The sequence below is a fragment of the Kribbella sp. VKM Ac-2571 genome (assembly GCF_004362255.1).
In the GTDB taxonomy this organism is placed as follows: Bacteria; Actinomycetota; Actinomycetes; order Propionibacteriales; family Kribbellaceae; genus Kribbella; species Kribbella pratensis.
The window spans coordinates 1-55,634 of sequence record NZ_SNWS01000027.1 but is presented as its reverse complement, the minus strand read 5'-3'; the positions used below and the strand labels follow the sequence as shown (position 1 = coordinate 55,634).

The following is a 55,634-nucleotide window of genomic DNA, read 5'->3' as shown; positions in this document are numbered from 1 at the left end:
ATCGCTTCCTGGACGTCGCTCACAGGAACGGCCGCACCTCGAGCCGGCGATTGCACGCCTTCGAAGCCGCGGCGGCAAGTTTCAGTGCCACGTCGAGATCCGGCGCCTCGAACACCCAGAAGCCGGCCACGTGCTCCTTCGACTCCAGGTACGGCCCGTCGGTGAAGATCGGCTCGCCCTCACCCCGGGCGTCGATCACCGTCGCGTCGCTGGGGGCGCTGAGCCCACCCGCGAACACCCAGTGCCCGCCCGCCACCAGCTGCTCGTTGAACGCGTCGATCGCGGCGTCCTCGTCCGGAGTCGACGATCCCGTCCGATTGTCAATCACAGAAATCAGATACTGCATCACGCTCTCCAGTTCACTCTGCCGAACCCCGCCTACACCCACCCAACGAACCCCGCCCCGCCATTCCTACACACCCCACCAGAATTTCCTCAGTACCTCACAGACCGTGGAGGCGGATGTTTGCGTACGTCGGGGGCGTGCAGGTCAGGTCGAGGGCTTCGCCGGTTGCGGAAATGTACAGATCGCGACGGTGCCGGCGCAGGCGGACGGTTCCACCGTGCCAGTGGTCGAAGAGGTGTACGCCGTTCTCCTTACGCAGCCTGGCGGTCCCTTCGCGGACGCCGTTCGCCCGGACCGCATAGTCCCGGTTCCACGGCCCGTCCGGCCTGGGCGGCTCGATCTGCTCAGTCGGCTTGGTCGGTGGCGCTTCCGGTACGTCGTTGCGAAAGCGAACGTGCCCGTCATCGACGCGCTCGAGGTACGCCGGGCGTCCCGCGTCGTCGAGATCGCGGAACCGGAGCCGCTCGCCCTGCCCGATCGTGAACTCGAGGGGACCGACGAATCGAACCGGATGCCGGGTATCGCCCTGGACCAGGACGCCACGGTCTCCTTCCACCGCGAACGTGACCTGGTCGGTCCCGCTCCCGCTGTAGTTCCCCGCCAGACCGGTCAGCGATCCAGGGGACACCTCAGGGGGAGCGGGAACCTCTCGCGGAGGGCGGTGTGGGATGACCTCGCGGAAGATCTCCGAAGCGAGCTCCCACTGCAACGAGTGCTCAGTCGAATTGGTCAGTACGACGACGCCGACCCCGGCATCGGGCGCCCAGTAGATGTCCGACAGGAACCCGAATCCGCCACCGCCGTGCCCGTGCACAGGGATTCCGTCCACGTCAGTGATGCGCAGACCGAGACCGTATCCCCGGTCGCGGCCGGGCAGCCGGTGCAGTTCGGCAAGGTCAGCGCCGCCGGCCAACTGGAACTGTATGAAACGGCACGCGTCGTTGACAGTCGTGTACAGCCCGCCCGCGGCAACCATCGGGACCCGGACCGGGATCCGCGAGTATTCCGGCGAATGCCCGATCGCCCGGTCCTTCTCCCGCTGGATCTCCGCCGCGTTGAACGTCGTACGCGTCAATCCCAGTGGCTCGAACACTGTCCGGCGTACGAAGCGGTCGAACGGCAGTCCGCTGCGCCGCTGCAGGATGTATCCGGCCAGATCGATCCCGAGATTCGAATACTGGAAGTGGTGACCGACGGGAAACCGCAACCACGTGTCATAGATGCTGCGGCAATGCGCCTCGAACGACCCCCGGCCGACCAGATAGTTCGAACCGACCGGCGCCTCATGCGTGAATCCAGCGGTGTGCCTCAGCAGATGCCGCAGTGTGATCACCCGCTCAGGACGAGTCTCGAACGAACTGTTGAGACGAATCTCCGGCAGATATTCGACGATCGGAACGTCAAGGTCGACCAGGCCATCTCGAACTGCGAGGAGGACCGCGGTCGCGGTGTACATCTTCGAGCACGACTGGACGCCGAACATCGTCTGCGGAGTAACCGACTCACCACCACCGGCCCGCGTCCGCCCGAACCCGGCCGACCACAGCATCGACTTCCGGTCACAGATCCCCACCGCGATCCCCGGAACCCGATGCTGCTCCAACAACCCGGCCACACGCCGCCGCAGTACACGCTTGTTCAGCACGTCACGTTTCTACAGCCCAACGGGCCCACAGGACTATGGGTTCAGGGTTTCTCCGTGCCACGTCTGCCAGAGGCGGCCGTAGACGTGGCCTGCGGTGACGAGTTCGGCGTGGGTGCCGAGTTCGACGAGTTTGCCGGCTTCCATGACCGCGATTCTGTCGGCGTCGTGGGCTGTCTGCAGGCGATGGGCGATCGCGATCACGGTGCGGCCGCGCAGGACGCCGGCCAGCGATTGCTCGGTTTGCCGCGCCGTCTTCGGGTCGAGGAGGGCGGTCGCTTCGTCGAGGATCAGCGTGTGCGGATCGGCGAGGACGACCCGTGCCAGCGAGAGTTGCTGGGCGCCGGCGTCGTCGAGTTCGGTGTCGACGCCTACCTCGGTGTCCAGCCCGTGGGGCAGGTCCTCCCACCACGTGGCTCCGACCGCGGCGAGCGCCGCGCGCAGCTCGTCGTCCGTCGCGTCCGGTTTCGCGATCAGCAGGTTGTCGCGCACGGTGTCGTGGAAGACGTGATGATCTTGGGTGATCAGTACGACGTGTTCACGGAGCTTGTCGGGTGGCAGATCCGCAACCGGCGTACCGCCGATCGTCACCGACCCGGTGTGCGGGCGGTCGAGACCGGCGAGCAGACGCGCGAGGGTCGACTTCCCGGCTCCGGACGTGCCGACGATCGCCAGTCGTTCCCCGGGCTGCACCACGAGGTCGATTCCTCGAAGTACGTCGCGAGCTCCCGTGTAGCTGTAGCGCGCGTTGTCCACCCGGATCCGGTCGCCGTCAGCGTTCCGAAGCGCGGTCGGCTCGGACTCCGTCGTACGGACATCCGCCAGACCCTCGACCCGTGCGTAGGAGGCACCGGCACCTTGTAGTTGCTCGATCCACAGCATCAGCGTGTCGAGCGGGCCGACGAGCTGGCGAAGGTACACCGTGGCCGTCACGACGACTCCGAGACTGACCAGATCCTTCGCGTACAGCGCGCCGCCGATCAGCAGGACTCCCACCACCGGAAGCGCCAGCGACACCTCAGCCCACGGAAACAGGACCGTCCGCAGCCACAATGCACTCAGACGCGCGGAGCGGGCTCCGGTCACGGCGGCCTCTGTGGCCTCCGACCGGCGGCGCTCCAATCCGAGAAGTTCGACCGTACGGGCGCCTTTGGCAGTGCTGGCGACGACATCGGCCATGTCCGCACCGGTCGCCGCAACCGCCAGGTAGGCGGGCCGCGCACGTCGTACGTACCACCGCACGGCTGCGCCGACGCCGAGCAGGGACACGAGTCCGCACAGCCCGAGCCGCAGGTCCAGGACGAGCACCGCGACGATGAGGAACAAAGCGTGCACGAGCGCCACGAGAACCTCAGGCACGGCAGACCGCAAGGTGAATGCCACCACCGAGGCATCCGTGCTTCCACGCGAGATCAGATCGCCGGCCGGAAGGTGGTCCGCCACGCGTGGAGGCAGCGCCAGAGTCCGCCGTAAGAACCGTTCCCGCACCCGCGCCGCCGTACGCTCGCCGAACCGGTAGCCGATCTTGAGCGCCCACCACGCCAGCACTGTCTGTACGACGGTGAACACCAGAGCGCCGAAGGCAAGACGGTCGACCGTGCTGAGCACGTCCCCGGAGCCCGACTGGATCGTGTCGATGATGCGGCCGAGCAACCACGGACCGATCAGCCCTGCCGCGGAGGCGAGCCCGTTGACCAGGACGAGGCCGACCACGGTACGTCGTTCCACACGGAGATCACGCCGTGCCGCGGCACGGACTTCGGCGGGCCCCGCCACCGGCAACTGACTGCTCATCGGTCGTCCTGCCCGCGGGAGACGAGCTCGCGGTAGTAGGGATCAGTGCGCAGAAGTTCCGTGTGTGTCCCGACCGATGACGCCTTGCCGTCGATCAGTACGACGACCTCGTCGGCGCGGTCCAGCACGAGCGGTGACGACGTCGTGATCACTGTCGTCGTGTCCCGCCGTGCCTCGCGGATCCGGTCGATCATGGCCGCCTCGGTGTTCGCGTCGACCGCGGACGTCGGTTCGACGGCGAGCAGGACGTCAGGTGCGGCATAGACAGCGCGGGCGAGCCGGATCCGCTGCCGTTGCCCGCCGGACAGATCACTCCCGCCGGCGGCGATCGTCGCGTCCAGACCGCCGGGCAGCGCCTCCACCACGTCCTCGGCCACAGCCACTCGGAGAGCCGCGCGGATCCGGCTGTCGTCCGGCTCGAGACGGCCCGCGATCACCTCGCGAACAGTGCCTGCGAAGACCTCGGCATCGTTGTCGGCGACAACCAACCGGCGCCGGAGCTCCGCACGCGCGACGTCGTCGATCGGCACACCCGCCCACGTCGCACCCGCGTCGGTGCTCAGCCGGCCCAGCCGCTCGATCACCGTCCTCGTCTCCGCGGGCCGGGCAGCGACCAAGGCCGTCAACGAGCCGGGACGAACGATCACTCCCGAGGCAGGGTCGGCCAATGGGCCGCAACCGCTCGGGCTGGCCCATTTGTTGTCGCGGGCCGCAGGCAGGTTGAGCAAGTCGATGATGCGTTGCCCGGCCACTCTGGCGCGGGCGATGTCGCCACCACCCTCGATGAACGCGGACACAGGAACGACGAGTACGGCGACGTACCCGTAGACGGCGACGACCTCACCGATCGTGATGGCCCCGGTGGCGGCCATCCGCGCCGACAACCACACGACCGCGGCCAGGAACAGTGCCGGCAAACCGGTCGACAACGCGCCGACCCAGCTCGCGGGTCCCGCGACGCGGTAGCCGTGTCCCACCAGGCCCTGTGACTGTTGCTCGTACCGCTCCGCGACGAAAGCCTTCCCACCAAGGCCGTTGAGCACGCGAAGGCCGGCCAACACATCGACCAGGCGGGTCGTCAGCCGTCCCTGGTGCACGCGGTACTCGCCGCCGGTCCGTTCGATGCGCTGCAAGAACGGTCCTACCGCGACCGCAAGCAGCGGAACGCCGGCGAGCACGACGGCGGCCAGCAGTGGGGAAGTGGTGAACAGTACGACGGCAACCACGGCGTACGCGACGACCGCGCCGACGCCAGGACCGGCGACGGTCAGCGCCATCGCGACTGTGTACACGTCGGCAATGCCGACTGTGACGACCTCGCCGGTGCTGACGCGCCCCGGCAACGAGGCACCCAGGCGGGAGGTGTGTCCGACCGCGGCGCGGACCGCGCGGAACGATGCGTCCATGCGGACCTTGGTCATCGTCCGGTGCCGAGCGATACCCAGCAACGCATTCAGGACGGTGACGACCAGCAGGACCAATGCCCACCTGATCAGGGCGCGGGTATCGCGGGCCACGAGTCCTTGGTCGACTGCACGGGACAGCACCCAGGGAGGCACCGCGAGGCCAACCATCCAGAGAGTGCCGAGCACTCCGCCCCACGCGATCCGTCGGGACTGCGACCGTGCGAGCCAGAAGAGGAAGCGGAACGGACCGGCCAGGTCGTTGGCGGTTGCCCGGTTCCCCGTCTCGCTCGTCCGGTCCAGCCACTCGCGGACGGCCGCCGTACGTCGTCGGGCACCGTCGCGCGTCATCGCCTCACCATACCGGCTCTTGTGATCGCCTTCACAAGGGGGGTTTCGGCCGGAGGATTTCAGTTGCGGGAAGCAACGATGTGCAGGAACAACGGAATCCGGTACCACTTGTTTCGGGGATCGTCTGAGGCCTGTTCCCGAAGTCGCTCGATCACCAGACCTGCGTCGGCAAGAGCCTCGGTGTACGTCTGCAGCGGCCGGTGGATTCCGTGATACGTCATCGACAGACCGTCTCGGCTGCGCGTGTCGGTGTAATGCCTGGCCTCGTTGTAGGAATCCGGAATGATGTACGGCGGATTCGGGCCGGCCGCCGTACGGTCGAAATCGCCCGCTGAATTGAGCGGGTGCACGATCGCCATCACCAATCTGCCGCCGACGGCGAGAATACGGCCGATTTCCATGATCGCCGGTACGACGTCGTCGATGTCGTGCAAACTCATGAATGCCACCGCGCAGTCTGCGGCCGCATCAGGTACCGGGAGGTGCATGGCGTCGGCGACAACGGCCGGCACCGGTTCCTCGGGGTGGGTCGCTGCGGAGCGAATCATGGTCGGCGACCGATCGATCGCCAGGACGCGATGCCCACGCGCCAGCAGTTCGCGGCTGACCCGACCCTCACCGGCGCCGACGTCCACCGTGAGCCGGCCAGGCGGCGGGATCAACGGCAGGAACGCCAGCTTGTGGGTGTTGTAGCTGTCGAGCCCTCGCCTGGTCCACTCGATCCACGCCCCGGCATTGGCATCCCAGCCGTCAGCCGAACGCGATCGCCCCTCGGATTGCATTACGGCAGCCTATACACCGCAAAAGCACGTGCGTGATCGCTCTGGGATGCGCTTGGATCGGATCGTGCCGATGAACCGAGTCACCGCGCCATGAGGTCCTACCCTCCGCTCGACGTACGCGTGAGCACGCCGACGCTCCAGCTACGCGGCGCCACGGACGAGCTACTGGACCAGCTCGCGGACGACGTACGCGCGGGCAAGACCCATGCCGATCCGCTGCCGTACGACGACCCGATCTCGCTCTATGAGCCCGATCCCGACCAACGGGTGGCCCAGTGGCTGCGATCGATCTGGCGAGGCCGGGGGAGGGTCGAGCCCGATGCCTGGCGGCTGTACTTCGTGGTTGTCGTCGACGGCCGGCCTGTCGGCATGCAGGACCTGTGCGGTGTGAAGTTTGCTACCTTCGGGACCTTCACGACGTTCTCCTGGCTGTCTGCCGATCACCGCGGCCGCGGGCTCGGACGCGAGATGCGGTCAGCGATCCTGCACCTCGGATTCGACGGACTCGGAGCGAAGGAAGCGAGCAGCGACGCCTTCGTCGACAACCACAGCTCGAACGCGATCTCGAAAGCTCTCGGCTACGAGCCCAACGGTTCGGACTGGGACACCAGGCAAGGTGAACCCGCCCTCATCAACCGCTGGCGCCTGACCAGACAAGACTGGGAACCGCACCGCAGAACCGACATCCGACTTCACAACCTCGAAGCCTGCCGAACATTCTTGCCTTTAACGGACAGTCAGCGCTGTGTCTGAGCCGCGAGTTTCCGAGGTTGTCAGGCAGAACAGCGAGTACTGGGAACAGCTGGCACCACATCGTCACGGTGAGCCGGTCGAGTTCTTCTTGGGCGGTGGCAGTGCGCTGACAAACGACGAACTGGCCGCTGTCGGCAACCTGCGCGGTCGCCGGGTACTGCAGCTGGCATGTTCAGTTGGCGACGAGGCGTTGACGTTCGCACAGCTCGGCGCAGACGTCACCGCCGTGGATATCGCACCGTCGCACCTGGCGACTGGCCGAGCGAAGGCCGAGGCGCTCGGGCTGGAGGTCACGTTCGTTCTGCAGGACATGATGACGCTGGATCCGGAGATCACCGGATTCGACGTCATCTACATTTCGTGGGGCGGCCTGTGCTGGGTTCCCACGCTCACCGAATGGACGCGATCGGTCGCCGGTCGACTCAATCCCGGCGGTGTCCTGGTGATCAGCGAACATCATCCGTTGTGGGAGATTCTGACAGTACGCGGAGACAACGCATTGTCCGTCAGCGGCGACTATTTCGGCGTTGCCCGTGACGGCTACGCAGATCCACTGAAAGCCCCGGAAATCACCCGGACGCTGGGTACACCAGATGTTCCGCACCGGAGTTTCGTCTGGAGCATCAGCAGCATCGTCACCGCAGTTCTGACCGCTGGTCTAACCGTTCGTTCTCTGCAGGAGTTTCCAGTTCAGGAGATGTACCCAGGCCTGGGGGAGCAGGCCATGAGCATCCCCGCCACCTACCTACTGACCGCGAGTGCTGCTCAAGGGGTGGTGTAGCGGGCAATCACGTCCAGGCAGCGTCGGGCCTGTGCCGGCGAGGCAGGGTTCTTCCAGCCGAGCTTTTCAAGTGCCCAGTCGATGGCGAACGCCGGTGTCCACCCCGCCTCGGCCGTCTCGGGATCGGCGATCCGCGCGTACCCGCGCCGTACCAGGTCCAATCGGTCATGCAGCACGTCGCCGGCATCCAGCTCCCATTGGGCGAAGTCGTACGCCGGCGCCGTGCGGCCGGCGAACTCCCAGTCGATGATGCCGACGACCGCTCCGTCGCGAATCAGCAGGTTCTTCGGGCAGAAGTCGCCATGGACGAGCGAGACCGGGGGAGCGGCACGGGTCGTCACCTGTTGGCGCAGGAACTGAGCACCGCGCTCGACGACCGCGGCTTCCGCCGAGCCGAAGGCCTCCCTGACAATGCCTGCGACCCGGGTGATCTCATGCTCTTCGGGCGACCGCAGTACGTGGCGGACGCGTCGGTCCTCCGGGCCCACGCTGTGCACGCGCGCCAAAATCTCACCCGCGTCCAGAACCAACCGCTCGAGCTCGGCGCCAGACAGTTCACCCACGAGCTCGTCGAGCGAACGGCCCGGCAGGAACTGCTGGACCGAGAAGGACAGCAGCTGGCCGTCGTGATCGAGGTGCTCGAGACCGAGCACCTCGGCTGTCGGCACGCCCACAGCGCGCGCCTGCGTCATGAGGTACGCCTCGTCGACGAACCACGGCACATCCTGACGCGCGATCCGCACGACCACCGCGTCATCACCGGCAAGCTGGACGCGGTACGTCTCGTTCATCCCGCCACCGGCCAGAGGAACAAGCCGTTCGACGGCGCGACCGCAAACCGACCGCACCACCGAGTCGATGATCGAGCGAGGCGTTGTCACCATCAGCCAAGTCTCACCCAACGATCCGCCACCGGGCATCCGCATTTCGACACCGACAGGCGGGGGAGTCACCCGAGCAGCGTCTCGAGCTCTGGCAGCCGGGCGAACATGTCGGGGAGACCGCGTACGCCGTTGCCCGCCGACTCCTGCGACAGCGCGAGGTCAGGGCCGGTGCTCGCCTCGGTACCGGCGAGGCATCGGAGGATGTTCCATCTCGTGTGTCCCAGCCAGCCGCCGATCATGAACACGAACCAGCTCGGCCCCGGCGGCGGCAACGTTCCGCCACCTGCGACGTACCCGTCGAGAACAGCGCGGAAGACGGCGGGCTCGATGTGGTCGAAGCCAGGTCCCTTTGCGATGCTCAGCGCGGTCGAGCCGAGCTCGCCGGACAGGTCGAGCATCCCCGAGAGTTCCCAGTCGAGCACCACCGGTCGACCGTCTCGAGCGAGCAGGTTCCACGGCTGGATGTCCTTGTGGGTCAGCACGACGGGACCTGGCCGTTCGCAGGTGTCGACGAAGTGCGCAATCGCGAGGAACGTCTCGACGTGGGAGGCCAGTTCGTCGGCCCACGGTTGTCCGGTCGCTACCGCCCGCTCGGCGAGCTCGGGCCAGTCCCGTGACGTCGGCTCCTCGATCGACGCGTGGGGCCACTCGACGTGGAGAGCGTGGAGGCGGGCAAGAATCTCGCCGATCTCGAACGCGTAGGCCTCCGACACCGGTGCCTCGGGCAACTTCTCTCCGTCGACCCACCGGTGGACGATCGTGTTGTCGCCGGCCGAGATCGGCTCCGGCATCGGGATCCCGGCAGCGAAGGCGGCCCGCTCGAACCTGAACACGTCCTCGACGTGATACGTCCAACGACGGTCGACGAGATTCAGCTCCTTGACCGCGAACGATCCCTGGTCGGTGTCGAGCCGATACATCCGGTTGGCGAACCCGCCGTGAACGCGAACCATTGGCCCGACCGGCACACCGAGATGCGAGAGATTCACGCCCAGCAATCTAGGCCGCACAACCCATCGCCGCACCGGAATTATCGGAGATGCACGCTTCTCGCTCGCGTTCTACGTCCTCACGGTCGCGATCATCGTGCCGCCGCTCGCGCGACACGATCCCCGTGGGTAGTCGTACTACGGTTGGGCGCGTGACCATGCGCTTCTCGATGGATGAGCTGGCGGGCGGCCGTACGACGAGCGGTCTCGAGCGCCGCGGTTCCGACCTGCTCCGCCCGGTCGGCCCATGGACCCCGGCAGTGCACGAGTACCTGAAGCACCTCGAGTCCGTCGGGTTCCACGGAGCACCGCGGGTCGTCGGCATCGAGGGGAACCAGGAAGTGCTGACGTTCCTCGAAGGCGACGTACTCTCGGATCCGGAGTGGGAGCCGGGGCGCGGCAACCCGCTGCCGGCGTACGCCCGGAGCGACGATGCACTGGCCGCCGTAGGGGAGCTGCTGAGAGACCTGCACGAGGCGTCCCGCGGCTTCGAGCCGGAGCACACCGGCTACCGCTTCCATCCGCACGCGCCAAATCCCGGCGAAATTGTGTCGCACGGCGACCTGGGTCCGTGGAACACCGTCTATCGAGATGGTGTGCCGGTCGCCTTCATCGACTGGGATGCGGCCGGCCCGATCGACCCGCTGCTCGATCTCGCATCCGCCGCCTGGGCGTTCCTGCCGCTGGAGTCGGACCGTCAGCTCGCCGAGACCGGCTTCGATCCGCTGCCCGACCTGCCCCACCGGTTGCGCGTGTTCGTCGACGCCTACGGCCTCACCGACCGGCCGACAATCATCCCCGCCCTGCAGCAGGCAAAACTGAAGCTGGTCGAGCAGATCCAGCACTGGCCAATCGACGCAGCCGGAGCCGCCGGCTCCCTAGAGTTCCTCGCCACCGAGCTCCGCCGCCTGAACGCGATCACCCCCGCCCTACGCCGAGCACTGTAGACCGGCAACGACTCCGCAATCCCCTCAAGAGACTCCGGTACGCCGGGGGAGCGACGACGGGTTGTCCTTGCGAAAACCGTTGGTGCCGGGCTTGTTCCGCTGATGGACTGACGTCCCGCCGGGTGTCTGCCGTGTGACGGAGGTAGTGGTTGTGACGGATTATGACGTGCTTGCCGAGGTGTACGAATGGCTCATCTCGGATGCAAAGTTGCCTCCAGCCGAGTTCGCTGCGTCGTTCGATGAGGTCCTCAGTCTCCTGCCGTCGAACGCTCACGTCCTCGACTGTTCGTGCGGAACCGGACAGTTGGCGGTTGGCCTCGCCGGTCGTGGCATACAGGTTGTCGCAACTGACGCCAGCGAAGCGATGGTTCGTCGGACGGCAGAGTTGTCCGAGGAGTTCGGGGCATCCGTCCGGGCGGTGCAGGCGAACTGGGAAGAGTTGCCTGACCATTTCGAGGACGGCACGTTCGACATGGTGTTCTGCGTTGGCAACTCGCTTCACCATGCCGCGGGCGCGACAGGCAGGGGTGCTGCTCTGGAGTCGATGTCACGGGTTCTGCGCCCTGGCGGGCGCCTGGTACTCACATCCCGCACTTGGGAACTCGTGAGGGCCAGAGGTTCCCGGCTGGACATCAGTGACCGACTCGTCCGCCGGAACGGTCGCGATGCCGTCGTGGTCTACCGCTGGGAGATCGCGCCGCATTGGGAGGACGAGCACCACATCGAGATTGCGATCGCGCAAGTTGATGCGACCGGGTCGGTTCTTGTCCGCTCGGAACTGCTGTCCTGCTGGCCCTACCGGTACGACGAACTCGAAGTCGAGCTGCACCGGGCCGGACTCCGGACGGACGTGAGCACGTTCGATCTCCAGGCCGAGAACTACATGGTCGTCGCGAGCAAGGCATAGACACGGCAGCGGCACGCAGTCCGCAGACCAGTGGTGGAGACTCTGCGTATTGAGTTCGCGCGTATTCGCCCATGATCAGGGGGTCCGTAGGTCGCCCGTTGACCGGGCGGAGCCGGGCGGGTGGCTGCGGGCACCCCGTCGCGCCTCCTGCCGGATCTGCCGGCGTCGGCCCAGTGGAGGAACGTCTATCGGGCCAGGCTCAGACACCTCCGCGGTCAACCCGGTTTCGGTTCGCCTGGTCCGACGTAAGAGCCCGATCGGATCGCGCGGGCAACGGACCTTTCCCGCGCGATCGCACGGCACGCTCGCCGCGCCACGCGAGTCCTGCTTGGGTGAAAATCGATCGCTCTGTTCGGTTGAGGGTCGATACGTTGATGTTCTTGGTCGACCGTTCTGAGGAGCACCGCGATCACCCGATCAACATCGTTCGTCGAGCCGGCTACCGAGCCGGTGCTGCTGAGGATCCTGGCGGCCGCTGATCTGCCAGCAACCGGGCATTTTGTGCCTAAGGCCGGCTGGGTCAGCCGGGCGTGGGTGGGTGACGAGCATGTCGTACGACTGAACAACGACGGACGGTTCCGCGACGCGTATCGCCACGAGGCTGCAGTCGTCAACCTGCTCGCCGGTAGCGAGGTCCCACACGCCCGGCACGTCGCCCATGGCGACAGCCCCGACGGGCCGTGGTACGTCTCCGAACGCTTGCCCGGACGAACCCTGTACGAAGCGTGGCCGGCGGCGGATTCGTCCACGCGCCAGGCAATCATCGAGAGCCTCGGTACTGCGTTGCGGGCCCTGCACCGGGTTCCTGCTCCAGCAGGCCTGCTGCCGCCCTGGCTGGCCAGCGCGCTCGCCGGCAAGCCATGGTCTGCGTTCCATCCACCCGTCGTGGATGCGACGCTCCAGCAGGTCGAGGCTGCCCAGCGCGTGCGCGGTCATGACTCGCGCCTGCTCGCCGATGTTGCCGATTGGGTCCAGGAGCGGCTGGCATTGTTCGCCACCGACCGACCTGCCCTCGTCCATGGTGATTTACATGGGTCCAATCTGATGGTCGACCAAGGACGCGTCACTGGTCTGATCGACTTCGCGGAGGCGTTGGCTCAGCCAGCGGATGTCGAGCTCGACACCATTTTGCGCTGGTGCGCGAAGGCGCGTGAGTTCCCACCAACACCCGACGAACAAGGGCTCGACGAGATCACACTCACCGATGTTCCCCGATGGCTGAACGGCGCGTATCCGGAGCTGTTCGAGCGCGAGCATCTGCGCGAACGGTTGAACTTCTACGACATGTACGGGGAGCTCACGCTCTACGCACACCACCCCCATCCGGACGAACGCGAAGCGGCGCAGGGCCGCATCGCTCGTCTGCTTTCCGGCCATAACCATCTCGACGGACTCGTTTGGTAGGTCGCCTTCGCACCTACACAGGACATCGTGAGCTGCGCCCGAATCTGGGCGCGCGAGTGGAATGTTGACAATGCCCGGTGGGGGATCCCAACCGGCTTCGTCGGGGAGGGCTCAGATCGGCCCAGCATACCCGGCACTCTGCGTATCAAGATCGTGCGCATTCGGCGTCCGGTGGTCGTCAGTCCGGTGGTGGAACCGCATGCAGAGCTGGCTGGCGGGGCGGTAGGTTTACGTGGCTGTCCCTGCCTATCTGTCGTCGGAGAGGTGTGGCCGCATGTCCACGATCAGTAACTCAGAGGCGATCGCAGCGTGGTCGGCGATGCCGACTGACGCGATTGAGGCGTACGACGATCAGGGCGACTTTCCCAAGCGCCACTTGATGAATGGGAACCTGCTCCGGATGCTGGGGCCTGTCGATGGTCGGAAAGTCCTCGATGCAGGCAGTGGCGAAGGCTATTTGAGCCGGCTGTTGGCCGAAGGCGGAGCTGAGGTCGTTGGTGTGGAGCCGGCTGCCGCGCTGCTGGCGCGCGCTCAGAAGATCGAGCAGGAGCGGCGTCAGGGGATCAGGTTCGTGCAGGCTGATCTCTCGACGTTGCCGGAGGTTGGTCAGCCGTTCGATGCGGTGGTCTGCAGCATGGTGCTGCTCGCCATACCCGCCTGGCAGTCGGCGATGGCGGCGTGCGTCGGCGCACTGAAGCCGGGCGGCCGGTTCGTGTTCTCGATCACTCACCCGGCGTTTGAGAATCTCTACGGAACGTGGCGGGATCACGGTCATTATCAGCTTGATCGGTATCTGGATGAGTACGAGATGCCAGAGGGCCATGCACCCGACTTCCACCGCCCGCTGTCTGCCTACATCAACGAGGTCGTCGGTCTCGGGTGTCGCGTGATTGAACTGTGCGAACCGGGACTTGATCCACAGGTCGCACGAGACAGCGGAATCGACGCGATCGAGTCCTACGTGGCACTGCCGAACTTCCTGATCGTCAGCGCCGAACGCGACAGCTGAGCGCCATTCGCCGGCACCGCCTTCTGACCGCCGCGGGGCAAGGAGCCCGCTCGTCCAGCAACTCGTACCTGATTCATCTGATGCAATACGCAGACTAGTAGTTGACATAATGTCCCTTATCGGCGTTAAAACCACGGGAGTTGCATTAGATGCAGGAACTCCCGTCCCGGGCCGATGAAGTCGTTCGCCCAGGTCAGCAGCTTCTTCGCTAGATGGTTGGTCGCTCGTGCGGCGTGTTGCTGGCGGAGTTTCGCGCAGGTGGCCGTACGGTTCGTGAATCTAATGCATGATTCCACGGCGGCGAGGTGCGATGGACGGCAGCGTTCCAGGGTTCGTTCCGAGGCTCCTGAGCGACCCGACCGTCGGGCTGTTCCGTGCCGATGAGCGCGTGTTCGACGCCATGCTGGACGGCTGGCGGGCGCAGATGCTGGCCCGAGGACTGACCACTTCGACGATCGAGAACCGTTGCGGCCTGGTGGGACGGTTCCAACAGTTCACCGGCGAGTTCCCCTGGCAGTGGCGTCCCGCGGACATCGAGGACTTTCTCGCCGAGCGGCGCTCCGGTGAGAAGCCGATCAGTCTTACGACCCTGCGCTCCGACAGCAACTCAGTCGCTATGTTCTGCTCTTACCTCACGCACCCGGCGTATGGCTGGACCGAGTTTTGCGAGCGGACCTTCGGCGACATCCCGTCACAGATCTGCTTCGACTGGAACAGGCCTAAGCACACCACCGACGACGCTGTGCCAGTTGGGCGTCGTGCATTCACAAAGAGGGAGCTCCAGCGGTTCTTCGACTACCTGGACGATCTCGTCGACCGTGAGCACGCCGCCGGTTCCAAGCGCTGGCTTCCCGTCTACCGCGACTCGATCGCCTTCAAGCTTTGCTACGCCTACGGACTCCGCCGACGCGAGCTGACCATGCTGGACTTGCACGACTTTGGCCCGAATCCGCACGTCCCCGAGTACAGCATGTTCGGCGCCGTCACCATCCGATGGGCCAAGGGCACGGCAGGATCGGGGCCGCGGCGTCGCACCGTGCTGACGGTCCCCGAGTTCGACTGGGTCGTGCCGATGCTGCAGACCTGGACCTCACCGGGGCGGCGTGACCGCTTCACGACCGCGGATCGTTCTGCAGCGCTGTGGCCGAGCGAGCGCCGTGACCGCGTCACCTTCGGCGACTCATTCGCCGCTGCACGCGATGCGGTCGGACTCCCGAAGGACCTGGGATTGCATTGCCTGAGGCACTCCTACGTCACCCACCTCATCGAGGCGGGCTACGACCCCACCTTCGTCCAGGCCCAGGTCGGACACTCCTATGCCTCGACAACCAGCCTCTATACGTCAGTCTCCTCCGACTTCAAGCAGAAGGCCGTCCAGCAAATGATCGCCCGTCGTATCGCCACGCCCGAGGAGGCCACCGATGGCTGAGCAGCGCCGCATCGGCTTCAACTGGAAACTGCGCACGATCATGGCTCAGCGGAACCTGTGGAAGACCACCGAGTTGATGCCGCTTCTCAAGGCGCGCGGGATCAACCTGTCCGAGAGCCAGGTCTACCGCCTCGTCACCGGCACTCCAGAACGAATTCCAGCACGGACCTTCGCAGCCCTGTGCGACATCTTGGACTGCACACCCAACGACCTGTTCGAGCCCTACGTCGAGATGCGTGCAGCGGCCACGGCGAACGCTCCTAAGCGCAGCGAGGACATAGGGGTGGTGCAACCGGGCGACCCGATCGCGCATCGCGTGCGCCTGGTGCCAGCCGACGAGGATGAGTAGGCCACGCAAGCCAGAGGATCCTGCCACCTGGCCAGTCCCCTGCAGCCGCTGCAGACAGCACCACCAGATCGTGGCGAACTGGCCCGACGGCGGCATCTGCGGCTACTGCTATCAACTGGCCAAACGGACCCGCGGCGCCTGTCGATGCGGGCATCAGGGTGTCCTGCCCGGACTGATAGAGGGCCAGCCAGTTTGCCGGCGATGCTCAGGTGTCGTACTCAACGTGGATTGCTGGATGTGCGGCGCTGAGGGCGAGCTCTACGCTGGCGGTCGCTGCTGGAGTTGCGCCCTGGCGACCACTGTGGATCGGCTACTCGCAAACCCGACAACCGGATCGATCTCGACCGAGCTCGTGCCCTTCGCCGACGCGCTGAAAGCGATGAAGCGCGCCAACAGCGGCCTCACCTGGATCCGTCAGAAGCACGTAACCCAATTCCTGCAAGAGCTCGCTATGGCACCGGCCGTGACGCACGAGGCGGTTGATGCCCTGCCTTCGTCACGCACCCGCGAGTTCGTCCGCGGCCTCCTCATCGAGCACGGCGTCCTCCCCCAGCGAGACCTCTACCGAGCCCGTTACGACCTGTGGTCCCGGGACGTACTCGATCGGCTCACGGATCCCGTCAACCGCGACGTGGTCCGCCGCTACATCCGCTGGCAGCACCAACGTCGGATGAACCAGATGGACCAGGTTCCACAAGGCACCTTCCTGCGCAGCAAGCAGACGGTCACCGTCGCGATCGACTTACTGAACTGGCTCACCGATCACGGCATCGAACTCGGCGAACTCGAGCAGGAACACCTCGATGCGTGGCAGGCCACAGGACCGTCTACGCGATTGGTTGCCGACCGGTTCCTCGGCTGGGCGATTAAGACCAGGCTGGTCCGACCGGATCTGAAGATCCAGCGCCATCGTCGTGGCACCAGCCCGCGGATGAGCGCGGTCGACCAGGAGCAGGCGGTGCAACGTGTCGTCCACACCGACGAACTCGCCCCGCGGGACCGTGCTGCGGCGATTCTGGTCCTCGTCTTCGGGCAGCAGATCGAAGGTGTCGTCGGACTCACTTGGGACGACGTCAAGGTCACCAAAGACCTGGTCACCGTCCGCGTCGGTGCGATCGAGATCGCGCTGCCCGACCCGCTCGACGGACCGTGGCGCCGGCTAGCGAGGAACCCCGGTAGCGAGCGGACTGCTGCGCACCCCAACAGCAACTGGGTCTTCCGGGGATACTCCCCGGGTCGCCACATCGACGCCAGTCACCTCCGCAACCGACTTCGTCAGGTCTTCAGCACACGTGCCGCGCGGCTCGGCACTTTGCACGAGCTCACCAAACTCGCTCCAGTCGCGATCCTGGCGGAGGCGCTCGGCTACCATCCGTCGACCATCGAACGCCACGCCGTCGACTCAGCGGCCGCATACAGCCGATACGTGGCCGCTGTCCGCGGCGACTAAAGGGTCGCGCGACCTGCTGGCAGGGTCGGAAACGGATTCGGCGGAACCTGAATGTGGCGGTAACCTCTGTTTCATGGTCACCGCGCAGCGAATGATGGGCCCCTCGGTGGGGCTTCTCGTCGCGCGCTGATCTCAGCCAGTCGAGCCCACGGCAGTGGGCTCGACTCGATGTGGAGCCTCCCTGCCGACATGACAGGGAAGGGAACCCACCTATGAACCCGTACTACATCACCACCGCGATCCCCTACGTGAACGCGGCACCGCACCTCGGCCACGCGCTGGAGTTCGTCCAGGCTGACGTGCTCGCCCGCCACCGTAGGCTCCGCGGCCAACCGGTCCGGTTCCTCTCCGGCACCGACGACCACGCGCTGAAGAACGTTCTCGCCGCGCGGAATGCCGGGGAACCGGTGGCCGACTACGTGAATAGTGCCGCCGACCGCTTCCAGGCACTCCAAGGCCTTCTCGATCTGAGTTGCGACGACTACATCCGAACATCATCCGACCCGCGACATCGCCCCGGCGTCGACTATCTGTGGCAGCGCTGCGCTGATGCGGGCGACTTCTACCAACACGCCTACACGGGTCTCTATTGCGTTGGGTGCGAGCAGTTCTACGAGCCGGACGCATTGGCTGACGGAGTCTGTCCGGAGCACGGCACGGAGCCCGAGCAGGTAACTGAGACCAACTGGTTCTTCCGCCTGTCCCGATACCGCGATCAGATAAAGGACGCGATCACCTCCGGCGCTCTCACGATCAACCCACCCAAAAAGCGCAACGAAGTCCTCGTGCTCCTCGACAATGGCCTACAGGACTTCAGCGTTTCCCGCCCAGCAGTTCGCGCCGGCGGATGGGGCATCCCTGTCCCTGGCGACCCGAGTCAGGTGATCTACGTTTGGTGGGACGCCCTCACCAACTACCTCACCGCACTTGGCGTCGATCGGCCCGGCGAAGACTACAAGTTCTGGTGGGCCGGTGACGGTGAACGCGTCCATGTGATCGGCAAAGGCATCACACGCTTTCACGCCGTGTATTGGATCGGCCTCCTGCTCTCCGCCGGCCAGCCACTCCCGACCACCATCCATGTCCACGACTACGTCAACGTGGGCGGCGCCAAGCTCTCCAAGAGCACCGGCAACATCGTCGATCCCGTCGACCTAGTCAACACCTATGGCACGGACGCCCTACGCTGGTGGATCACCCGCGAAGTTCCGCTCCTCGGCGACACCGAGTTCACCACCGCACGCCTGATCCAGGCATACAACACCGACCTCGCCAACGGAGTCGGAAACCTCGCCAACCGCACCGTGACCTTGCTTCACAAGTACTACGACGGCCGACTGCGCCTCGACGATGAACCAGTGACCGGGCCGGCCTGGGGCAGCGTCGATCTGGACACCGCCTGCGCTGCCCTGCCATCGAACATCGACGCCGCCCTCAGAACCGCAGACTTCCGGTCGGCAACCGCACACTTGGTTGCCGCCGTCAACCTCGCCAATCAGCTGCTGAACGCGGCAACACCCTGGAAAGCACTCAAGAACCCCGACGGGGAAGCTCACCGAATCCACCGTCTCCTAAGCCGCGTCGTCCACGCCTGCCGCACGATCACTACGGAGCTCACGCCGTTCTGCCCAGGTGGTGCTACACGCCTCGCAAGCCAGCTCGGCGACGGCGATCACGTCGCGGCTCCCGACCCAGTCTTCGTCCGCCTCATATGAGCCGGTGCGAACATTCGCCAGCTCAGCCACGGCCGCCCTACTCCCGGCTCATCGACTCCCGTGCCTGCCAGTTAGACTACGGGAGTAGAAGTAGGCGCCTGCGGCGCCATGCGCCCACGGCGACGACGCTGAGGACCCACAGCGTGATGCCCATTCCGCCGACCGCGAAGAGCCCGTCGAGCGCGTCTGTGAACGGGATCGTGACGGCTGCGGCGGCGAAGCTGACGCCTCCGACCGTGCCGAGGACGGCCGTCAGGCGGTTGCCGAGGTTGCCTGTCACGCCGGCGACGACGGCGAGCAGCGCGATGCCGAGTGCCCACGGGGCGTCGGCGAGCGTCTCGTCGACAGTCATGAACACGCTCAACGCGTTCAACTGCCCATCGGCGATGGAGTCGGCACCCAGCGGTGCGAGCAGGTGCGGGATCATCGCGACTGTTGTCAGGGCCGAGACCACGGCCATCACGCGGACAATGCGTCGGGTGACCGGCGCCAGCTCGAGTCGGCCGGGCAGCCGTAGGAAAGCGACCGTGAACAGGCCGAACGAGGCCAGCAGGCCCAGGTGCGCGGGATACCAGCTGCTCTGGAGCAGCATTTGATGCAACTGGGCGACCTTGTTGCCGGTGCCGCTGTCGTTGGGGTGCAGGGCCCCACCGAGGTTGAACGCCACCGCGGCGCCGGCCAGGGCGGCGAGGGTCCAGCCGTCCAGCGTGAGGCGGCGCGAGGAGGCGGGCGAGTCGAGGCTGGTGGTCATGACCATTCCCTTCGTTGGAGGCCTCCACGATCTGCCGACGCCCGTGCTCCCCGGTACGGGGTTGTCCCTGCAATCGCGAAAGCAGGGTGTTTCTGGGTACGGCGGCTGTCGTTTGTGTGAAGATCAGCTGCGTGACGAGGTTCGCCAGGCGCGAGATGCTCTCGCTGGTCGCTGCGAGCTCCGCGTGTGTCTTGGTCGCGGTCGGCTTCACCCGGGGAATCTGGTGGAGCAACATGCACAACGGGATCCTCGGCATCACCCTCTCGTTGGTGGGTGCCTGGTTCGCGGCCGAACGGCCGCGCAGCCGCGAGAGCGATCTCTTCCTGGCTGCCGGTCTGGTCGAGGCGGTCATGTTCGCCGGCCGTCAGATCGGCCACACGGCGACCGGAACCGTCTCCTCGTGGCTGGGCTGGCTCGGTGTTTGGCCGATCGTCGTCGGCATGCTGGTGACGACCCTCGCCGTGATCTGTTTCCCCGAGGGGCACCTGCCTTCGCGCCGGTGGCGGCCGGCCGTCGTGGTCGCCTGCGTGCTCGCTGCGGTCTGTGCGATGCTCTCGGCACTGTGGCCGGTCGAGTGGGCGTCGGCGGGGCTCACGGGCCCGCCACCGTTCAGCCTGCCGGGACGTACAACGGCCGCGGTGGTCTGGCAGGTCCTGGCACATCCGCTCTACCTCGTCCTGCAGATCTCGTGGGTCGTCGCGGTTACGGTGCGATGGCGCGCGGGCCGCAGCCGCGCACCGCTCCTGGGTCTACTCCTCGGAGTCGCCATAGCCTTCGTGGTGCTCGCTGTGGGAGTGGTGGCGGTGGGCTCGACAACGCCGGGATTGGTCGTGGTGTCGCTGATCCCTCTGGTCGCTGGGTGGTCAGCCCTCTACGGCCATGTGCTCGGGCGGTACCGCGCCCTGTCCTGGCTCACGGACGCGCACAAGGGTCAGGCAGGGCTGCCCACAGCGCTGGCCCGGACTGCCGCAGAGGCGCTGGACGCACCAGGAGCGACCGTGTGGATGGGCGACGAGGCGGCGCTGCACGCCGTGGGCGTTTGGCCCGAGACCGACGTCGACCCGGCGCCGTGTCCGCTGGACGCGCTTCCCGAGCGCACGTGGCCGGTCAGTTCCGGCGGCCGAGTGGTGGGCGCACTCGTGGTGCCGGGAGTCACGGTTCTCACGCGCAGTGAGAAGCGGATGATGCAGGACCTCAGCGCCCAGGAGGCCCTGCTCCTGGACCGGCTCACGCTGGCCGAAATGGTTCGGCGGGAGTCGAGTGCCGGGCACCTCGAGGACCTCACGCCGCGCGAGCGTGAGGTCCTCGAGCTCATGGCGCGCGGGCTGAGCAACGCAGCGATCTGCCAAGAGCTGCACCTGAGTGTGAAGACGGTCGAACCCCTCATCAGTACCGTCTTCCGCAAGCTCGGCTTGCACGCCGATCCGACCGTGAACCGGCGCGTGCTCGCGGCACTGGAGTACCACCGACGCTGACGAGATTTCAAACCCGCGGCGAACCGATTCAGCACTCGAACTCCCGGAGACCACGGCGCAGGGAAACTCCGCAGACGGCCCGATCCAGCCGCTCCGCTCCCCCGACTACTCCCCGCTCATCAACTCCCATGCCCTCACGGGTCCGTGGCTGGTGCCGGGCTCGGCTTCACAGGTGCTGCGGCCGGGCGAACAGGTGTTCGAGGTGATGCTGGCGGCTGGCATGAGCAGCCGGACATGGGCCAAGTAGACTTCCGCGCCGGAGGGATTGACACATGGTGATGGGGAATCAGGACATCGGTGCCTGGGACGCGGAGTTGCATCGTTCCGGCAGGGTGGTCTTCGCGGTCCGGCGGGCGCTGGCGTTTGGCGGGCTGGTCGTCGTGCTGACGCTGGCCGGCATCCCGATCGTCTCTGTTGTCGGGGACCTCGACACCCGCGACACCTGGTTCACGATCCGGGTGGCGCTGCTCGGCGTACTCCTCGCCGTCTGTATCGCGCTCGCCGTCCTGTTCCTCCTCGGTCACCCGCGAGTGACCGTGAACGCCACTGGCATCCGCTTCGCTTGGTGGCGGCAGATCCGGTGGTCCGAGTTCGGGGGTTCCACCCTCGTCACACCCAGCGGGCTCGCTGCCCCGTACCTGACCATCACTTCCACTCGCGGCACCAAACTCCATATCCCCCAAACGAACGTCGAAGACCTCGGCGCCTTCGCCGCCTGGCTCACGAAACTTCACACCCAACACCGCCTGAAGACCAACAGCTGAGCGACTGACTCTCCGAGGTCGACGTGGACGATGAGCCGGCCCGCAGAACTGTCCCGCGCCCGCCAACAACGCGGCCGTCGGCGACGGTGGTTCGAAGTTTTTGGGTGGGGTTGTCGGATTCTGGGTGGCTGGGTCGTGGATAAGGCAAGCGGACCGGACAAGGTCCCGGACTTGAGGAGAACACGATGGACGACCAGGCCAGGCGAGTGACCAGACCCTTCCGGTTCGGGGTTGTTGCGCCGATCCGTTCTGACCTGCCGGCGTGGCGAGACCGCGTGCGCCGCATCGCCGACAGTGGTTACTCAACGTTGCTGATGCCCGATGTTCCTACGTGGCAACCGGCACTCGCACCGACGCTGGCAACCGCGGCGGCGCTCACTGACCTGCGGATTGGCTCGTGGGTCTATGCCGCCGCGCTGCGCGAACCATGGAGCACAGCCTGGGAGGCCCACTCACTCTCAGTACTGACGGAAGGCCGCTTCGAAATGGGCATCGGCGCCGGCCGGCCCGGGATCGAAGTCGAAGTAGGCTTGCCTGCCGTCTCCCCCGCTGACCGTCGCGCCAGGATGCGCGAGACCGTGGCCACCCTGCGCGAGTTCGACGGCCCCGACCTGCACACGCCGGTTGTCATGGCGGTCAGCGGACCGAAGTCGCAGGCGCTGGCGCGCGAAGTTGCTGACGCCGTCACATTCGTACTCTCGCCGGACGATGATCGGGCCGAAACCACGAGGCGGGTCAGCGAGTTTGCGGGCGGCCGGGACATCGAACTCGTCCAGCACGTCTCCGCCGTCGGCGACGGTGTCGCTGCGTTCATGGCGCCGCCCACCCTCGACACCGCGGCGCTTCGCGCAGCCGACTCGCTCCTCATACTGCCGAGTGACCCGGCGGCAGCCGCCGAAGAAATCCAACGACGTCGCGAGGAGATCGGCTTCTCCTACTTCGTCATCGGAGGCGACTTCGCCGAAACCCTCGCGCCGGTCGTGGCCGAGCTGGCCGGACAGTAAGCGGGGGCGCAGACAGTAGGCGCCAGTTTGATCACTCCCCCGCGACTCATCAGCTCCGGTCGACCGTGAGCTGTCGGATGCGGTGGCTAGTGTGCCTGCATGGTCGCCCTGATTCCGATCTCAGTCGCTGTACTCGTTCGCGACGGTCTCGTGCTCCTTGTGCATCGCCACCCATCGCGACAGTGGTATCCCGACTCCTGGAGCTTCTCCGCCGGCGGACATGTCGAGTCGGGCGAGTTGCCTCATCAGGCCGTACGCCGGGAATGCCTCGAAGAACTCGGTGTCCACATCCACGACCCCATACCGGTCCCGATGACGGTCAACGACCCGACCCTCGACGTACACGCGTTCCTCATCACGCGCTGGGACGGAGAACCCGTCAACGCCGCACCCGAGGAGCACGACGATCTTCGCTGGTTCCGGCCCAGCGAACTCGCGGACTTGACGATGGCCCACCCGGAGAGCCTGCCCAGCCTCCTGAGCGCCGTCCAGGTCACAACCATTTAGCCAACCATTTAGCCAACCAGGCGCGCGCCCGCGACGAGACGCTACCGGTGGTCGGTCGACGAAGAGTGGCTTCAGCACGCCTCGAGGACGAAGAAGATGAAGCTGATGAACCGTGCCGGGTGCTTCATGTTCTGCGGACGCAGTTCGGGCGGCGTGTCCGGGGAGATCGGCGGCTCGCTGATGACCGAGATCCGGAAACCTGCCGCCGTGAAGGCGTCGGACATCGCCTGGAGCGGCCGGTGCCAGATCGAGTAGACGACCGTACGGCCGGCGTGCTCGGCGTCGAAGGTGAACTCGGCGATGTCGAAGTACTCGCCGTCGGGGTTCAAAGCCGTGTAGACGTACGGGTGGTTCAGCGACAGGATCAGGCGTCCGCCCGGCTTCAGCACCCGGCGCAGCTCTGCGAGCGGCTCGGTCCAGTCCTGCAGATAGTGCAGGACGAGGGAGGCAACGACGTCATCGAAGGCGGCATCGTCGTACGGCAGCGGCTTGGCCAGGTCGGCGACGGTCAGGTCGGCGTCCTCCCCCAGCCTTCGGCGGGCCAGCTCGATCATCGCCGCGCTCAGGTCGAAGCCGGACACGATCGCGCCCTTGTCACGGAGCGCCGCGGACAACGGACCGGAGCCGCAACCGGCGTCGAGGATGCGACGGCCGTCCACGTCACCGGCAAGGCTCACCATCGCCGGCCGCTCGTAGTGGCCGTTGAGCAGATTAGTCTCGTTGTCCGCGGAGTACGCCTCAGCGAACTCGTCGTAATCAGTCTTCGGCACCAAACGCTCCTTTGTCAGCGGTATTCACTCGGCTGACTAGGGACGTCGCTGTGGCCGAGAAAGTTGTCAGGTGCGCTGCGGGCGATAGATCTGTACGACGATGCCGCTGGGGTACGGCGTGGCTTCGACCAGGTCCAGGTGTCGCGACTCCGGCAGTTGGTCGAACAGGGTCTGCCCTTGCCCCAGGACCATCGGCTGGACCAGGAGGCGGTACTCGTCGATCAAGTCTGCCGCGGCCAGTGCCCCGGCGAGGCCGGCTCCGCCCCAGACGATGACGTCGGGGCCTGGTTCGGCCTTGATGCCGGCGATCTCGGTGGCGAGGTCTCCGCGCGCGACGCGGGTGATCGGCCACGTGGCCTCGGCGTCACTGAGCGTCTTGGAGAACACGACCTTGGGGATGTCGTTCATCGGCGCGGCGTACGGGTCGTCGGATTGCTGCCAGAACGGCGCCATCTCTTGGTACGAGACGCGACCCATCAGGTGAGCGCCGGCCTTCCTGATCCGTTCCAGCTTCCACTCCTTCACCTCGGGATCCTCGACCGCGCCGCCGGGGTGCTCGCGGTCGCTGGCGACGATGCCGTCCAGCGACATGGACATGTACAGGATGACGTTCCGCATGACTACCTCTCGTTCCTTGTGTTTGCTGGGCCAGGAAGGCCGTTGAGCAGCCTTCCGAATCCGTCGATGGTGATTGCTGCTCCCGCGCTGTCGAGGACGGATCTCAGCAGGACCTGGTTCGCCTCCAAAACGAGCCGTCCGATCCTGCTCTCCAACGCGTGGACCGACCGGGCCGCCCGGAAGCCGTTCCCGCCGATGACCACAGCTTCGGCGCGCGGGCTGAGATGGTCGGAGATCCAGTCGACGACCGAGGCCGGCTCGATCCGGTCCGGGTCGTTCGGAAGCTCCGCTATCAGGGCCTCGACGACCTCGAAGCCCTGGCTGCGGAAGTATTCGGCGCCGAGATCGTTGAGCGAGGCCCCGAACCACGGTGGGTGAATGAGACTGACCCGCTCGATGTCGCGTGCCCGCAATGCCGACACCACCGACATCGCGGTGGCGCACGCGGGCACGCCCCACCGCTCGGAGAGCCGCTGCACCAGTGCCGATTCTTCGCGGCGGCCAAGGGCGTAGCCCGAGCTCGTCGATGCCAGGACCAGCGCATCCAGTGCGGCGAGTGGCAACGTCGATACTGCCTCGTCGAGCGCGGCCGGCGTGGTCCGCGCGAGTAGGTCGGCTACAGAGGTCGGCGGTTCAGTTCCGGGCGACGCCGGGTTCTGCGTCCTCGAGAAGTAGACGCGAACATGCGTCGCAGCCATGCACCGCCACTCCGCGTACTGCCCCTCAGAGGCGTGAGGGGTGAGCACGCCTACCGTGATGATGTTCCCGGACTTCATGGCTCTGAGCCTGGCAGCGCGAGCGGACCGCATCAACGACGATCTGTTCCACGCAGCGTGTAGCGTCGGTACATGATTCCGGAGGTCGAGCTGCGAGAAGTGCGCCTGTTTCTGGTGCTCGCTGAGGAGTTGCACTTCGGCCGCGCCGCCGAACGGCTCGGTCTGACGACCTCGCGCGTCTCCCAGAGCCTGCGGGTCCTCGAGCGCAAGCTCGGCGGTGATTTGCTCTTCCACCGCACCAGTCGCGTCGTCAGTCTCACCGTGGCCGGACGCGAGTTGTACGCCGAGCTGGATCCAGCCGTCACGGGTCTGGACCGGGTACTACGTAGAGCCCAAGCAAGAGGTCGGGGGCCAGGTGTGGTGCGTGTGGGCCTGCTCAACTTTGCTTCCGGTGTGGGCGTCCTGAGCCGAGCGATCGAACGGTACGAGGCGGTCTACGCGGGCGCCAAGGTGCAGCTGACCACCACGCCGTTCGATGACCGGCTCGGTCCTCTGCGTCGACGCGAGATCGACCTGGTCATGACGCGGCTGCCGCTCGACCAACCGGACATCGCAGTCGGTTCGGTGTTGAGTACCGACAAGCGCGTTGTCATGGTCGGCAGAACCCACCCACTCGCCGGCCGCACCGACGTGACCACGGAGGACCTCGTAGGTCACGACGTCCGGCGACCCCACGGCGTCCCCGCCGAGCTGGCCGAGCCGACCTGTCCGGCAAGGACGCCATCGGGACGACTCATCCGGTTCGTCGAGGCACCCGTCGACGACAACGCCGAACTCCTCTACCTCCTGGCGCGTGGTCAACTCGTCCATCCCACCGTCGTACCGTTCGCGCAGCATTTCCAGCACCCTGACGTGGTCGCCGTTCCGCTCCGCGACCTGCCGCCTTCCATCTGCGCGTTGGCAGGGCTGAAAGACGCCGACAGCCCAGCCCGCGACGCGTTTAGCACGATCGTCGAAGCGGTGCTCGAGACGACCTGACGAACGCGTCGTACCCGAGGCCAGGCGTCCGCTGAGTCAGGTGAGGCGTCGGTGTCCGAGATCGCCGAGAATCCGGCACTCGATCTCGGTGCGGGGCTCAGGTGGCGTCGTGCGTCTCGAGTTCGGTGTGCGCGAGGATGTCCACGAGCTGGCCGACCGTTCGCTGGTTCAGCAGAGCTTCCGGCAGCGGTTTGTCGACCTGGACCGCATAGCGGTTGCGGCGGCCGTTCTTGTCCTTGACCACGTATCCGGCGTCCACCAGATCGGTGACGATGCCGAAGGCGGCGCGCTCGGTGATGCCGAGCGCGATCGCGATCTCCCGCAACCGCACGCCCGGATCGTGCGCGATGCACAGCAGTGCCTGCGCGTGGTTCGTCAGAAAGCCCCAGGCCATGAGAGAGATCATACTAGATGCTCAGATCTAGGAACTGTATTGCCAGTATTAAATTACTAGCGTAGGTTCGGTGGTTGGAACTGGTTCGCGGTTACGTGAGCCGCTCCACCACAGGAAGGCACACCATGCGCTGCACGCGCGTCGCTCTGTACGACATCAAGACCGGCACCTTCGACGAGGTCGTCGGCCAGGCGCAGTCCGGGATGGTTCCCTTGTTCAAGGAGAGCCAGGGCTTCGTGTCCTACGGGGTTGCCCAGGTCGAGAAGAACGCCTTCATCTCCATCAGCACCTGGGAGACCCGGGCGCAGGCCGACACCGCCGCCGCGAGGGCCGCGGAGTGGGTCAAGACCAACAGCCGGGACCGTTTCGCCCTGCGCACCAACTACGTCGGTGACCTCGCGATCGACACCGGCCGCCGCGAGCCGGCGCCGACCACTCGCTAGGTCGTCCAGGGACGGAGCCCCGCCGCACACCGCGGTGGGGCTCCGTCCTCGTTCTCGGCGAAGTCAGTCGAAGTCAGTCGAAGTCAGCCGATGTCAGTCGGTGCGGGCGCGGAAGGTGCGGCGGTAGGCCATCGGTGAGGTTCTGATGTGTTTGGCGAAGTGCTGGCGCATCGCGATCGACGTACCGAATCCGCAGTGCCTGGAGATCTCCTCGACGGACAGGTCGGTGGTTTCCAGCAGCTCCTGCGCATGATGAACTCGTTGCCGCAGCAACCATTGCAGTGGCGTCGTGCCGGTCTGTTCGCGGAATCTCCGGTTGAGCGTGCGCGGGCTGGTTCCGGCGTACGACGCAATCTCCGCCAAGGTCACCGGCTCCCCCAGGCGTTCTCGTAGCCACCGCATCGTCGGCTCCAGTGATCCGTGGTCGTCTCCGGGATCCGGGTGTGCGATGTACGGCGCCTGGCCGCCGTCGCGTTGTGGTGGCACGACCATGTGCCGAGCGACATCGGCCGCGACCGCGGATCCGAAGTCCTGACGGATCATGTGCAGGCACATGTCGATGCCACTGGCCGCGCCGGCAGAGGTCAGCACGTCGCCGTGGTCGATGTAGAGCGCGTCGGTGTCGACCACCACCTGCGGGTAACGCTCGGCCAGCACGTTGGCCCGCGACCAGTGCGTCGCCAACCGCCGGCCGTCCAGCAAGCCGGACGCCGCCATCACCGCAGCGCCACCGGCGCTGATCGAGGCGATCCTGATGCCGCGCCGGTGCGCCTCCCGCAGCAGCTCGAGTGCTTCGGTCAGCGGTTCGCGGCCTGCGGGTGCGCCGATGACCACGATGGTGTCCGCGTCGATCGCGGCGGCCAGCGGGTACGGCGGCGTGAGCCGGAACATCTCTACCCCGCCGACGCCGGCGACAAGCAGGTCGCGACCGTTACCACAGACCCGTACGTCGTACAGCCGCGGACCGAAGAGCTCCCCGGGTGCCTTCTCCAGCGAATGCGCCGTACTGAACACCTGCAGCGGCATCGACAGGTCGAAGCTGTGGATCCCCTCGACCGCGAGAACAGCGATTCGATGCATGACCAGAATCTATCGGAGAACGGCATTCTTGCCACTGTCTCCGTGTCTCGATCCGCTCGACGATGAATGGCATGTTGCTCGCGGTACTCATCACGGCCGGATCCCTCGGCCTGCTCCTTGCAATGGGCTGGCTCACCGGCGCCCTCGTCGGCGGCCAGGCTGAACACTGGGCGAAAACCCTTGTAAACAAAGACGATGCGGAGCGTCGGCGATGAAGGTTGTTGTCATTGGAGTGGGGGTCCTCGGAGCCTGTGTGGGCTGGAATCTGTCCCGGCTCGGCGTCGAGGTGATCTTCGTCGACGCCGGCCGGCCGGGCGAAGGTGTCACCAACTGGTCGTTCTCGTGGGTCAACGCCAGCAACAAGACCGCGCGCAAGTCCTACTTCGATCTGAAAGTCGCGGGGATGGCGGCGTACCGTGAACTCGCCGACGCCATCGGGCCAGGCTCATGGTGGCATCCCACCGGCCACCTACGCTGGGCCGACGATCCGGCACAGCTGCTGAAGACCGCGGATCTGTTGGCTGCGTGGGACTACCGGGTCGAGCTGCAGACAGGAGCCGAGGTACGCCGCCACCTCGAGCCTGCTGTCGCGATACCCGACGAGGCTCCAGTCGCGTTCTACCCGGACGAAGCCTGGGTGCATGGCCGTCAGCTCGTTGGCTGCCTGACCCGCCTGGCTGTTGCGTCCGGCGCTGAGCATCGCTTCGGCACTGCTGTCCGTGAGATCGATGCTGACTGGACCGTTGGGCTCTCCGACGGGACTCGCCTCGACGTCGACGTAGTGGTGAACGCGGCAGGCCCCAACGCCGCCCATGTCGCCGGGCTCATCTCACGACATTTGCCGATGCGCCGCGAACCCGGCGTCGTCACGCGGCTCGACTGTGCGCAGGTCCCTGTTCGTCGGGCCATGCACGCGCCGCACATCGAGATCCGTCCTGATGGTGACGACTCGGTAGTGCTCCACAGTCGCGAGGTCGACGCACTGATCGACACCGGCGAGGATCCTGCCGCGCTCGCCCGGCGGCTGCATGAACGGGCGCAGTACGTCGTACCCGAGCTGAGGAGCTCCCGCATCGCAGACACACGGGTCGTCGAACGGGCGATCCCGATCGACGGTTTCCCGTCGGTGGGCGCGGTGCCGTCTGTGCCGGGGTACTACGAGGCCGTTTCGCACAGTGGGATCACGCTCGGACCAGTGCTCGGCCGGCTGCTCGCGTCCGAGATCGTCAACGGGAAGCGAGATGAGCTGCTCGCAGACTTTCGCCCGGAACGGTTCGTCTCGTGACAGCCGGAGGGCGAGGCGCGCCGTTGCCCGGTCAGGGACGGAGTGGGTAGTGCAGAGTGGCGAGCAGGTTGTCGTGGAGGGCGGCGTTCGAGTACAGGCCGCCGCCTTGATCGCCCGAGTTGCCCCCAACGGGGTTCGTGAAACGGCCGCCGGCCTCTTCGACGATCAGGATCCACGGCGCGTGGTCCCATTTGTAGTAGCGCTCGACGAGGAACGCGTCGAGTTCGCCGTGGACGAGTTCGATCAGCGGCAGCGGGCTCCACGGCGGGCGAGCCGACGGAAGGCGAGCTCCGGAGTCGTTGTCCAAAGCAACTAGTACGGCGTTTTCCGGCGACGCCGTCGTACTCACTCCGAGACGGCGTGCCTCGGCACGTGGCCAGGACGACTCGAAGGCACCGCCTCCTCGCGTCGCCCACCAGCAGCGACCCAGCGCGGGAGCTACGACCACCGCCAGCTCGGTGACCCCTCGAACCTCCAGCGCGATCTGGATCCGCCAGTTCGGGTCCCCCTCGCTGAAGAACCGGGTGCCGTCGATCGGATCGAGAATCCAGACTCGATCGGACTCCCCCAACTCCCCCAGTTCCTCCCCGAGAAACGCATCACCGGGCCGAGCCACCGACAACGTCTGCCGAAGCAGCCGCTCGACGGCCCGATCAGCCTCCGTCACCGGCGTACCGTCAGCCTTCAACGTCGCCACAACCCCAGCCCCGAAATACCCAACAGCAACCTCAGCCGCCACCTCGACGGCATCGAACGCAAGCCGAAGATCCCCATCCATCCCGGCGACATTAACAGTCACCCCGCACCCAACGGCCCCACGGCGTCGGCCCCGGACGGAACGCGAGTGCCCGGAGAATCGCACGGGACTCCTCCTCGAACGCACCTTCATCGAAGGGAACGACAGCAGGCCAACGAATAGCTGTGTACGTGACCGTCGGCGGGGCAGCATCCGAACGGCAATACGTGCTTTTCAGGCTTGTTCTTCGCGGCTGCGGTAGGTGAGGAGGCCCTCTACTCCGCGGAGGAAGGTTTCGCAGACGGGCTTGGGGTCCGTCAGGCAGCCGGCGGCCATGGCGCCGTCTCGGAGCATGACGAAATGGCGGGCGGCTGGTTCGGGGTCGATCTTGCCGAGGCCGGTGAAGAGTTCGGCCATGGTCCACAGGAACCATTGCCGGTGCTTGAGGACCGCCTGGTGCACGGCGAAGGCTGGGTCCGGGTACTCGGCAGCGGCGTTCAGGAACGCGCAGCCTCGGAAGCCAGGGCGCTGGATGTCGTCGGCGATCGATCGGCTGACAGCTCGAATGATGTCGGCCGGGCTCGCGTCCTGGGCCCGCGCCGTGTTCAGCTGCGCCCTGATCGCCTCGTCGGCCTGCGTCAGATAAGCGACGATCAGGTCGTCCTTGCTCGCGAAATGCCGGTACAGCGTTGCACGCGTAACTTGCGCCTCCGCGATGACGCGGTCGACGCCCACAGCGCGAATGCCTTCGGCGTAGAAGAGCCCAGTGGCCGTGCTGAGCAGTCGCGCCCGTGCTTCCGACATACCGCCTCCCCTTCCAGATCGCTTCGGTACTCGGAGATTAGCAGATAGAACGATCGGTCTTGACAACGGGAGACAGCTTGCTGCAGGCTCCCGGTGTACCGATCGTTCTATCTACACGAGATGAGAGGCACCTGGTGTCCAGTTCCTATGCAGCCACTGCCGGCCCGATGGCCGGCGCCGCCGACAGTACGAAGGCGCTGCGCACGCTGTACTTCGTCCGCTTCAGCTTCGCGATCGTCTGGGCGGTCCTGATGATGGCGATCGCCAAGAAGATCAACCCGGGAGCAACCGCGCTCTTGGTGATCTACCCGCTGTTCGACGTCGCGGCGGCGGTGATCGACTTCCGGTCCTCGGGTACGACGCGCCCGAAGGCACCGCTCTACGTGAACATGGCGTTGAGCCTGCTCACCGCGATCGGCCTGGCCGTCGCGGCCGGGTCCGGCATCCCGAGCGTGCTGCGGGTGTGGGGCGCGTGGGCGATCACAGCCGGCATCGTCCAGTTGGTCGTCGCGATCCTGCGCTACCGGCTCGGTGGTCAGTGGGCGATGATTCTCAGCGGCGGCATCTCGGTCCTCGCCGGCGGCAGCTTCATCGTGATGGCCGGTGGCGCGAAGGCGTCGCTCACGAGCATTGCCGGGTACGCGATCCTGGGCGGCATCTTCTTCCTGATCTCCGCGGTCCGTCTGCATCGCCTCGCCGCGAAGGTGAGCTGACATGACGGAGAAGCTCTTCGACGTCGTGATCATCGGTGGCGGACCGGTCGGTGAGAACGTCGCCGACCGAGTAGTGCAAGGCGGCCTGACGGCGGCGATCGTCGAACACGAACTCGTCGGCGGCGAGTGCTCGTACTGGGCCTGCATGCCGACCAAGGCCCTGCTTCGCGACGCCGCCGCCCTACGCGCCGCTCGCGCACTGCCGGCCGCCGGCCGAACCGTCACCAGCAATCTGGACACAGCCGCGGTGCTCGCCCGGCGCGACCGGTTCGCCTCCAACTGGAGCGACTCCGGCCAAGTCGAGTGGCTGAACCACGCCGGCATCAACCTGGTCCGCGGCCACGGACGCATCACTGGGATGCGTACTGTCACCGTCACCCAGGCGGACGGTACGACGACCACCGTCACAGCACGCCACGCGGTCGTGATCGCCACCGGCAGCAGCGCTCACATCCCACCCATCCGCGGGCTGGCGGACGTGACACCGTGGACGAGTCGCGAGGCGGCCGCCGTACAGAACGTCCCGACGAGGTTGGCCATCATCGGTGGCGGAGTCGTCGGCTCCGAGATGGCTACCGCCTTCAGCGCGCTCGGCTCGCAGGTGACCCTCATTTCTCAGAGCCGACTGCTGCCCGGAGTGGAACCGTTCGCCGGTGAACACGTGGCGGCCGCTCTCCGTACGGCGGGAGTGTCGCTTCACCTGGACGTCGAGGTCGCTGAGGCTCGTCGGGATGCAGACGGCGTACATCTGACGCTCTCCGACGGCGCGACGGTCGAAGCGGACGAGGTGCTCGTCGCGACCGGGCGCGCGCCCAATACGAAGGACCTCGGCTTGGATCACGTCGGTCTCACGCCGGGAGACTGGCTGCACGTCGATGACACGCTCGCTGTTGTCGACGACGCCGGCGATCCTGTCGGCGAGGGTTGGCTGTACGCCGCGGGCGACGTGAACAAGCGGGTACTCCTCACCCATCACGGCAAGTACCAAGGACGTGCGCTGGGCGACGCGATCGCCGTACGAGCTCGTGGCGAGGAGCCCGACCTGGCTCGGTGGGGACGGCAGGCGGTCACGGCTGACGTACGTGCCGCGACGCAGGTGATCTTCACCGATCCAGAGGTCGCCGCAGTCGGTCTGTCCGCCGAAGCTGCTGCCGCCGCCGGTGTGAACATTCGGATTGTCGACTACGACCTCGGAGCAATCGCCGGAGCGGCGCTGCACGCCGACGACTACCGTGGTCAGGCGCGGATGATCGTCGATGCCGACCGCAACATCCTGATCGGGTTCACCGCGGTCGGCCCCGATGTCGCCGAACTGCTGCACGCGGCCACCATCGCCATCGCCGGTGAGGTGCCGCTGGATCGTCTCTGGCATGCCGTCCCGGCGTACCCGACGATGAGCGAGATCTGGCTCCGGCTGCTCGAAACGGACCGCCCGCACTGGGATCCGGTTCCGTGAAAGACTTCAGGTCGTGCGGATCAGTCAGGCTGATGCAGATGATGTTGCGGGGCTCGCGCGGTTGTTGTGGTTGAACAGCAGCGACGAGGAGCTGGAGGAGCAGGCGGTCGACGCATTCACAGTGGAGCTCGGGCAGTGGTGGGCGGCCCGTGACAAGTCGCATGTGGCGTACGTCGCACGGCTCGATCAGCCGGAGCTCGTCGGTATGGCGTGGGTTGCACTCGTTCCACGCGTTCCGAGACCTGGGGCGATGAGCCGGATGTCCGCGGACATCCAGAGCGTCTTCGTCATCCCGGAAACCCGGGGCCGAGGAATCGGGTCGGCCCTCGTCAAGGCTGCATCGGAGCACGCAATAGACGCCGGCGCCCTACACGTAACGGTCCACTCTGGCCGCAAGGCAGTACCGGTCTACGAGCGCCTAGGCTTCGAGTCATCCCCCCAACTCCTCCAACGCCACCGAGACTAGGCGGAGGCAAAGAGGTTCGCCAGGGTTGCGGCTAGGTGGTGGTAGTCGGCTTTGAGGGGGCCGGCGAGGGGCGGATCGGGTTCGAAGGTGTTGAGGAGGCCTTTGGCCAGGTCGATGGTGCGGGTGTTGACGTCTGCACTGCGGTCGTTGCGGCGGTGAAAGGACTGCCAGCGACGTATGGCGACTGCCAGGATCTCGTCGACGGTTTCGGGACGTACGACCGGTGAGCCGGACTTGCAGAGTTCCACGATAGCGGCGCGGGCGGCGCCCAGGACCGCTTGGTCCAGGGCGGGCGTCATTGCGTCTGTGCCAGGGCGCGTAGCCGCTCGCTGCTGGTGGGGTCTGTGGGGAGGAAGGTTTCTATGGCCAGGTTGGCGGCTGTTACTTCTAAGGGGGCGCCGATGGTGGCTATGAGGGTGAAGAGGCGGACGGGGCCTAGGCGGGTTTGGAGGTCGAGGGTGACCATGGGCTGTTGGGACGGGCCGGTGACCGGATTGTCGGGGAGGTAGGGCTCGAGTTGTTCGAGGAGGTCCGCGAGTGGTTGGTCGGCGGTGTCGCGGCTCTTGCGTTTCAGCTGGTGGATGAGCGGGACGCTGCACGCCGCGGTCATGGACGAGATGCTGGGCAGGCCGCCGGGGTGGAGGGCGAGGCGCAGCATGTTCATCGGCGGCTTCAGGAGTTCGGGGTCGACGCCGTCCCAGAGCAGTGACGCGGCGGCGTTCGCGTCGATCAGGTTCCAGAGGCCGTCGACGATCAGCGCCGGGTTCGGCAGGTGTGCGTCGAGAAGTTGGCGCAGCGGTTCGCGGAGCGGGAGCATCGCGTCGGAGTGGTACGGCTCGTCGAGGTACCGCGGCGCGAATCCACCCGCGAGCAGCAACCGGTTCTGCTCGGCCAGCGGCAGGTCGAGATGGTTCGAGAGATGCACCAGCAGTTGCCGGCTCGGCTGCGCGCGGCCCGTCTCCACGAAACTCAGGTGCTTGGTCGACACTTCGGCATCGAGCGCCAACTCGAGCTGACTCAGCTTCCGATGCATCCGCCAGAAGCGAAGCATCTCCCCCACGGTCTGCGGCTCTTCCAGCACGGTCACAAAGTCAGCGTACGGCGGACGCACGCTGCGCCTCCATTAACAAAGAGGTAATTGAGCCGCTCCCTCATCGCCCCGGATCGTTGTCCGCATGAACCCCACCTACACAGCAGTAGCGACCTCGTCCGGGCGCGACGCCCGCGCCGTCACCGCCGACGGGCAACTGGACGTCCGACTCGCCCTGCCGAAGGAGCTCGGCGGCACCGGCGACGGCCTCAACCCCGAACAGCTGCTCGCCGCGGGCTGGGCCGCCTGCTTCTCCACGGTCCTGGACCGCATCGGCCAGACCCAGAACCTCGACGCCAAGGACATCGCGGTCACCGCGGAGATCAGCCTCGTCCCGACCGGTCAGAGGTTCACCCTGGCCGCCGTACTGCGGATCGAGCTCCCCGACCACCTCCACGGCGAGCCCGGTCGCAAACTGATCGAAGCAGCCCACAACATCTGCCCCTACTCCCGCGCCACCGACGGCAACATCCCGGTCGAAATCGTCGTCGAGTGACCTAAGCAGCCGTAATGCCGTGGCGTGTGAAGACGGTGCGGAGGGCGGCGTGGCCCTGGGTGAAGTCCCATTGTTCGGCGTGCAGGCCGGCGGTGCGGGCGCCGGTGATGTTCTTGGCCGTGTCGTCGATGAACAAGATCGAGTCCGCGTCGGCGCCGATGCGCTCCGCGGCGCGCGTGAAGAAGGCCGGGTCGGGTTTCGCGACGCCGAGGTCGTACGAGTAGCAGCTGACGTCGAACAGGTCGTCGTACCCGAGGACCTCTCGCATGTGCGCGCCGCGGTAGCACTCCTGGTTGGTGCCGAGGTGTACGCCGTACCCGTTCCGCTTCAGGGTCCGCACGATGTCGAGTGACTCCTCGATCAGCACGATGTTCTTCCACACCGTGTCGTACACCTCGGTCGCCGGTGTGCTCACGCCGTACTTCTCCAGCGACGCCGCGAGCACCGGCAGGTAGTCACCACGCCCGGCGAGCATCGGCAGCTCATCGGACCAGGTCTCGTGGAGGAAGTCCCGGGCCCGATCGCCGAGATACGGCTCCATGGCCGCGTACCAACCGCCAGGAAGATCCTGCAGTACGCCGTCAGCGTCGAACAGCACGTGCCGGATCGGGTCGCCCATGGACCAGATCATGCCCCAGCTGCTCGTCCACGCACACGGGGATTTCCTCGACGCCGGCGGCCTCCTCCGGCTGACGGCGTACGCCGAACAGCGCCGCGCGGTACTCCTCGGGGACGTGGCACATGATCAGGACGGGTCCTGGAGAATGCCGAGAACGTTGCCGTCGGGATCCGTGAGGGTGGCGACGAGCCGCCCGGCGCCGACGTCCTTCGGGGCGTCCTTGAGGGCACCGCCGGCCTCGGTGATCTCCTTGATCTTGGCCTCGATGTCGGTCACGTGCCAGTACGCGATCGGCGAGGTCATGTCGCTGTTCGGGACCAGCCCGATCTGCTGGCCTTCGGCCTCGAACCCGACGTAGTACGGCGAGTCGGCCATCGGCTCGACCCCGAGCAGAGCGGCGTACACCGGCGTGGCCTTCTCGAGGTCGGTCACGGGGTGCAGGATCGTGTTGACGCCTTGCGTGCCAGTCATTTCGTCTCCAATTCTCTGGGGCGGTTGCCCCTGACGTTCAGTGACTCTCACGCTATTCCGCACCGCTTCCGGGTGCTTCTCGATTCCTGATCAGTTGCGGCAGCGTCAGGCGACGTACTCCGCGAGGTGTTTGCCGGTCAGGGTTTTCGGCTTTTTGATGAGGTCGGCCGGGGTGCCTTCGAAGACGACCTTGCCCCCGTCGTGGCCGGCGCCGGGGCCGAGGTCGATGATCCAGTCGGCGTGGGCCATGACGGCCTGGTGGTGCTCGATGACGATGACCGACTTGCCGGAGTCGACCAGGCGGTCCAGCAGAGCGAGGAGCTGCTCGACATCGGCCAGGTGCAGGCCGGTCGTCGGCTCGTCGAGGACGAGAATGCCGCCCTTCTCCCCCATGTGCGTCGCGAGCTTCAGCCGCTGCCGCTCACCGCCGGAGAGCGTGGTCAACGGCTGCCCGAGCGACAGGTACCCGAGCCCGACGTCCGCCAGCCGCTCCAGGATCTTCTCCGCGGCCGGCGTCTTCGCCTCACCGTCGGCGAAGTACGTCAACGCCTCCGAGACCGGCATCGCGAGCACCTCGGCGATGTTCTTCCCGCCGAACGTGTACTCCAGCACGGCCGCCTGGAAGCGACGACCCTCGCACTCCTCGCACGGCGCCTCGACGGTCGCCATCACGCCGAGCTCGGTGTAGATCACGCCCGCGCCCTTGCACGCCGGGCACGCGCCCTCGGAGTTCGCGCTGAACAGCGCCGGCTTCACCCCGTTGGCCTTCGCGAACGCCTTCCGGATCGGCTCCAGCAGCCCCGTGTACGTCGCCGGATTGCTCCGCCGCGACCCGCGGATCGCGGCCTGATCGATCGCCACCACGCCCTCGCGATCCGCGACCGACCCCTGGATCAGCGAACTCTTCCCCGACCCGGCGACCCCGGTCACTACCACCAGGACGCCGAGCGGTACGTCGACATCCACGTCCTGCAGGTTGTTCGTCGAGGCGCCGCGCACCTCGAGCGCGCCGGACGGCGATCGCACCGACGACTTCACCGAGACCCGGTAGTCGAGGTGCCGTCCGGTGAGCGTCCCGCTCGTCCGCAGCTTGTCCAGAGGCCCCTCGAACACCACCTCGCCACCGCCGGAGCCCGCGCCGGGACCGAGATCGATCACGTGGTCCGCGATCGCGATCGTCTCCGGCTTGTGCTCGACGACGAGAACCGTGTTGCCCTTGTCGCGCAGCTGCAGCAGCAACTCGTTCATCCGCTGGATGTCGTGCGGGTGCAGGCCGATCGTCGGCTCGTCGAACACGTACGTGACGTCGGTCAGCGACGACCCGAGGTGGCGGATCATCTTCGTCCGCTGCGCCTCACCGCCGGACAGCGTGCCGGCCGGCCGCTCCAGCGACAGGTAGCCGAGGCCGATGTCGACGAACGAGTCGAGCGCGTCGCCCAGCGCCTTCAGCAGCGGGGCGACCGACGGCTCCTTCAGCTCGCGGATCCACGCGGCCAGGTCGGTGATCTGCATCGCGCACAGGTCCGCGATGTTCTTGCCCTTGATCTTCGAGGCCCGCGCCTCGGCGCCGAGCCGGGTCCCGTCGCAGTCCGGGCAGATCGTGAACGTCACCGCCCGCTCGACGAACGCGCGGATGTGCGGCTGCATCGCGTCCACGTCCTTGGACAGGAACGACCGCTGGATCGCCGGGATGATGCCGGTGTAGGTGAGGTTGATGCCCTCGACCTTGATCTTGGTCGCTTCCCGGTACAGCAGGTCGTGCAGTTCCTTCTTGGTGTACTTCTTGATCGGCTTGTCCGGGTTGAAGTACCCGGAACCGCGGAAGATCCGCCCGTACCAGCCGTCCATGCTGTAGCCGGGGATCGTCAGCGCGCCCTCGTTCAGCGACTTGTTCTCGTCGTACAGCGCGGTCAGGTCGAAGTCCGTCACCGAGCCCATGCCCTCGCAGCGCGGGCACATGCCGCCGGCGTACACGGCCTCGCGGACGACCTTCTTCTCCCCGGCGCCCTTGTCCGCGGTCATCGAACCGGTCGCGGTCCGCTTCGGGACGTTGAACGAGTACGCCGTCGGCGGGCCGGCGTGCGGTTTCGCGATCCGGCTGAACAGGATCCGGAGCATCGCGTTCGCGTCGGTCGCCGTGCCGACGGTGGAGCGCGGGTTCGCGCCCATCCGCTCCTGGTCCACGATGATCGCGGTGGTCAGGCCCTCGAGTACGTCGACCTCCGGGCGGGCCTGGTTCGGCATGAAGCCCTGGACGAACGCGCTGTACGTCTCGTTGATCAGCCGCTGCGACTCCGCCGCGATGGTGCCGAACACGAGCGAACTCTTGCCCGACCCGGACACCCCGGTGAACGCGGTCAGCCGGCGCTTCGGGATCTCGACGCTGATGTCCTTCAGGTTGTTCACCCGAGCCCCGGTCACCCGGATCAGGTCGTGGCTGTCGGCAACGTGGTCGGCGCGGCTCATGTCTTACCTCTCGGCGAAGGGGCTCAGGATGCCTGGTTGATTCGGATGTGGTTACCGGCCGGGTCGCGGAACGCGCAGTCGCGGACGCCGTACGGCTGGTCCACCGGTTCCTGGATCACCTCGGCGTCGGTCGCCTGCAGCCGCTCGAACAGACCGTCGATGTCGTCGGTCTGGAGCACCACCGTGGCGTACGTGCCCTTCGCCATCATCTCGCCGATCGTACGGCGCTCGTCCTCGGTGATACCGGGGTCCGCGAACGGCGGGCAGAGCACGATCCCCGTGTCGGGCTGGCCGGGCGGGCCGACGGTGATCCAGCGCATGCCGCCGTACCCGACGTCGGTGCGGACCTCGAAGCCGAGGATGTCGCGGTAGAACTTCAGCGACTCCTCGGGGTCGGTGTGCGGCAGGAAGCTGGCGAGAATCTTGATCTCCATGGGCGTCAACCTAGCTGCCGGAGGTCGGAGATGCTTCTCGATTCCTGATCGGTCGCGTCACCTGTTTGGCGACACACGACGGGATGCCGAGCGTGGCGTCGCCGGCGCGCTCCTTGTAGGCGCTCGGCGGCATCCCGACCAGCTCGGTGAACCGGGTGCTGAACGTGCCCAGCGACTGACAGCCGACGGCGAAGCAGACGTCGGTGACGCTCATTCCGCCGCGTCGCAGCAGCATCATCGCCCGCTCGATCCGCCGGGTCATCAGATACCCGTACGGCGACTCTCCGTAAGCGCGCTTGAACTCACGGCTGAGGTGCCCGGACGACATGTGCGCGCCACGCGCCAGCGCCTCGACATCCAGCGGCTGCGCGTACTCCCGGTCGATCCGGTCCTTCACACGGCGCAGCCGCGCCAGGTCCTGCAGGCGCTGTTCCTCCGTCGTACCGCTACTCACCGTAGGAATCCTGCCATGTCAGCCGAGCGAAGTCACCCGCGCCGCTAACAAGTACGTGGGTCAGCGCCCGGCGGCGCGGCTATCGGGCTCCCCAGTTGAGATAGGCGACGTTGGCCAGTAGCCAGCCGAAGCCGATCGCTTGTTGCCCGTCGCGCTCCGGTGTTGGCTGGTAGCGGTTGTAGAGCGCGAGACAGTGTGCGTGGACCTGCGGGTTCCACGGGCTCACCTGCATCCAGCGCGGCGCCTGATGGGCGACCGAGGCCGCGCCGATCGCCGTACCGGCGACGGTCGTGTGTACGGCGGGGAGGTCGTCGGCGTCGGTCGCCGCGACGTTCTGGGTGAACGTGCGCGCGAGCCGCTCCATGTCCCGGCCGGTGAACGCGAGCCGCGCCCGGAACGCCCGTACGGCGAACTCGACGTCGATCGCGCCGTGGCTGATGTCCTCGAACTGCCGCGCCGGGCCACCCGACGGCGTGAAGATCGATACATCGCCCTCCGGATTTCCCGTCTTCGTGAATCCCTCGTAGATGCGGCCGCCCGCCGGCCAGTAATGCCACTGGTAGGCGTCCCCCGCGTCCACCGTGAGTTGGCCGGCCAGCATCCGACCCATCGCGGCGACCTTCCGTCGGTATTCGCTGTCTCCGGTTGCCAGCGCGAGCTCGATCAGCGTCTGCCCGAGACCGACCGACTGGTTGATCGGCTGCTCGCACCCGTCGTACGCGAGCGGCTGGGCCTTCGGCCAGATCAGGTGACCGCCCTCCTCGTCGTACTCCCAGTCGTGCACGGCGACCGCCTCGCGGCACGCCATGAGGTACTCGGCCGCCTTCCGCTGGTAGCGCCGGCGGAGAACCGGGGAGCCGGCCACGAGCCGGACGAAGCTCGCAATCGGGTACGTGATCATCCCGGTGTGCACGGCGAAGATCACCGGCTTGCAGTGCATCTCGTAGGCACCCAGCCGCGGTACGTCGCCTGCGCGCGGAGTCGGCCGTCGATCGGCAGCGGTGAGCTGGAGCGGCCCCGGGGCGGCTGCGTAGATCCGGTTCACGGCGTAATCAGGGCTCGCCGGATCCAGGGAGAGGTCGGAGAGCGTGACGGCGCGGTTCACGAACGTGTTGACGAGCTGGACGGTGAACGTGTCCGGGCGGGTCCCGGCGGTGACCGTGACCGTGGTGTCCTCGGCGTACGACAGCGCCTCGCGGAGGTCGAGCAGCGGCTGACCGTTGCCGTCGGCAAGGGTTGCGTAGCCGGTCGTGTATGGGTGGTCGGCTCGCCAGGCGGGCAGCGAGAGACCGCGGTAGTCGGTGACACCGCGTTCGCTGTCGCGGACGGCGAGCACCTGGTCGACGTTGTCGATGAGGCGGTCCAGGTAGTAGGTGTCGCGGTATTTCTCGTACATGCGGACCAGACCGAGCAGCACGTACGACTGACTCCAGGCGAGCATGCCGGACCGGCCGTCCCGGTTCGTGTTGTCGTTCGGCTGATCGGGCTGCCCGGGACCACCTTCCTGGAACAGCCGATCCCAGTCGTCGAACGTCTTGCGCGCCGTGTAGTCGATGTCAGCGGCGTACGCCGGGAACGCGGACAGAGCGCTCCCCGCCGTTCCCGCGACCGCACCGGCTGCGGTCAGCCGGAGGAGATCACGGCGGGACAGATCGCTGTGGGGCAGATCGCTGTGGGGCAGGGGGATGCTGGGCATGGTAGGCGGCCTCCAGCTGTTCGTGGGCGTTGAACACAGCAGGGGCCCAACATTCTCCCGCAGGAAAGCGAGTTACGGCAGGTCGAGCGTCAGCGGTAAATCCTTGAGGAACTCGACGGCGTCGAACATCGCGCCCGCGGATGCCACCCCCGAGGAACGCGTCTCACCGGCGAGGATCCGGCGTACCGCGCCGACCGCGAGCGGCGCCGAAATCGCGTAAATGTCCTGCCCGGTTGCCGTCGCCCGCCGCTCCTCGCCGCCGGTCCGCACCCGGACATCCACCACGAACGTCTGGTCCGACCGGCCCAGCTCGTCGACGGCAGCAGGCGCCGGCGTTTCCGAATCCGCGAGATCACCGGCGGCCTCGAGGGTCATGTACGTGCGGACCTCGGGTACGGCGATGTGCGTCGGGATCGTGATCACGTCGGCCATCGTGAACTCGGCGATCACGCGGCGCCGGCCGAGCGGATCCGGAAACGTCCAGTTCTCCTGGACCGCCGGGTCCTGGTGGTATTGCAGGCGCCCGCCGCTGAACCGAACGCGCTGCCCGTTCCGCCGATCGTGCGAAACCTGACCGGCGGCGCGTGTGCCGGGCGTGGGGTGCCAACTGCTCAGCCCGTAAGCCACGTGCACCTCGTCAGCGCTGGTCCGCTCCCCCAGCGCCACGGTCGTCAGCAGGTCGCCGAGTCCGCCGTAGAACGCCATCGCCGGGACCACCGGTAGAGCGCTCTGCCTGGCGAACGTCGAGACATTGGCCTCGAGCTCGGCCGCGACGTCGACGTACGGGATGCCTGCGCGGGCGGCCGCGTCGATGATCGGATCGGCGGTGGCGGCGAACGGCCCGGCGGCATTGATCACGGCCGCAGCGTTCTTCAAGGCGAGGTCGAGGGCGTGCGGGTCGTCGACAGCGGCCGCGCGGACGTCGAGGTCGCCCCACTGCGCAGTGAGGGCCGCTGCGTTGCGTCCGGAGACAGCGATGGGAAGGTTCTGCCGGAGGAGTTCCTCGACGACGAAGCGGCCGGTGTGACCGGTGGCGCCGTACACCACGATTGCGTTCATGCGACGAGTCTCGCCGGTTTCCCCAGGCCGCCGTGAGAGTCCGGAACGACACCATCCGTACACTTTCGGACATGCACACCGTAGCGCTCGCCGCCGCCGGGCACCTGCTCCATTTCGAGCTCGGGATCGCGTACGAGATCTTCGGCAATCCACCGCTCGGCGTCGACGAGTGGTACGACGTACGCCTGTGCGGACCGCATCCGGTACAGGTCGGGCCGTTCATGGTCGAGCCGAACGAGCCTCTCGATGCGATCACGCGGGCGGACACCGTGCTGGTGCCGGCGCTCGCGGACGTCGACGAGCCGGTGCCGGGTGAACTGGCGGATGCGGTACGGGCAGCGTACGAGGCCGGGGCGCGGGTGGCGTCGTTGTGTACCGGCGCGTTCGTCCTCGGTGCGGCCGGGCTTCTCGACGGCCGGCGGGCCACGACGCACTGGGCGCACACCGACGTACTGAGCGCGCGGTATCCGGAGGCTGTTGTGGATCCGGACGTGCTCTACACAGACAACGGCAACGTGCTGACCGCGGCGGGGAAGGCGGCGGCGGTCGACCTGTGTCTGCATCTGATCCATCTCGACCACGGCGCCACGATCGCGAACACGGTTGCCCGGCGTCTCGTCGTACCGCCGCATCGGGCTGGTGGGCAAGCGCAGTTCGTGGCGACGCCGCTGCAGGTCAACGGGGATCACTCGCTCGCGCAGTTGCTGGCCTGGGCGCAAGAGCGCCTGGACCAGCCGTTGACCGTCACGGACCTGGCGAGGCGGGCCAACACCAGCCCGCGACACCTCGGCCGGCAGTTCCGCTCGGTCACCGGCCAGACGCCTCTCCAATGGCTCCTGACCCAGCGCGTCCGCCGCGCGCAGCAACTCCTCGAGTCCACCGACGACGGCATCGAAAAGGTTGCCTCTGCCACCGGCCTAGGAACAGCCACCACCCTCCGCCGCCACTTCCAACGCGTAGTCGGCGTACCCCCGAACACCTACCGACGCTCGTTCCGCACCACTTCCCCAAACCCAGAGACTGACTAGGGTTACCGCCATGGACACCTACCCGCGGCGGATGCATACCGCGCTCGATACGACCGATGGGCGGGGGCTGGCTGAGTTTTATCGGGTGTTGCTCGGGTTGCGGTACCGGGCGGGGGACGAGCCGCCGGCGGACGGTGTCGAGGACGATGCCAGTTGGCTTGTGCTCGTTGACGAGGAAGGGAATCGTCAGCTGGCGATCCAGCAGGTGGACGAGTTGACGCCGTCGACGTGGCCGTCGCCCGACGTGCCGATGCAGATGCACCTCGACTACGCCGTACTGTCGGTGGACGAACTCCATCGGCATCGGCGGCGGGCCGAGGAGCTCGGTGCGCGGCTGTTGTCCGACCGCAGCGCCGACGACGACGAGCCGCTGTTCGTCCTGGCAGATCCAGCGGGGCATCCGTTTTGTCTACTGGTGGGAGAACCGTGAGCAAGCAGACTGGGTACGCCGACGTCAACGGGCTGCGCATGTACTACGAGGTGCACGGCGAGGGCGGTACGCCGTTGGTGCTGCTGCACGGCGGACTGTTCAACATCGACCTCCAGTTCGGCGAACTGCTCGAAGGGCTGTCGGCCGGGCGGAAGGTCATCGCCGCCGACTTCCAGGGACACGGCTACACCAACGACATCGACCGCCCGCTCGGTACGGCGGAGCTGGCTTCGGACGTGGTGGCGCTGCTCGCGCGTCTCGACGTACCGAAGGCTGACCTGTTCGGGTTCAGCGTCGGCGGCGCAGTCGCCCTGTACCTCGCGATCGAGTACCCGGAGCTGGTCCGGAAGGCGGTCATCTCGTCGGTCTCGTTCAGCCCTTCCGGCGACCGGGAGGAGAACGCGCAGGCGGTCGGCTCGATGAAGGTGGAGATGATCGCCGGTACGCCGATGGAGGCCGACTACCTGGCGAAGTCGCCGCACCCCGATCACGAGCACCTGCAGACGCTGCTCGACAAGCTCGGCAGCTACGACCGCGGCACCAGCGGCTGGAGCGACGACGACATCCGCGGTATCGAGGCGCCGACGCTGCTGACGTTCGGCGACTCCGACGCGGTCAAGCTCGAGCACGCCGTCCGCTTCCACCAGCTCCGCGGCGGCGACGTCAACGGCGACTTCGTCGGTGTCCCCGCGTCGCAACTGGCGATCTTCCCCGGTACGACGCACTTCACCGGCCTCGCCCGCACTCCCCTGGTCCTCGACACCGTCACCACCTTCCTCGACGCCTGACTTCACGCCGAGCAGGCCGGCCTACGGTGCGAGGGCCGCGTCCTGAAGTTCGTTCAGGGCGATCTCGAGGTCGTGGTGGCGGCCGTGCGTGAGCATCTGTTGGTAGGTGGCATCGCCGGCAGTTGCGTTGTTCGCCATGATCGCCAGTTGACGCGTCAGGCGAGTGGCGATCAGGTCGAGGAAGTCCTTGGTCATGCCATGCCAGTCGTAGCTACGGAGGAAGAGTTCCAGACGCCGAGGCCGGCTTGGCAGATCGGTGAAGCCTTCGGCGATCACCACGTGTGGGGCATGGAGTGGAACCCAGGAGAAGGCGACCCAGGCTGCGTCGAGCTCCGCCGGCATCGGCCCGGCCATGTCCCAATCGACGAAGCCCACGAGGCCATCAGCACTCCACACGGCGTTGTAGGGCGCCGCGTCGTTGTGGGCGATGACCTGCCCGGGTTCCCATGCGCCGCCCTCGCGCCAGTACGACGAACTGGGCGGGACGAAATCCGCGACCGCAGCGTGGTAGCGCCGGAGCCAACCGGCGACGTCGCCCAGGGCATCGTCGCTGTGCGTCCAGCTGGGCCACGGCCGCGCCTGTCCGACTGTCTCTCCGGCCAGGAACGTCAGCATCTCGCGGCCGTCGGCGTCGAAACCCAGCGGACGTGGTGCACCCTCGAAGCCCACCAGATCGAGATGCGCGAGCAGCGCATGCACGGCCGACGTCCACGGTCCCGCCGTACGGCGAACGGTCCCGTCGACCAGCGCGGCACCACGGTCGAACCCACCCGGCAGCATGTCGGCCATGTCCGACATGCTGCCAGCCGATACGCGCGGGCACAGGTGATTTTCGGCGACCGGATCGCGGCACCTTACGAACCCGGAGGCCAGGCGTCACCCCAACTCGTACGGCGCGCAGCGCGATACGCCTCCGATGACTTCGGTACGACGACCTGCTGCGCTGTGCCCGTCGACGTACACAGCTCGAGCACGACCCGGTTCTTCGCCCTGCCCGGCCGGGCGATCACCCGCGCCGGCTTCGGGTGGGTCGGGAGGCGGGTTGCGACGACGTACGTGAACTTCTCGTCCTCGTAGTTGCGGGTGCCGTCCTTGAGGAGGCGGTGGAGTTCGGTGCGCGGCAGGCGTGCGGCGAAGTGACACCAGTCGACCGGGCACGGTCCCTGATGCGGGCAGGGCGCTGTGATCGTGAATCCCTGCTCGATCAGGAGGTCTCGGGCCGCGAGAGTACGGCGGTGAGCGCTCGGCGTGCCCGGTTCGACGACGACGATCGTTTTCGCCGACTGTGCTGCGGCGCGGATGACGTCGCGGCGGGTCTCATCGGTCAGCTCGTTCAGCACGTAGCCGATGGTGACGAGGTCGACTGTGGTCGGTGAGGTCCAGTCGCGGAGGTCGGCGGTCGTCCAGCGCCAGTCGGGCGAGAAGTTGCCTGCGGCAAGTTGCCGGCCGAGGCGGATCGCGGCGGGTTGGCGTTCGACGATCTCGGTGGTGACTGAGGGCCAGAGCGCGGCGGCGGCCCAGGCTGCGGCGCCGGTTCCGCCGCCGAGGTCCACATGGGTGCTGGGCTCATGCTCCACGGTCGAGAGCGCGGTCTGGAGGGCGCGGAAGGTGGCCGGCATTCGTACGACGGCGTACGCGAGGGCATCGAGCGCGTCGCGGATCCCCGGGGCGGTGTCGGCGACCTGTTCGGCCCGGTAGCGGTGTGAGAGCGCGGCGACGCGGCCGCGGAGTTCGTGATGCGGCACGCCGGCGACGGCGCGTGCGAGGGCAGCATGCAGCTGAATGTCCACGGAGGACATGAGGGATCTCCGGTTCGATCGGCACGGAGTGCGCACCTGTTCGAGGGCGCACGTGATCCGCGGCCAGACGCCGCGACGCACCAATCGGTCCGGGAAGAGCTGTCAGCCTGTCAGCGGGCAGCAGTCGAGGAGGGAATGGCGCGGAACCGGATAACCTTGCAAGCCATCACACACCTCCTCGATTCAGCACGAATGTAACAGAGCACGCCGTACCGCGCTCGCGGTTTAGCGGCCTTCCGACGTACACAGGCAGACCTTGTTGCCCTGGGGATCCGCGAGCACGATGAACGCCGGCGCCTCCTCGTCGTACACGACCTTGCCGCCGGCGGCGAGCGCCGCCTCGATCCTTCCCGGAACGACCTCCAGCGGCAGCCAGAGGTCGAGATGGAACCGCTGGCGGGGCGTCTCGTCCGGTGTCGTGCCCTGGAACCACAAGCTGGCGACGCGGCCCGTCGGATCGAGGATGTCGTTGCCCGTGAAGGATTCCGTGCTGCCGGTGAGCACCGCGGCCCAGAACGGACCGAGCTCGACGAGATCCGCCGTGTCCAAGCCGATCTCCAGTTGCGCCACGGCCGTCGGGTCGGCGGTCAGACCGTGCTCCGCCGCGATCGCGCTGATCCGTCCGGCCAACTGCGCGTCGCGAGTGGCGACGTCCACGAAGGACGCCCCGAGCCGCACCTCAGGTCCGGCGTCCTGACAGGCCTCCCCCACTGCCGCCACGAAGCGCGCGCCGTCGGCATAGGCGTCGATCACGAATCTCGCGTGCAACTTCTGCGCGAGCTTTCGCCAGTCCTGCAGTCCGGTCTCGGGCACCATGAATCGAGGCTAGGACTCCGCACCGACAGTTCTCGCCTGCAGGGTCGCGAGATCACGCTCGGCGTACCGGCGGTGCTCGAACTCCTCACTGAGGATCGCGCCCAGGCACCTGCTGACCGCATAGCTCTCGGACGCCGGGTAGCCAGGCTCCGGGACGGGCGTCGTCTGCTCGGTCAACTGGTCGTCGGTGAGGTCGGCGAGGACCGTTCGTACCGTCGTCATCCGATCGGCCCGTAGATCGAGTACCTCGTCGAGCGAGGGACGAGCAGCGCGGTCGCGTGGCACGGGTGGGGTGTCGTGCATCTCGTCGTGAGGCAGGTCCAGGGGGTGCCACGGCTCGGGTACGCCGAGGACTGCACGACGTACCCAGGCATCAGTGGCGAACACGAGGTGGCGGAGTGTCTCGATGAACGACCACTCGCCGTCCACCGACTCGTGCAGCAGCTCCGGCGGCAACCGACGGGCCTTCGTCACCGTCTCCGACCACAGCTGTTCGAGCAGATCCCAGGCCTCGCGGTAGCCGTCGGCATCGGTCGGGCGCATCCGCTCGCGGCCCGGGTACAGGCGGTTGAGCTCCGCGTCGACCAGCGGTACTACGTCGATGCCCCAGACCGTCAGGTTGCTGATGTCGCCGTCGAGCGACACGTCCACCAGTCGGGCGTTGCGGATCGTCGTACCGCTCAGGTCCACGTCGTCGAAGGACGCGCCGCTGAGATCGACGTCCCGGAACACCGCGCCCCGAAGCATCGACTGCTCGAATCGCGCCCCGGCCAGATCCCGCCCCTTGAACTCGGTCACCCCGCCAGCTTCACAGACCACCGCCCCCAGCGGAACCGCCCCGTGATACATCTGCTGTCGGTACGCCGCATTCGGACGTGCCTCCCGCCTTCAGAACGGAGCGGCATGTACCGCAGGCTCGTCCTCAAGCTGTCCGGCCAGGCGATCGCCGGCCCGAACGAATTCGGTTTCGCCAGCGACCGGCTCACCCATCTCGCGACTGAGGTGATCGCGCTGCGCGCCACCGGCGTCCAGGTCGCGGTCGTCGTCGGCGGCGGGAACGTGTTCCGGGGCAATCGCGCGGACGATTGGGGCATCGACCGGGTCGAGGCGGACAACATCGGGATGCTCGGCACTGTCATCAACGCGGTGCTGCTACGTGGGCGGCTCGCGGCGCTCGGGGCGCACGGCGTACGGCTGATGACCGCGATCCCGATCGACAACCTGGCCGAGCCGTACATCCGGCTGCGCGCGCTCCGGCACCTGGAGAAGGGCTCGATCGTACTGCTTGCCTGCGGCAACGGGCAGCCGTTCACCACCACCGACTACCCGTCGGTGCAGCGTGCCGTCGAGCTGGAGGCGGACGCGCTACTGGTCGCGAAGAACGGCACCGACGGCGTGTACGACGCCGACCCGAACAAGCACCCCGACGCGCGGCGGTTCGACCACCTCACGTACGCCGAGGTCATCGACCGCGGCCTCGGCGTGATGGACCAGGCCGCCTTCATCCTCGCCCGCGACCACCACCTCCCCCTGCACGTCTTCGACATAGACCGCCCCGGCGCCGCCTCCGCCATCCTCAACGGCACCCCCCTCGGCACCCTCATCAACTGAGATCCATTCCTGACCCTTCGCCGACTGATCTGATATCGCTGATCCGTGCGCGTCTGCGCAGCGATATTGCCTTCTGGCGGCGGGACAACGCTGCCGATCCTGCTGAGGATCGGTCAAAGGTTGCAGCCTTCTCAGCCCATCGCCATGTCAGTCTGGTTCCCTGACAACCTGGCATCCGGGATCGCACCTGAGCTCTCATCAACCGATCTCCCGCGCGATCGTGCCGAGATGCGGCTGAATCCAGTCGCCGCCTGCTGCGTGCTCTGCTTGCAGCGCGATCAGTGACCACAGCGCGCGGTACATCGAGAGCGTCCGGGCCGGTGCGTCGACGACGCCGTACCCCGCCAGGAACGCGGCGGTGACCTCCGGCCCGGCCATGGACAACCGGGCGAGATCGAACAGTGGATCGCCGTACGTCGCGTCGCCCCAGTCGAGGATGCCGGTCAGCTCGGGACCCTCGGCGTACACGTGCCGCAGATGCAGATCCCCGTGCAGCAAGGCAGGCGTCACCCCCGCCACATACTCGACGAACCCCGGCACCACCGCCCGAACACGCGCCGCGAGCCCATCCGGCAACACATCCAGCCCGTCCAGCACCTTCCACAACCGATCCGCCCAGGATGCCGACACGTCAACGATCGTGTGCACACGTCGGATGCGCTCCCCAACTGTCCGCAGCACCGCGCCGAGGTCTGGTGAGTCTGCGGCGAGCGGCCCGCCAGGAAGCTCCCGCATGATCACGTACTCCGCAGGCGACGCAACCACCTCAGGCGCGGGTACACCGACCGACCGGGCGCGGCGACACGCATCGGCCTCGTCCGCGACCGTCGGGCCGGCCTTCAGGTAGTAGACGCCGTCCCGCGTCTCCAGACGAAACGTCTGATTGCCGACGAAGCCGTTCACCGGCCTCGCTTGGAGGACGGCGCCGACGTGTGGTGTCGCGAGGGCGATGGGATCGAGCATCCGAGTCAGCCTACGAGTCGTTGTAGGTGGGAGCTAAATGGTTTGGTCGGGGGTGGAGAGGATTGGTGTACTCGGGGCGTACGAACGAACAGGTGTCTTGTAAAGGAGTCCGTCATGCGACCTCGCTTCATGGCTGTTGCGGAGACCGATGGCACCTGTTCTAAGGACATGAAGCGGCGTGGAAGTACTGAATCTCGGGATCCTGGCGCATGTTGACGCCGGAAAGACCAGCCTGACCGAGCGGCTGCTGTACGCGGCCGGAGTCATCGACGAGGTCGGCAGCGTCGACGACGGAAGTACCCAGACCGACTCGCTCGCGCTCGAACGGCAGCGCGGGATCACGATCAAGTCCGCCGTCGCGGCGTTCACGATCGGCGACGTCGGCATCAACCTGATCGACACCCCGGGGCACCCGGACTTCATCGCCGAGGTGGAGCGCGCGCTGAGCGTGCTCGACGGCGCGGTCCTGGTCGTCTCGGCGGTCGAGGGTGTCCAGGCGCAGACGCGCGTACTCATGCGCACCCTCCAACGTCTGCGCATCCCCACCCTCATCTTCGTCAACAAGCTCGATCGCCCCGGCGCGCAGTACGACGGCGTACTGGAGCAGACCGCCGCGAAACTCACCCGGCAGATCGTCCCGATGGGCGAGGCGGCGTACCTCGGCACACCCGAGGCGACGTTCAAACCGATCGTGCAGGAGGACGTCCTGCTGGAGGTCCTCACCAGGCACGACGACGCGCTCCTGCAGCGGTACGTCGACAACGAGCCACTGTCGTTGCACGAGGCACTCATTGCCCAGACGCATCAGGCGATCGTCCACCCTGTGTACTTCGGGTCCGCGATCACCGGCGCGGGCACGGAAGCACTCGCCGACGGCATCCGGGAGCTGCTCCCCCGCGCCCGCACCACCGGCGTACCGCTCGACGGCACTGTGTTCAAGGTCGAGCGCGGTCCGGCCGGCGAGAAGATCGCCTACGTACGGATGTTCTCCGGCACGGCCCAGGTCCGCGAACGCGTGCGGTACGGCGACACCGACGGGAAGATCACCGCGCTCGAGGTCGTCGGCGAAGGCCCCGCGGCGACGATCCGCGCCGGCCAGATCGGCCGTTTCTGGGGCCTCGCGGAAATCCGCATCGGCGACAGCCTGACCGATTTCCGGAACGTTTCCGGCACGGAACGACACATTGTTTCCGCACCGGCGTTCTCCCCGCCCACGCTCGAAACGGTGATCACTCCGCGGAAGCGCTCCGACAAGGGCAATCTCCGCGTCGCGCTCACCCAACTGGCGGAGCAGGACCCGCTGATCAACCTCCGCCAGGACGACCTGCGCCAGGAAACCTACGTTTCCCTGTACGGCGAGGTGCAGAAGGAGGTCATCGAGTCCACGCTGGCGACCGACTTCGGGATCGAGGTCGACTTCCGTGAGACGACCACGATCTGCATCGAGCGGATCGCCGGGACCGGACAGGCGGTCGAGTTCAACAAGAAGGACGCGAACCCGTTCCTCGCGACCGTCGGGCTCCGCGTCGAAGCGGCACCGGTCAACGCCGGTGTCAGCTTCGAGCTGGAGGTCGAACTCGGCTCGATGCCGTACGCGTTCATCAAGGCCGTCGAGGAAACCGTGCGCGAAACCCTGCACCAGGGGATCCACGGCTGGGAGATCCCCGACGCCCGCGTGATGATGACGCACTCGGGGTATTCCGCCCGCCAGAGTCACGCCCACGCCGTGTTCGACAAGAGCATGTCCAGCACGGCCGGCGACTTCCGGTTCCTCACCCCGCTGGTCCTGATGACCGCGCTCCAGGAAGCAGGTACGACGGTGCACGAGCCGATGCACCGCTTCCGGCTGGAGATCCCGACCGACACGACCCGCGCCGTACTCGCGGCCCTCGCCCGGCTCCGGGCGATCCCCCAGGTACCGGCGCTGGCCGCAGAAATCTCAACCCTGGAAGGAGAAATCCCCGCGGCCGCCGTGTACGAACTCGAGCAACAACTCCCCGCCCTCACTCGCGGCGAGGGGATCCTGGAGTCGGCCTTCGAGCGCTACCAACCGGTGACCGGCCCGATCCCGGAACGCCCGCGCACCGACCACGACCCCCTCAACCGCCGGGAGTATCTACTCCACGTACAGCGCCGGGTTTGAGGCCGTGCACGACGTTGGCGCCGAGGTCCTCGTCTGTGGTGATCTCGGCGTCCAGGCCGTGTTCAATCATCACTGCTCGTGCGATCGGTGCCTGGCGGTCGCTCATCTCGACGAACAGGCGACCGCCGGGCTTGAGCCACTCCGCGGCGCCGGCGACCACGCGACGAAGGATCGCCAGGCCGTCGGGTCCGCCGTCCAGCGTGACGCGCGGCTCGTACAGCCGCGCCTCCGGTGGAAGCAGCCGGATCTCGTCGGTCGGCACGTACGGAACATTCGCCAGCAGTACGTCGACCTCACCGCGCAACCGTTCCGGCAACGCCGCGAACAGGTCGCCCTGATAGACCGTCCCGCCAAACGGCTCCAGGTTCCGGCGTGCGCATCGCACCGCGGCCGACTCGATGTCAGCGGCGTACAGCGCCACCTCGCGCTCGGCCGCGACCGCGGCGCCCAGGGCACCGGAGCCACAGCCGAGGTCCACCACGACCGAGCCCGCGACGGTGACCCGCAGCGCTTCGGCGACCAGGAACTCGGTACGGCGACGTGGGATGAACACGCCGGGATCGACAGCGATCCGCAGCCCGCGGAACGACGCCCAGCCGACGACGTACTCCAACGGCGATCCGGCAACCCGCCGGTCGACCATCGCTGCGAGCTCGGCCGCGTCCCGCGCGGTCTCGGCGATCAGCGCAGCTTCCTCCTCGGCGAACACACACCCGGACGCGCGCAACCGCTCGACGACGAGGCCGAGCTCCACAGCAGAAGACGAGACAGACACCGAACTCCTTGAGAACCGCGTCAGCTTAGCCGAACGCGTTCACTCCGGTGAGCTGCGCCGAGACCGTCCACAGCCGCTCGGCCGACGCCGGGTCGATCGCGTACGGGCGTACTCCCGGCGCGTCGTCGGTCGACACCTCGGCGACCTCGCAGTCCTCGAGGAACACGCCGCCGAGCCCCTCGAGCTGCGGCGACGTCGCCGCCCACACCTGCGTCGCGGCGCCCTGCTCCGGGCTCTTGAACGCCGGGTTCAGTGGATTGCCGTCCTCGTCGATCCAGCCGAAGTCGACCATCTCCTGCTTGTCGAGGTGTCGCTGCAGCGGAGTCAGGATCCCGCCAGGATGCAGCGCGAACGCCCGTACGCCGGAATCCTTGCCGAGGGCATCGAGCTGGACGGCGAACAGCACGTTGGCCGTCTTCGCCTGCCCGTACGCCTCCCACTTGTCGTACCCCAGCCGGAACTCGAGGTCGTCCCACCGGATGTCCGACCGCCGGTGCCCGGTCGACGACACCGAGACGACCCGTGCGCCGCCGCCGGCCGCGATCGCCGGCCACAGCCGGTTCACCAGCGCGAAGTGTCCCAGGTGGTTGGTCGCGAACTGTGCCTCCCATCCCGGTCCGACCCGCGTCTCCGGTGACGCCATGATCGCCGCGTTGTCGATCACGATGTCCACCGACCGGCCCGACGCCAGAAACCGCTCCGCGAACGCCTTCACACTCTCCAACGAGCCCAGATCCAGCTCGTCGACCTCAGCGAGCTCGCCGAGAACGTCCCGCGCCGCGTCCGGTCGCCGCGCCGGTACGACGACGTGCGCGCCGGCCTTCGCCAGCGCCTTGGTGGTCTCCAGACCGAGACCGGAATATCCACCGGTGACGATCGCCAGCTTGCCGGTCAGGTCGATCCCGGCGAGGACGTCGTCCGCGGTGCTGTCGTGCCCGAAACCCGAGCCGATCTTGTGTTGTGCACTCATGCCGTCGAGCCTACGAATTAGAGTTCGCTCTAAGTCAAGTCGTGAGGCGCGGATCGAGCCGCAGGGATTCGGCCAGGCGCTGCAGGGCCGGGTTGGGGTTGTCGGGGCTCCAGCAGGCGTGCAGGGTGACCGAGTGCGCGTCGGCCGCGTCCAGTTCGCGGTAGCGGACGCCTTCGACACCCATCGCCATGATCGAGCGCGGGATCAACGCGCAGCCGAGGCCGGCGCGGACCAACGCGAGCATCGTGGGCACCTGCGACGCCAACTGGCTGACCGCGTAGCGATCCATGCCGATCATCGCCGCACAGATGTCGTGCAGGTACTGCGATCCCTCCGGGCTGTACCCGATGTAGTCGTCGGTCACGTCCACCAGCGAAACCGTCCCGTCGCCGGGCGCCAGCGGATGCGAGGCGGGTACGGCGAGGACCAGGTCCTCCGAGTGGACCAGCAACGATTCGAACTGCGCCGGGATCGGCGGGCGCACCAGGCCGATGTCGATCTCCAGGTTCGCCAGCGCCTCGAACTGCGCCGGGCTCACCAGCTCGGTCAGCTCGGCCGTCACCCCGGGCGTCCGTTTCCCGACCATGGTCAGGAAGTCGGCAAGTACGGCGTACGCGCCGATCGCGGTGAAGGCGAGACGGAGCGTCCCGGTCGTCCCGTCCGCAGCACGCCGGGTCGCCTCGGGTGCGACTTCTAGCAGTGCTAGCACCCGGCGCGCGTGCTCGAGGAAGACTCCCCCCGCGGCGGTCAGCCGCACACCGCGGCCGGTGCGGTCGAACAAGCGGACGTCGAGTGTGCGCTCGAGGCCCTGGATCTGGCGGGTCAGCGGCGGCTGGGTCAGGTTCAGGCGCTGAGCGGCCCGGCCGTAGTGCAGTTCCTCGGCGACGGCGACGAATCCACGAAGTTGCTGGAGCGACAGGTCCATGGCGGCCATGCAAGCACGGTATCGGTCCATACGTAAATGGGCTTGGACCGGCATAACGGAAAGCGCCTACCGTCGGATCACCGACCACCGAAGGAGCCGACACGGTGCCGAAACTCGCCGCCCTCATCTCCCCCGAACGCGCCGCCGACGTGATCGACCCGGAGACCCGCCGCCTGCTCGAGGACCGCTTCGACGTGGTCTGGGCCACCGCCGATCACACAACCGGCCCGGGCTCGCTTGCCAGGCCGCCGGCGCTCGACCCGGCCGCCGTACCGCTGCTGGCCGAAGGCGCCGACGTGCTGCTGACCAGCTGGGGTACGCCGCACCTCGGCAAGGAACTGTGGGCCGACGGCAACGGTCCGAAGGTCGTCGCGCATGCCGCGGGCACGGTGAAGAACCTGATCGATCCGGTCATCCTCGACCAGGGCGTCGGGGTGTTCTCGGCAGGTCCGCGGATCGCGTGGTCGGTCGGTGAGTACTGCCTGGCGTCGATGCTCACGCTGGCCCGGCGACTGCCCCGGTTCGACAGTGCGGTCCGCGGCGGCGGGTGAAAGCAGACCGAGTACCGGGGGCATGAACTGGCCGGCGCGAAGGTGGGGATCGTCGGCGCGAGCAGCACGGCGCGTGCGTTGATCACGCTGCTCAA

61 protein-coding genes (1 of these 61 running past the window's edge) are annotated in these 55,634 nt (G+C 67.0%); 28 read left to right on the top strand and 33 right to left on the bottom strand.

Going from position 1 to position 55,634, the window contains the following annotated elements:
- From EV651_RS39150 to EV651_RS39125, 6 genes are all read right to left on the bottom strand, one after another.
- Positions 1-23, bottom strand: partial view of an RNA polymerase sigma factor gene (locus EV651_RS39150; RefSeq protein WP_133790927.1) — the 5' end (the start) only. The gene continues 1,204 nt to the left of window position 1, outside the view; only the first 23 of its 1,227 coding nucleotides appear in the window; the start codon lies at positions 21-23; its stop codon lies off the left edge, out of view.
- Complete coding sequence (locus EV651_RS39145; RefSeq protein WP_133790925.1) at positions 20-346, bottom strand: YciI family protein; 327 nt, start codon at positions 344-346, stop codon at positions 20-22. The genes EV651_RS39150 and EV651_RS39145 overlap by 4 nt, the downstream gene beginning before the upstream one ends.
- Before the next feature lie 97 nt (positions 347-443).
- Complete coding sequence (locus tag EV651_RS39140) at positions 444-1,991, bottom strand: serine hydrolase (RefSeq protein ID WP_133790923.1); 1,548 nt, start codon at positions 1,989-1,991, stop codon at positions 444-446.
- Between the two features lie 33 nt (positions 1,992-2,024).
- The gene (locus tag EV651_RS39135; protein WP_133790922.1) at positions 2,025-3,782 is read right to left on the bottom strand and encodes an ABC transporter ATP-binding protein; all 1,758 of its coding nucleotides are present in this window, start codon (positions 3,780-3,782) and stop codon (positions 2,025-2,027) included.
- A complete protein-coding gene (locus EV651_RS39130; RefSeq protein WP_133790920.1) occupies positions 3,779-5,536 on the bottom strand; it encodes an ABC transporter ATP-binding protein in 1,758 nt (585 codons plus the stop codon). The genes EV651_RS39135 and EV651_RS39130 overlap by 4 nt, the downstream gene beginning before the upstream one ends.
- A 59-nt stretch (positions 5,537-5,595) precedes the next feature.
- The gene (locus EV651_RS39125) at positions 5,596-6,318 is read right to left on the bottom strand and encodes a class I SAM-dependent methyltransferase (protein WP_133790918.1); all 723 of its coding nucleotides are present in this window, start codon (positions 6,316-6,318) and stop codon (positions 5,596-5,598) included.
- A 90-nt stretch (positions 6,319-6,408) separates the two neighbouring features.
- Here EV651_RS39125 and EV651_RS39120 point away from each other — a divergent pair, with 90 nt between their 5' ends.
- Complete coding sequence (locus tag EV651_RS39120) at positions 6,409-7,071, top strand: GNAT family N-acetyltransferase (RefSeq protein WP_133790916.1); 663 nt, start codon at positions 6,409-6,411, stop codon at positions 7,069-7,071.
- On the top strand, positions 7,064-7,852 hold the full coding sequence (locus tag EV651_RS39115; RefSeq protein ID WP_133790914.1) for a bifunctional 2-polyprenyl-6-hydroxyphenol methylase/3-demethylubiquinol 3-O-methyltransferase UbiG: 789 nt from the start codon (positions 7,064-7,066) through the stop codon (positions 7,850-7,852). The genes EV651_RS39120 and EV651_RS39115 overlap by 8 nt, the downstream gene beginning before the upstream one ends.
- Here EV651_RS39115 and EV651_RS39110 read toward each other — a convergent pair.
- Positions 7,837-8,736, bottom strand: coding sequence for a phosphotransferase family protein (locus EV651_RS39110; RefSeq protein WP_133790912.1), 900 nt, complete (start codon positions 8,734-8,736; stop codon positions 7,837-7,839). The two genes, EV651_RS39115 and EV651_RS39110, sit on opposite strands and share 16 nt — an antisense overlap.
- Before the next feature lie 65 nt (positions 8,737-8,801).
- Positions 8,802-9,725 carry a phosphotransferase gene (locus tag EV651_RS39105; protein WP_133790910.1) on the bottom strand — a complete coding sequence of 308 codons (924 nt, stop codon included), beginning with the start codon at positions 9,723-9,725 and terminating at the stop codon, positions 8,802-8,804.
- Positions 9,726-9,883: 158 nt separating this feature from the next.
- Between EV651_RS39105 and EV651_RS39100 the strand changes: the two genes are divergently transcribed.
- The 8 genes from EV651_RS39100 to metG all read left to right on the top strand — a co-directional run bounded on the left by EV651_RS39100 (position 9,884) and on the right by metG (position 18,935).
- Positions 9,884-10,672: an aminoglycoside phosphotransferase family protein gene (locus EV651_RS39100; protein WP_238157500.1), complete on the top strand. Its 789-nt coding sequence runs from the start codon at positions 9,884-9,886 to the stop codon at positions 10,670-10,672.
- 133 nt (positions 10,673-10,805) lie between these two features.
- On the top strand, positions 10,806-11,579 hold the full coding sequence (locus EV651_RS39095; protein ID WP_238157491.1) for a class I SAM-dependent methyltransferase: 774 nt from the start codon (positions 10,806-10,808) through the stop codon (positions 11,577-11,579).
- A gap of 450 nt (positions 11,580-12,029) precedes the next feature.
- Complete coding sequence (locus EV651_RS39090) at positions 12,030-12,983, top strand: phosphotransferase family protein (protein WP_238157490.1); 954 nt, start codon at positions 12,030-12,032, stop codon at positions 12,981-12,983.
- A gap of 274 nt (positions 12,984-13,257) precedes the next feature.
- A complete protein-coding gene (locus EV651_RS39085; protein ID WP_133790904.1) occupies positions 13,258-13,992 on the top strand; it encodes a bifunctional 2-polyprenyl-6-hydroxyphenol methylase/3-demethylubiquinol 3-O-methyltransferase UbiG in 735 nt (244 codons plus the stop codon).
- Between the two features lie 310 nt (positions 13,993-14,302).
- A complete protein-coding gene (locus tag EV651_RS39080; RefSeq protein WP_133790902.1) occupies positions 14,303-15,421 on the top strand; it encodes a tyrosine-type recombinase/integrase in 1,119 nt (372 codons plus the stop codon).
- Positions 15,414-15,770 (top strand): helix-turn-helix transcriptional regulator, encoded by a 357-nt coding sequence (locus tag EV651_RS39075; RefSeq protein ID WP_133790900.1) that lies wholly within the window; start codon positions 15,414-15,416, stop codon positions 15,768-15,770. The genes EV651_RS39080 and EV651_RS39075 overlap by 8 nt, the downstream gene beginning before the upstream one ends.
- A 301-nt stretch (positions 15,771-16,071) precedes the next feature.
- Positions 16,072-17,220, top strand: coding sequence for a hypothetical protein (locus EV651_RS39070; protein WP_202870730.1), 1,149 nt, complete (start codon positions 16,072-16,074; stop codon positions 17,218-17,220).
- A 212-nt stretch (positions 17,221-17,432) separates the two neighbouring features.
- Entirely contained in the window at positions 17,433-18,935 is a 1,503-nt protein-coding gene (gene metG, locus EV651_RS39065; RefSeq protein ID WP_133790896.1) for a methionine--tRNA ligase, read from the top strand.
- A 76-nt stretch (positions 18,936-19,011) separates the two neighbouring features.
- On the opposite strand, the gene EV651_RS39060 is transcribed toward metG, so the two are convergent.
- The gene (locus tag EV651_RS39060; RefSeq protein ID WP_133790894.1) at positions 19,012-19,686 is read right to left on the bottom strand and encodes a hypothetical protein; all 675 of its coding nucleotides are present in this window, start codon (positions 19,684-19,686) and stop codon (positions 19,012-19,014) included.
- 131 nt (positions 19,687-19,817) lie between these two features.
- Between EV651_RS39060 and EV651_RS42820 the strand changes: the two genes are divergently transcribed.
- The 4 genes from EV651_RS42820 to EV651_RS39040 all read left to right on the top strand — a co-directional run bounded on the left by EV651_RS42820 (position 19,818) and on the right by EV651_RS39040 (position 23,436).
- Positions 19,818-21,161, top strand: a complete 1,344-nt coding sequence (locus tag EV651_RS42820; protein ID WP_238157489.1) for a helix-turn-helix transcriptional regulator — start codon at positions 19,818-19,820, stop codon at positions 21,159-21,161.
- 272 nt (positions 21,162-21,433) lie between these two features.
- A complete protein-coding gene (locus tag EV651_RS39050; RefSeq protein ID WP_133790892.1) occupies positions 21,434-21,925 on the top strand; it encodes a hypothetical protein in 492 nt (163 codons plus the stop codon).
- Positions 21,926-22,110: 185 nt separating this feature from the next.
- A complete protein-coding gene (locus EV651_RS39045; protein ID WP_133790890.1) occupies positions 22,111-22,929 on the top strand; it encodes an LLM class flavin-dependent oxidoreductase in 819 nt (272 codons plus the stop codon).
- Between the two features lie 99 nt (positions 22,930-23,028).
- Positions 23,029-23,436 carry an NUDIX domain-containing protein gene (locus tag EV651_RS39040; protein WP_133790888.1) on the top strand — a complete coding sequence of 136 codons (408 nt, stop codon included), beginning with the start codon at positions 23,029-23,031 and terminating at the stop codon, positions 23,434-23,436.
- Between the two features lie 71 nt (positions 23,437-23,507).
- Here EV651_RS39040 and EV651_RS39035 read toward each other — a convergent pair whose 3' ends face one another.
- From EV651_RS39035 to EV651_RS39025, 3 genes are all read right to left on the bottom strand, one after another.
- Positions 23,508-24,206 (bottom strand): class I SAM-dependent methyltransferase, encoded by a 699-nt coding sequence (locus EV651_RS39035; RefSeq protein ID WP_238157488.1) that lies wholly within the window; start codon positions 24,204-24,206, stop codon positions 23,508-23,510.
- A 66-nt stretch (positions 24,207-24,272) separates the two neighbouring features.
- Positions 24,273-24,824: a dihydrofolate reductase family protein gene (locus EV651_RS39030; protein ID WP_133790886.1), complete on the bottom strand. Its 552-nt coding sequence runs from the start codon at positions 24,822-24,824 to the stop codon at positions 24,273-24,275.
- Between the two features lie 2 nt (positions 24,825-24,826).
- Entirely contained in the window at positions 24,827-25,600 is a 774-nt protein-coding gene (locus EV651_RS39025) for a maleate cis-trans isomerase (RefSeq protein ID WP_133790884.1), read from the bottom strand.
- A gap of 72 nt (positions 25,601-25,672) precedes the next feature.
- Between EV651_RS39025 and EV651_RS39020 the strand changes: the two genes are divergently transcribed.
- Positions 25,673-26,578 (top strand): LysR family transcriptional regulator, encoded by a 906-nt coding sequence (locus tag EV651_RS39020; RefSeq protein WP_133790882.1) that lies wholly within the window; start codon positions 25,673-25,675, stop codon positions 26,576-26,578.
- A gap of 97 nt (positions 26,579-26,675) precedes the next feature.
- On the opposite strand, the gene EV651_RS39015 is transcribed toward EV651_RS39020, so the two are convergent.
- Positions 26,676-26,972 (bottom strand): helix-turn-helix domain-containing protein, encoded by a 297-nt coding sequence (locus EV651_RS39015; protein ID WP_202870729.1) that lies wholly within the window; start codon positions 26,970-26,972, stop codon positions 26,676-26,678.
- A 125-nt stretch (positions 26,973-27,097) separates the two neighbouring features.
- On the opposite strand from EV651_RS39015, the gene EV651_RS39010 reads away from it, so the two are divergent.
- A complete protein-coding gene (locus EV651_RS39010; protein ID WP_133790878.1) occupies positions 27,098-27,415 on the top strand; it encodes a hypothetical protein in 318 nt (105 codons plus the stop codon).
- Between the two features lie 93 nt (positions 27,416-27,508).
- Here EV651_RS39010 and EV651_RS39005 read toward each other — a convergent pair whose 3' ends face one another.
- The gene (locus EV651_RS39005; RefSeq protein ID WP_133790876.1) at positions 27,509-28,495 is read right to left on the bottom strand and encodes a GlxA family transcriptional regulator; all 987 of its coding nucleotides are present in this window, start codon (positions 28,493-28,495) and stop codon (positions 27,509-27,511) included.
- 71 nt (positions 28,496-28,566) lie between these two features.
- Here EV651_RS39005 and EV651_RS41720 point away from each other — a divergent pair, with 71 nt between their 5' ends.
- Both EV651_RS41720 and EV651_RS39000 read left to right on the top strand, forming a co-directional pair.
- Positions 28,567-28,710 (top strand): hypothetical protein, encoded by a 144-nt coding sequence (locus EV651_RS41720; protein WP_166658937.1) that lies wholly within the window; start codon positions 28,567-28,569, stop codon positions 28,708-28,710.
- Positions 28,707-29,780 carry an FAD-binding oxidoreductase gene (locus EV651_RS39000; RefSeq protein WP_133790874.1) on the top strand — a complete coding sequence of 358 codons (1,074 nt, stop codon included), beginning with the start codon at positions 28,707-28,709 and terminating at the stop codon, positions 29,778-29,780. Before EV651_RS41720 ends, EV651_RS39000 begins: the two co-directional genes overlap by 4 nt.
- A 31-nt stretch (positions 29,781-29,811) precedes the next feature.
- On the opposite strand, the gene EV651_RS38995 is transcribed toward EV651_RS39000, so the two are convergent.
- On the bottom strand, positions 29,812-30,558 hold the full coding sequence (locus EV651_RS38995; RefSeq protein WP_166658936.1) for an inositol monophosphatase family protein: 747 nt from the start codon (positions 30,556-30,558) through the stop codon (positions 29,812-29,814).
- Between the two features lie 192 nt (positions 30,559-30,750).
- On the bottom strand, positions 30,751-31,320 hold the full coding sequence (locus tag EV651_RS38990; RefSeq protein WP_133790870.1) for a TetR/AcrR family transcriptional regulator: 570 nt from the start codon (positions 31,318-31,320) through the stop codon (positions 30,751-30,753).
- Positions 31,321-31,454: 134 nt separating this feature from the next.
- Between EV651_RS38990 and EV651_RS38985 the strand changes: the two genes are divergently transcribed.
- Genes EV651_RS38985 through EV651_RS38975 form a run of 3 tightly spaced genes read left to right on the top strand, consistent with a single transcriptional unit; the run spans position 31,455 to position 33,955 of the window.
- A complete protein-coding gene (locus EV651_RS38985; RefSeq protein WP_238157487.1) occupies positions 31,455-32,033 on the top strand; it encodes a hypothetical protein in 579 nt (192 codons plus the stop codon).
- A 1-nt stretch (position 32,034) separates the two neighbouring features.
- Entirely contained in the window at positions 32,035-33,489 is a 1,455-nt protein-coding gene (locus tag EV651_RS38980) for an NAD(P)/FAD-dependent oxidoreductase (protein ID WP_133790868.1), read from the top strand.
- A 13-nt stretch (positions 33,490-33,502) separates the two neighbouring features.
- Positions 33,503-33,955, top strand: coding sequence for a GNAT family N-acetyltransferase (locus EV651_RS38975; protein ID WP_166658935.1), 453 nt, complete (start codon positions 33,503-33,505; stop codon positions 33,953-33,955).
- On the opposite strand, the gene EV651_RS38970 is transcribed toward EV651_RS38975, so the two are convergent.
- Positions 33,952-34,254 carry a hypothetical protein gene (locus tag EV651_RS38970; protein ID WP_133790864.1) on the bottom strand — a complete coding sequence of 101 codons (303 nt, stop codon included), beginning with the start codon at positions 34,252-34,254 and terminating at the stop codon, positions 33,952-33,954. The genes EV651_RS38975 and EV651_RS38970 overlap by 4 nt on opposite strands.
- Complete coding sequence (locus EV651_RS38965; protein ID WP_133790862.1) at positions 34,251-35,042, bottom strand: helix-turn-helix domain-containing protein; 792 nt, start codon at positions 35,040-35,042, stop codon at positions 34,251-34,253. The genes EV651_RS38970 and EV651_RS38965 overlap by 4 nt, the downstream gene beginning before the upstream one ends.
- Before the next feature lie 88 nt (positions 35,043-35,130).
- Between EV651_RS38965 and EV651_RS38960 the strand changes: the two genes are divergently transcribed.
- Entirely contained in the window at positions 35,131-35,541 is a 411-nt protein-coding gene (locus EV651_RS38960) for an Ohr family peroxiredoxin (protein WP_133790860.1), read from the top strand.
- A 1-nt stretch (position 35,542) separates the two neighbouring features.
- Here EV651_RS38960 and EV651_RS38955 read toward each other — a convergent pair whose 3' ends face one another.
- The 7 genes from EV651_RS38955 to EV651_RS38925 form a co-directional block, all read right to left on the bottom strand.
- Positions 35,543-36,172: an HAD family hydrolase gene (locus EV651_RS38955; RefSeq protein WP_238157486.1), complete on the bottom strand. Its 630-nt coding sequence runs from the start codon at positions 36,170-36,172 to the stop codon at positions 35,543-35,545.
- 114 nt (positions 36,173-36,286) lie between these two features.
- Positions 36,287-36,631, bottom strand: coding sequence for a VOC family protein (locus EV651_RS38950; protein ID WP_133790859.1), 345 nt, complete (start codon positions 36,629-36,631; stop codon positions 36,287-36,289).
- Between the two features lie 105 nt (positions 36,632-36,736).
- Positions 36,737-39,097: an excinuclease ABC subunit UvrA gene (locus tag EV651_RS38945; RefSeq protein ID WP_133790857.1), complete on the bottom strand. Its 2,361-nt coding sequence runs from the start codon at positions 39,095-39,097 to the stop codon at positions 36,737-36,739.
- 23 nt (positions 39,098-39,120) lie between these two features.
- Positions 39,121-39,531 carry a VOC family protein gene (locus tag EV651_RS38940; protein WP_130385673.1) on the bottom strand — a complete coding sequence of 137 codons (411 nt, stop codon included), beginning with the start codon at positions 39,529-39,531 and terminating at the stop codon, positions 39,121-39,123.
- Positions 39,532-39,541: 10 nt separating this feature from the next.
- A complete protein-coding gene (locus EV651_RS38935; RefSeq protein WP_133790855.1) occupies positions 39,542-39,985 on the bottom strand; it encodes a helix-turn-helix transcriptional regulator in 444 nt (147 codons plus the stop codon).
- Positions 39,986-40,064: 79 nt separating this feature from the next.
- On the bottom strand, positions 40,065-41,681 hold the full coding sequence (locus tag EV651_RS38930; RefSeq protein ID WP_133790853.1) for a hypothetical protein: 1,617 nt from the start codon (positions 41,679-41,681) through the stop codon (positions 40,065-40,067).
- A gap of 72 nt (positions 41,682-41,753) precedes the next feature.
- Positions 41,754-42,740 carry a saccharopine dehydrogenase NADP-binding domain-containing protein gene (locus EV651_RS38925; protein ID WP_133790851.1) on the bottom strand — a complete coding sequence of 329 codons (987 nt, stop codon included), beginning with the start codon at positions 42,738-42,740 and terminating at the stop codon, positions 41,754-41,756.
- A gap of 71 nt (positions 42,741-42,811) precedes the next feature.
- Here EV651_RS38925 and EV651_RS38920 point away from each other — a divergent pair, with 71 nt between their 5' ends.
- The 3 genes from EV651_RS38920 to EV651_RS38910 are packed head-to-tail and all read left to right on the top strand — an operon-like array spanning position 42,812 to position 44,986.
- Positions 42,812-43,768, top strand: coding sequence for a helix-turn-helix domain-containing protein (locus EV651_RS38920; protein WP_133790850.1), 957 nt, complete (start codon positions 42,812-42,814; stop codon positions 43,766-43,768).
- Positions 43,769-43,778: 10 nt separating this feature from the next.
- Complete coding sequence (locus tag EV651_RS38915; protein WP_133790848.1) at positions 43,779-44,198, top strand: VOC family protein; 420 nt, start codon at positions 43,779-43,781, stop codon at positions 44,196-44,198.
- On the top strand, positions 44,195-44,986 hold the full coding sequence (locus EV651_RS38910) for an alpha/beta fold hydrolase (protein ID WP_238157485.1): 792 nt from the start codon (positions 44,195-44,197) through the stop codon (positions 44,984-44,986). Before EV651_RS38915 ends, EV651_RS38910 begins: the two co-directional genes overlap by 4 nt.
- A gap of 21 nt (positions 44,987-45,007) precedes the next feature.
- Here EV651_RS38910 and EV651_RS38905 read toward each other — a convergent pair whose 3' ends face one another.
- The 4 genes from EV651_RS38905 to EV651_RS38890 form a co-directional block, all read right to left on the bottom strand.
- Positions 45,008-45,775 carry a phosphotransferase gene (locus EV651_RS38905; protein ID WP_238157484.1) on the bottom strand — a complete coding sequence of 256 codons (768 nt, stop codon included), beginning with the start codon at positions 45,773-45,775 and terminating at the stop codon, positions 45,008-45,010.
- 65 nt (positions 45,776-45,840) lie between these two features.
- Positions 45,841-46,785 (bottom strand): small ribosomal subunit Rsm22 family protein, encoded by a 945-nt coding sequence (locus EV651_RS38900; RefSeq protein ID WP_133790844.1) that lies wholly within the window; start codon positions 46,783-46,785, stop codon positions 45,841-45,843.
- A 225-nt stretch (positions 46,786-47,010) separates the two neighbouring features.
- Entirely contained in the window at positions 47,011-47,601 is a 591-nt protein-coding gene (locus EV651_RS38895) for a VOC family protein (RefSeq protein ID WP_133790842.1), read from the bottom strand.
- A 9-nt stretch (positions 47,602-47,610) separates the two neighbouring features.
- Positions 47,611-48,399, bottom strand: a complete 789-nt coding sequence (locus EV651_RS38890) for a DinB family protein (RefSeq protein ID WP_202870727.1) — start codon at positions 48,397-48,399, stop codon at positions 47,611-47,613.
- A gap of 105 nt (positions 48,400-48,504) precedes the next feature.
- Here EV651_RS38890 and pyrH point away from each other — a divergent pair, with 105 nt between their 5' ends.
- Entirely contained in the window at positions 48,505-49,212 is a 708-nt protein-coding gene (gene pyrH / locus EV651_RS38885; protein WP_133790839.1) for a UMP kinase, read from the top strand.
- Positions 49,213-49,410: 198 nt separating this feature from the next.
- On the opposite strand, the gene EV651_RS38880 is transcribed toward pyrH, so the two are convergent.
- Positions 49,411-50,175 (bottom strand): phosphotransferase family protein, encoded by a 765-nt coding sequence (locus EV651_RS38880; RefSeq protein ID WP_133790836.1) that lies wholly within the window; start codon positions 50,173-50,175, stop codon positions 49,411-49,413.
- A gap of 178 nt (positions 50,176-50,353) precedes the next feature.
- Here EV651_RS38880 and EV651_RS38875 point away from each other — a divergent pair, with 178 nt between their 5' ends.
- Positions 50,354-52,318, top strand: a complete 1,965-nt coding sequence (locus EV651_RS38875) for a translation factor GTPase family protein (protein ID WP_133790834.1) — start codon at positions 50,354-50,356, stop codon at positions 52,316-52,318.
- On the opposite strand, the gene EV651_RS38870 is transcribed toward EV651_RS38875, so the two are convergent.
- The 3 genes from EV651_RS38870 to EV651_RS38860 are packed head-to-tail and all read right to left on the bottom strand — an operon-like array spanning position 52,275 to position 54,997.
- On the bottom strand, positions 52,275-53,093 hold the full coding sequence (locus tag EV651_RS38870) for a putative protein N(5)-glutamine methyltransferase (protein WP_133790832.1): 819 nt from the start codon (positions 53,091-53,093) through the stop codon (positions 52,275-52,277). The two genes, EV651_RS38875 and EV651_RS38870, sit on opposite strands and share 44 nt — an antisense overlap.
- Positions 53,094-53,118: 25 nt before the next feature.
- Positions 53,119-54,063: an SDR family NAD(P)-dependent oxidoreductase gene (locus tag EV651_RS38865; protein ID WP_133790830.1), complete on the bottom strand. Its 945-nt coding sequence runs from the start codon at positions 54,061-54,063 to the stop codon at positions 53,119-53,121.
- Between the two features lie 34 nt (positions 54,064-54,097).
- The gene (locus EV651_RS38860) at positions 54,098-54,997 is read right to left on the bottom strand and encodes a LysR family transcriptional regulator (RefSeq protein WP_238157483.1); all 900 of its coding nucleotides are present in this window, start codon (positions 54,995-54,997) and stop codon (positions 54,098-54,100) included.
- Positions 54,998-55,092: 95 nt separating this feature from the next.
- Here EV651_RS38860 and EV651_RS38855 point away from each other — a divergent pair, with 95 nt between their 5' ends.
- Entirely contained in the window at positions 55,093-55,539 is a 447-nt protein-coding gene (locus EV651_RS38855; RefSeq protein ID WP_202870726.1) for a hypothetical protein, read from the top strand.
- Positions 55,540-55,634: the final 95 nt, after the last annotated feature.

Coding starts and splice junctions, on each gene's coding strand:
- EV651_RS38865 (WP_133790830.1), bottom strand. CDS start 54,063: ATGAGTGCACAACACAAGATCGGCTCGGGTTTCGGGCACGACAGCACC.
- EV651_RS39100 (WP_238157500.1), top strand. CDS start 9,884: ATGCGCTTCTCGATGGATGAGCTGGCGGGCGGCCGTACGACGAGCGGT.
- EV651_RS39125 (WP_133790918.1), bottom strand. CDS start 6,318: ATGCAATCCGAGGGGCGATCGCGTTCGGCTGACGGCTGGGATGCCAAT.
- EV651_RS38945 (WP_133790857.1), bottom strand. CDS start 39,097: ATGAGCCGCGCCGACCACGTTGCCGACAGCCACGACCTGATCCGGGTG.
- EV651_RS39080 (WP_133790902.1), top strand. CDS start 14,303: ATGGACGGCAGCGTTCCAGGGTTCGTTCCGAGGCTCCTGAGCGACCCG.
- EV651_RS39040 (WP_133790888.1), top strand. CDS start 23,029: ATGGTCGCCCTGATTCCGATCTCAGTCGCTGTACTCGTTCGCGACGGT.
- EV651_RS39050 (WP_133790892.1), top strand. CDS start 21,434: ATGGTGATGGGGAATCAGGACATCGGTGCCTGGGACGCGGAGTTGCAT.
- EV651_RS38930 (WP_133790853.1), bottom strand. CDS start 41,681: ATGCCCAGCATCCCCCTGCCCCACAGCGATCTGCCCCACAGCGATCTG.
- EV651_RS38900 (WP_133790844.1), bottom strand. CDS start 46,785: ATGTCCTCCGTGGACATTCAGCTGCATGCTGCCCTCGCACGCGCCGTC.
- EV651_RS39110 (WP_133790912.1), bottom strand. CDS start 8,736: ATGGTGACAACGCCTCGCTCGATCATCGACTCGGTGGTGCGGTCGGTT.
- EV651_RS39130 (WP_133790920.1), bottom strand. CDS start 5,536: ATGACGCGCGACGGTGCCCGACGACGTACGGCGGCCGTCCGCGAGTGG.
- EV651_RS38940 (WP_130385673.1), bottom strand. CDS start 39,531: ATGGAGATCAAGATTCTCGCCAGCTTCCTGCCGCACACCGACCCCGAG.
- EV651_RS38905 (WP_238157484.1), bottom strand. CDS start 45,775: ATGGCCGACATGCTGCCGGGTGGGTTCGACCGTGGTGCCGCGCTGGTC.
- EV651_RS39135 (WP_133790922.1), bottom strand. CDS start 3,782: ATGAGCAGTCAGTTGCCGGTGGCGGGGCCCGCCGAAGTCCGTGCCGCG.
- EV651_RS39020 (WP_133790882.1), top strand. CDS start 25,673: ATGATTCCGGAGGTCGAGCTGCGAGAAGTGCGCCTGTTTCTGGTGCTC.
- EV651_RS38880 (WP_133790836.1), bottom strand. CDS start 50,175: ATGCTCGATCCCATCGCCCTCGCGACACCACACGTCGGCGCCGTCCTC.
- EV651_RS38915 (WP_133790848.1), top strand. CDS start 43,779: ATGGACACCTACCCGCGGCGGATGCATACCGCGCTCGATACGACCGAT.
- EV651_RS38995 (WP_166658936.1), bottom strand. CDS start 30,558: ATGGATGGGGATCTTCGGCTTGCGTTCGATGCCGTCGAGGTGGCGGCT.
- metG (WP_133790896.1), top strand. CDS start 17,433: ATGAACCCGTACTACATCACCACCGCGATCCCCTACGTGAACGCGGCA.
- EV651_RS39030 (WP_133790886.1), bottom strand. CDS start 24,824: ATGCGGAACGTCATCCTGTACATGTCCATGTCGCTGGACGGCATCGTC.
- EV651_RS38895 (WP_133790842.1), bottom strand. CDS start 47,601: ATGGTGCCCGAGACCGGACTGCAGGACTGGCGAAAGCTCGCGCAGAAG.
- EV651_RS38925 (WP_133790851.1), bottom strand. CDS start 42,740: ATGAACGCAATCGTGGTGTACGGCGCCACCGGTCACACCGGCCGCTTC.
- EV651_RS39045 (WP_133790890.1), top strand. CDS start 22,111: ATGGACGACCAGGCCAGGCGAGTGACCAGACCCTTCCGGTTCGGGGTT.
- EV651_RS39000 (WP_133790874.1), top strand. CDS start 28,707: ATGAAGGTTGTTGTCATTGGAGTGGGGGTCCTCGGAGCCTGTGTGGGC.
- EV651_RS38955 (WP_238157486.1), bottom strand. CDS start 36,172: ATGATCTGGTCCATGGGCGACCCGATCCGGCACGTGCTGTTCGACGCT.
- EV651_RS39005 (WP_133790876.1), bottom strand. CDS start 28,495: ATGCATCGAATCGCTGTTCTCGCGGTCGAGGGGATCCACAGCTTCGAC.
- EV651_RS38950 (WP_133790859.1), bottom strand. CDS start 36,631: ATGACTGGCACGCAAGGCGTCAACACGATCCTGCACCCCGTGACCGAC.
- EV651_RS39120 (WP_133790916.1), top strand. CDS start 6,409: ATGAGGTCCTACCCTCCGCTCGACGTACGCGTGAGCACGCCGACGCTC.
- EV651_RS39010 (WP_133790878.1), top strand. CDS start 27,098: ATGCGCTGCACGCGCGTCGCTCTGTACGACATCAAGACCGGCACCTTC.
- EV651_RS38980 (WP_133790868.1), top strand. CDS start 32,035: ATGACGGAGAAGCTCTTCGACGTCGTGATCATCGGTGGCGGACCGGTC.
- EV651_RS39145 (WP_133790925.1), bottom strand. CDS start 346: ATGCAGTATCTGATTTCTGTGATTGACAATCGGACGGGATCGTCGACT.
- EV651_RS39085 (WP_133790904.1), top strand. CDS start 13,258: ATGTCCACGATCAGTAACTCAGAGGCGATCGCAGCGTGGTCGGCGATG.
- EV651_RS39015 (WP_202870729.1), bottom strand. CDS start 26,972: ATGGCCTGGGGCTTTCTGACGAACCACGCGCAGGCACTGCTGTGCATC.
- EV651_RS41720 (WP_166658937.1), top strand. CDS start 28,567: ATGTTGCTCGCGGTACTCATCACGGCCGGATCCCTCGGCCTGCTCCTT.
- EV651_RS38960 (WP_133790860.1), top strand. CDS start 35,131: ATGAACCCCACCTACACAGCAGTAGCGACCTCGTCCGGGCGCGACGCC.
- EV651_RS38860 (WP_238157483.1), bottom strand. CDS start 54,997: ATGGCCGCCATGGACCTGTCGCTCCAGCAACTTCGTGGATTCGTCGCC.
- EV651_RS39025 (WP_133790884.1), bottom strand. CDS start 25,600: ATGAAGTCCGGGAACATCATCACGGTAGGCGTGCTCACCCCTCACGCC.
- EV651_RS38920 (WP_133790850.1), top strand. CDS start 42,812: ATGCACACCGTAGCGCTCGCCGCCGCCGGGCACCTGCTCCATTTCGAG.
- EV651_RS38970 (WP_133790864.1), bottom strand. CDS start 34,254: ATGACGCCCGCCCTGGACCAAGCGGTCCTGGGCGCCGCCCGCGCCGCT.
- pyrH (WP_133790839.1), top strand. CDS start 48,505: ATGTACCGCAGGCTCGTCCTCAAGCTGTCCGGCCAGGCGATCGCCGGC.
- EV651_RS38990 (WP_133790870.1), bottom strand. CDS start 31,320: ATGTCGGAAGCACGGGCGCGACTGCTCAGCACGGCCACTGGGCTCTTC.
- EV651_RS39075 (WP_133790900.1), top strand. CDS start 15,414: ATGGCTGAGCAGCGCCGCATCGGCTTCAACTGGAAACTGCGCACGATC.
- EV651_RS39060 (WP_133790894.1), bottom strand. CDS start 19,686: ATGACCACCAGCCTCGACTCGCCCGCCTCCTCGCGCCGCCTCACGCTG.